Origin of the sequence: Variovorax brevis (genome assembly GCF_030317105.1) — a bacterium.
Classification (GTDB): domain Bacteria; phylum Pseudomonadota; class Gammaproteobacteria; order Burkholderiales; family Burkholderiaceae_C; genus Variovorax; species Variovorax brevis.
On sequence record NZ_JASZYG010000013.1, the window covers coordinates 111,242 to 163,738 of the forward strand.

Consider the following 52,497-nt stretch of genomic DNA (forward strand, 5'->3'; position numbering starts at 1 on the left):
AACGCAGCCCGTGCCCCTCTCCGACTCCTTCAGCGTGCTGGCGGCGGAGCTGTGGAGCCCGACGTTGGAGACATTCATCACTCTGCCGCCGATGCAGAGACCGCGCAACTACCACAGCATCGCAATGCTGCTACTGGACGGACGCGTGCTGGTGGGCGGCGGCGGGCTGTGCGACTGCTCTGCCGACCACCCGGACGCAGAGATCTACACGCCACCTTACCTGCTGGCACCTGACGGAACGCCGGCGCCACGTCCGGCCCTCACGGCCGCGCCCGCCAACGCCACATGGGGCAACCAGATCGCCGTAGCCACCGACCGTATGGTGGCCGGCTTTGCACTGGTGCGCATGGCATCTGTGACCCACTCGGTCAACACCGACCAGCGTCGCATCCCGCTCTCCTTCACAGGCACGGCAGGGAATTACCAGCTGCGCATTCCGGGCGATCGCGGCGTGGTGCTGCCGGGCAACTACATGCTGTTCGCGCTGGACGGCAGCGGCGTGCCCAGCGTGGCGCGCACCATCAACATCCGATAGTGGCCGGCGCACTTCGCAAGCTTGCGCTTTGGATGGCTCTGTCGCTCGCAACCGCACTGGCCATAGGCCTCGCGCGGCGCGAACCCGCCGTGCCGGACCCGGTGGCGCGCGGCGCGCGCCTGTTCAACGGCACCGAGCCGCTCGCCGGTACGCTGTCTGGCCACAGCGCACCGCTGCCGACCGCGGCGACGCGCTGTACCCAATGCCACAGCGGCCCTGACAAGTCCAGCGCCACGGGCTCCAGTTTCGCGCCGCCTTTGGACCGGCGCCAGCTGCGCGAAGCCCGCCCGCGTCGCGGCGGCCCGCCCGTCGCCTACGAACAAGCGTCACTTTGCCGCACGCTGCGCACGGGCGTCGATCCGGCACACATCGTGTTGCCCCGGGCCATGCCACGCTTCGAGGCTGACGACGACCAGTGCGCGGCTTTGTGGGACTACCTGACGCAGGGCCCGTTGGAATGAATGCGCAGCGTCCCTTCGCCCCATCGCACCCTGCGACCTTGGCGCGCCGGCGCCTGCTCGCCGCCGGTGCCCTCACGTGCCTCGGCGTGCCGCCGGCGGTCCAGGCGAACACAGGCGTCGGTCCAGTTATGCCGCCCGTCGCAGCTGTCCCCTTGCGACTCCGGCGCCACGACGGCGCCGCGTCGAATCTCACGGCGCAGCTACATGGTGGCTCAACCGCCGTTCAATTGATGTTCACCGGCTGCAGCACCGTCTGTCCGATCCAGGGTGCCCTGTTCTCGGCACTGCAGTCCGCACTGCTGGCTGAACGCGATGCGACAACGCGCCTTCTGTCGCTGAGCATCGACCCGCTGGCGGACGACCCCGCTGCCCTGAGCGCCTGGCTGCGGCGCTTTGGCGCCATGCCCACCTGGAGCGCCGCGGCGCCGGCCATCGAAGCGCTCGATCCGATGCTCTTGCTGTTCAAGGGGGGAGCGGTGGCCGGCGATCGCCATACCGGCCAAGTTTATCTGTTCGATGGCTACTCTCGGCTGGTGTGGCGTACCAGCGAACTGCCGCCCGCGGCGGAGGTCATGACCGCGCTGCGGCGCATAGCGTGACCTGTCAGGCACGAGCGTCGGTTCTGTCGCAACAGGGAATCGCTCCTGGACTCACGCTATAGGTAGTGAATTTGACGGATCCCACGCTACGGGTAGTGGTCAGAAGTTTCTTGTTGCGACAGAACCCATGAGCCCATGCATGCGTTCGTTTGTGCTTCAACGAATCGCTGCGCGTGCCTCAGTGGACGTCGTGGCACCTCATTGCACTGGATGAAGTAGTCAGCAGCGCCACCGTTCTCTGCTCGATGCGGATCATGTGTGTTTCTACACAGCCTTGTATGGACACCGCCCGGTTTGCCAAGCTGATTCTCATGTGACCGTCACGACGGGTATCGGCTGCAGTCTTATATCCGGCCTTGTCATGCAAGCCGAAGCCTGCGGGCCCTGATGGAATTCGCCAAGAACCTCCTCATCTCGGCCACGCGCTTTTGTGGCGCAAGGCTGTGTTCAGGTTTGGGTTCTCGCGATCCGACCTGTCTTGCCATCACATTGAATCGACCTCAGCAACCAGGCCTGCCTCGCGCCAGAATCGCCCAAGCCGTGCGAGCGATCTTGCTTGCGATTGCGACCGCAACGACGTTGGCCGGTCGCCTCGCTTGTATGTCCCTTTGCCAAGGCGTGGGCACTTTCGTGTGATACATGACCGACCGCTCCCCGTGAATCAACAGCGTTCGCAAATACGGATCGCCCCTCTTCGAGATTGAACCCAGTCGAACCTTCCCTCCCGTGCCGCTCTGGCGGGGCACCAGGCCGAAGAATGCGGCGAACTCGCGCCGAGACTTGAACATTGCGGCGTCACCCATCGTCGCAACCAGCGCAGTCGCGGTCAGCTTGCCTATGCCAGGCACATCGGCGATCGCGCGGCAGGCCGGATCATGCTTCTGCCAAGCGGCTATTCGTGCCTCAATTCGATCAATGTCCTGCTGCAGTTCGTCGGTTCGTCGATACGCCCAATCTGCTCTTGCAGACACACGAACATCACGCCCGGCAATTCATTCCCGAGTTCTGCCATGCGAGCGCGGATCTCAGCGAGACCAGCAACGCGGCCAGCCCTAAACGTTGCCCCGAATTCGTAAAGCAATCCGCGCAGCTGGTTCACTTGCATGGTGCGGAATTTGATTAACAAGGCACGCAGTCGATGCAGACTCAGCACGGCTTGCTGATCCTGCTACTTCACAGCCACAGTGCGCATACCCGGTTGCTGCACCGCGTTCCATATCGCGCGCGTGCATCTGCCGCGTCGGTCTTGTTCGTCTGGACGAAGGGTCGAATGAACTTCGCATGTAACAGGACGACCTCCAAGCTCACTGATCTTGCGAGCCCACCAATGTCCGCTGCCGCACGCCTCCAAGGCCACGCGTCCTGCGATCCTCTGCGACAAGAACTTGATGAGATCGTCGCGGCCAAATCGTCGATTGGATTTGTACCTGCGCTCGTCCTATCGCAACTGGAATACGGCGCGATCTCGCTATACGCTGGTGCGCATCCGTCTTTTGAGAGAGGCGGTGCCCTGTGATGACAGTGGCCTGGCTCCGAGCCCGCCGGTCGCTCGGTACCTTCAGCGGGCAGCACACACATCCCGGGGCCCTCGTTCCTTCCCCGTCATGTCCCGGGGCAGACTCCGAACAAAGTCGAATTGCATCCAGTTGGATGATCGAAGAGAAGCAGACCGACATGATCTGCCCCTGCACATCTATCGGAACGCCATGCGCTCGCAATGCGAGCAACTGGTTGTCTGTTTGAACGACAGTGATCTCGAGCCTGCGTTGCGAATGGTCCATTCGGACGCGCCAGGCATCATGATTGGGCTCGTGATGCCGCTCGAGAAACCTCGAGGGAGGAGGGCGTGTACGCCAACAAGCGGCTCACCGCGCTCGCAGACTGGGTGCGTCATCACATCCGGGACGATGAGCTTGCAGCCTCTCAACTGCCGACCCCTGGCCCTTCCAGGAAGAAACCAGTCAGCAAGCCGTCCCACTGGGTAGGACGTCGCGCGATGTCGCCGCGCAGTCATAGGCGAGGGTCGAAGCCGATCACCGAATCCTCAGCGTGTCTTCATGTACGCCGCGTACAGCGAAGGTTGAAGGTCACGCAGTTCTTTGCGTCGAGCCACGATGTCAGCGTGGCGGCCCTGCCGCTCCAGTCCGAGCAATTCGACCATGAGACGCATCGCCTGCTCGGGCGCGCTGTGTTGCGAGGCTTGTGCGAGCGCCAGTTGCTCGCGCAGCGCTGGGCGATCGGTGAGCGCCCATGCCGCAAACCAACTGAGGTCGGCAATCTCGCCGTTGCCGTCCGGGATCGCGTCGACGTTGGCATTGAAATTCGCCTCGAAGCTGCGCATCAACTGGGGCAAGAGCGGGTCGGGCGAGCGTCGCGCAAGCCCTTCCAACAGCGTGGGCGACAACCAGCCCAACTCCGCCAAGAGCGGCCAAGTCGCACGCAGCCCAAGCAGATGCAGGCGGGCCTCGGCCATCCAGGCGAGCGGCGTCGGTATCCGCCGCCACGATTCGATGGAAGCGACTGACTGCGCGACTTCCTCCCAAGCGCCCGCACGCAGCCAAAGGGCGGCGGCATGGTCCTGGGGGCGCTTCGCATCGAAGGGCAGCGCGCCGGCGCGCCGCGCCAGGTCTTGCCAACTCGCGCGGAGCCAGCGGATTGCACCGGGCGGGTCGAAGATGCGCTGTGCAGCAGGACAGATGGTGAGATCCATCATCTGGCGTGCCGCGCGCAAGGCTTCGTGATCGCCGATGGGCTGTGGCTGCCCGAGGCCACCCGCTTCGATGGACTCGGCGAGCGCCTGCAGTGCAGGCAGGGTGTCGTCGGCAGGATATTCCCGCGCAAGTCGTTCGCAGGCCACTCGGGCGCCGAGCGCGTCGCGCTGCTCGAGCGCGTGTGCGACGTCGTTCTTGAGCATCACGTCGCGGCTGTCTTCGAAAATGTCGAGTTGCATCTGGTCAAGCAAGTCAAGGTCCAAGGTCTACAACTTCATTGTGTGGCGGCGGCATCGCACCGTGTTGTCGCAAGCTTCTCGGGATTTTCCCGAGGCCCGGGCATCGGCCGAGCGGGCCCTCGCGGCACTGCGGCGACGCCCTATCTGAAGTCCCCTACTCGACGCTCCAAGCCGCCCCAGTAGCCGGTCGTGATTGACGAGCCTCTGCGCGACCGGCGAGTGCACGCCATTATCAGACTGCAGGGTCCCCAGTACGCTCAGCAGATCGAGCCGCGAAGCGCGGCGCGCTGCGCCTCGGCCACGCTCGGCCAGACAATGGTCCCGGTCTCGTCTCCCAAGGTCGCGAAGATCACCCCGCTCGCCGTGCTGGGCTGCTGGCGGTGCGTCCCGATGCCACTCGCGCGCACCTGCTCCTTGTCCCGGACGTTGCGGCGCAGGTCCTCCGTGGTGCGGATCCTCCACCGTGCAAGCTTCGGCCGCAGCAGCGCCAGCGGATGACGACGCAAGGTCAGCCCCATCGATGCGTAATCATCGACGATGTCTGTGCCTTCCGTCGGAGCGCGGAACGCCACCGACTCCTCGTGTGTCGGCGCATTGCGCAGCGCAGCAACCCGGTCGGCAGTGTGTCGATCCCGACGGCTTCCCAGACCGCGTGCGGGCGATGCCCCGCCAGACTGAGCAATGCATCGGCCGCCGGCAGGCAGCGCAGATCGTGCGCATCCAGTGCAGCGCGCCGGGCTCCTCGACACTCGCGAACGGCGCCTTGACGCGCTCGGCCATGAGCGGCTCGGCCACGCCCGCGCATGCCCACGATGCGCGACAGGCCCAGGCGCACCCCGCGCAGGGGCTCGGCGATGGTGGAGTACCAGCGTGCCGGCAACGCCGTCGCCTGTGCGACTTCCTCGAGCGTGCTGAACCAGTGGCTCAGGGTCATGTCGCCCGGTCGTACGACCACGCCGTGCTCACGCGCAACGCGCACCCGTTGCGCTGGCGCGTAGAAAGCCCATCGGCTGGCTGTTGAGCAGGGCGGTCAGCAGCGCGTCCGGATGGTGGCGTTTCAGCCAGCAGCTCTCATAAGCCAGCAAGCCAAAACCGGCCGCATGGCTTTCCGGACAGCCCCCCATTCACTCTCTTGTCAATGCAAGCTCATATATCAGACCTGCTGCCAGCGCGGAGTCCGTTTCTCAAAGAAGGCGTCGTGGCCCTCGCGAGCGGCCGGCAACTGATAGGCCTGTACGAAGCATTCGGCCTCATATTCCAGGTGCGCCCGAAACTGAGCACGGAAGTCCCGGTCGACCAGTCGTGCCATGGTCTGGATCGAGGTGCGCGGTTTCGTGGCAATCTCTGCGGCCAGCGCCTGTGTGCGGGCTTCGAGTACATCGTCCTCGACAACTTCGTCGACCAGGCCCATGTGGAGCGCAGTCGACGCATCGAGCGTTTCACCGGTGAAAAGCAGGCGCTTGGTCAGCGACGGCCCCAGCAGTCGCGCCATCAGCACAGCGCCGCCCGTCCCTGGCCACGCGCCCCTGTTTACTTCAGGTAGCGCCAAGGTCGCACTGTGCGCGGCAATTCGGTAGCTGCAGCCCAGCGCCAGTTCGAGGCCGCCGCCCATGCAGGTGCCGCGGATCGAAGCGATGCTCGGCGTATCGAGTTCGACCAGCGCCAGCATCATGCGGTGCGCGTTAGCGACGTGCACCCGCGCCACTTCGGCATCGAAGCGCATCGCGTATTCGCGCAGGTCGGCGCCGGCGCAGAAACTGCGCTCGCCGCTGCCGAACACCACGCACCGCACGACCCGCGCTTCCTGCGCATTCAGAAAAAAGTCGCCCAGCTCGCGCCGGACGATCTGATTCAAGACGCCGAGGGGCGGATTGTCGATCGCGACGTGGCGCACCGCGTTCACGGCGTCATGACGAACTGAGATCGCTGTCCAGGCGCCGCTCGTCGTCATGCCACGGCCGGGGATGAACGGTTCATCGTGTCAAGCATGCGCTGCTTGCCGGTCAGGATGTGGCTTTCGAAAAGGTTGGCCGCTTCCGTGACTTTGCCGCTGCGCAATGCTTCTACCAGCTGGGAATGCTCGGCATGCGATAGCTGCATCTGCGCCATCGTGTACACGCCTTTGCGTAGATAGAGGCTCAGCTCGGTTTCGATCGTGTGATTGAGGTCGATCAAGCGTGGATTCTTGGTGATGGCCATCAGGTGGTCGTGAAAGGTGGCGTTGAGTTGCTGATAGAGCCCGCCGTCGCGAGCCTTCAACGCGGCTTCCATCTGATCCATCAACTCCATCAAGCGCGTTTCCTCCGCAGCTTCGAGTCGGCTTGCGGCAAGCCGGCCGGCGGTGCGCGCGATGCCGGCACGCACGTCATACAGATCGAGCGCTGCCTCCAGCGACACCCTGCGCACCTCCGCGCCGCGGTTGGGAACGATGCGTATCAGGCCGCTGCGTTCGAGGGAGCGCAAGGCCTCGCGCGCCGAGTTGCGCCCCACGCCGAGTTGAGCTGCCAATGCCTGCTCGTTGACACGTTCCCCGGGCCGCAGGGTTCCGGTCGCAATCATCCGCTTCACCTGATCCTGTATCTCGTCAAGGCGGGTGGCGATCGCGTCTGCATCTCGTAGGACGACTTTGCTCATGGTGCTTCATAAAAGTTTTCCGAAGTCTACATCGCATCCCCAAACAAGGCTAGTGTGCAAACACAAAACATTAAAGTGTTGACACATTGATGTGGAGCGCCGACAATTGCTGGCATGGAACTACAAGACCTCTACACATCCCACGGTCAATTCATCGGCGGCACTTGGCGCCCGGGCAGCGAATACGCGAACGTCGTGGTCAACCCGTCGACCGAAGTCGCGCTGGGCGAAATGACGCCCGCCGGCGCGGCGCAGGTCGCTGAAGCCATCGAAGCCGCGTGGTCGGCGCGTGGCGCGATGCGGGCGTTGACGGCCTGGAACCGCTCCGGGCTGCTGCGCCGAGCGGCGACGTTGATCGACGAGCGCGCCGAGGCGCTCGGCCGCCTGGTGGCACTGGAAACCGGCAAGCCGGTGCGCCAGGCCGTCGGTGAGGCCAAGGCCTCGGCCGAATCGGTCGACTGGTTTGCCGACGAGGCGCGCCGCGTGTTCGGCATGAGCTACGAAAGCCGGGTCAAGGGCGACCGCTATCTGGTTCACATGGAGCCGCTCGGTGTGGTGGCGGCTTTCGTGCCGTGGAACTTCCCGCTGCTGCTGCTGGCGCGCAAGATGGCGCCCGCGCTTGCCGCCGGCAACACGCTGGTGATTCGTCCTTCGAGTGAAGCAGCCGGCGCGACGATGGCCCTCATCAAATGCTTCGAGGACGCAGGCTTTCCCGCGGGGGCGATCAACCTGGTGATCGGCCGTCCGGGGGACGTCACGCCGACCATCATGAACGACGCCCGCGTCGCCAAAGTGAGTTTCACCGGTTCGGTGCCCATCGGCCGGCAGATCGTCGCGCAATCGGCCGTCACGCTGAAGCGCGTCAGCATGGAACTCGGCGGCCACGCGCCGGTGATCGTTCATGCCGACGCCGACATCGACGCCTTCGCCGCACTCGCCGCGCCGGGCAAGTTCCGCAATGCCGGTCAGGTGTGCGCCTCTCCGACGCGCTTCTATGTGCACGAATCAATCGCTCGCGAGGTCGAGCAGAAGCTGGTCGCTGCAACCCGCACACTGCGCCTTGGCTCGCCGCTCGACGACGCAACCGATCTCGGCCCGCTGACCACCGCGCGGCGTCGTGACGCGGTCCAGAAGATGGTCGACGAGGCCGTATCCGGCGGCGCCCGCGTGCTGTCGGGCGGAACGCGCCCGACCACCATGGAGCGCGGTTACTTCTACGAGCCGACCTGGCTCACGCGGCTGCAGCCCGATGCCGCGGTGCTCAACGACGAACCTTTCGGACCGATCGGCACGCTCGCCACTTTTTCAACGCTGGATGAAGTGGCCGCCGAAGCCAACCGCCTGCCGTTCGCGCTGGCTGCCTACGTCTTCACGCGCTCGCTGGCGAAGGCGCATGCGACGGTCGATCGCCTCGAAGCGGGGGTGATTGGTGTCAATACCTTCGTCGCCTCCACCGCCGAGACGCCCTTTGGCGGCTCGAAGGACAGCGGCTATGGACGCGAAGGCGGCCCGCACGCCATCCGCGATTACCTCGACACCAAGTTCGTCAACGTCGCCATGCCGGCGGACGCCGAGTAACAAACACACCCAACCCCCCCCGGGAACCTTACAGGAGACAACCCTATGAAAGTCATCGCCAACCACGCCAAGCGGCGCATCCTCAACGGCGAGCTCGCGCTCGGCATGGGCCTGCGCCAGGCCCGAACCGTCGACATCGCGCAGATTGCCAGCAGCTGCGATTTCGACTGGCTGTTCATCGACATGGAGCACAACTCCATGAGCGTCGACACTGCCGCGCAGATCTGCCAGGCGGCGCTCGGCGTCGGCATCACGCCAATGATCCGCGTGCCGGCGCACGAGGCCTTCCACAGCACACGGCTGCTCGACACCGGCGCACAGGGCATCGTGATTCCGCACGTCAGCACCCAGGAGCAGGCGCGCGCGGTGGTGAATTTCTGCCGTTTCACGCCGTTGGGCAATCGCTCGATTCCCGGCAGCTTGCCGCAGACCCGCTTCATGACCCTGCCAGTGACCGAGACCGTGTCGCTGATCAACGCAGAAACGCTGGTGGTGGCGATGATCGAGACGGTCGAGGGCCGCGACAACGTGGACGCGATCGCCTCCGTGCCGGGCATCGACGTGCTGCTGGTCGGCTGTACCGACATGGCGGCCGAGCTCGGCGTCGCGGGCCAGCTCGGTCATCCAAGCGTCAAGGCCACGCTCGACACCGTGTTCGCCGCGTGCAGAAAACACGGCAAGGCATGCGGCGTCGGCGGCGTCTATGACGAGGCGCTGATGGCCGAATACATCCAGAAGGGCGCGCGGCTGATTCTCAGCGGCTCCGATCTGGCCTTTCTCATGGCCGGCGCGCGCAGCCGTTCGTCGACGCTGCGCAGCATAGACCTTTCCGAGCAAACGGTGGCCGTCGCCTGAGGCGGCCTGGCTGCAACACATCCAACCGAGACACAATGAATCCAGCTCACACCCTGGCCATGATCGAGCGTCCGGACCTGCGCCCGTATCTGAGCGACGAACAGTTCGAATTCCGCCGCAGCGTCAATCGCGTGCTCTCCAAGCATGCCAGTCCCGACTACATCGGCAAGTGCGACGAGGAAAAGCGCTTTCCACAAGAACTGATCGACGTCGGCGTCGAGCAGGGCTGGTTTGCGCTCACGTTGCCCGAGGCCGCTGGCGGCATCGGCGACTACATGGACATGACGGCCTTCCTGGAAGTCGCGGCCTACTACAGCGTGGCACTCAGCCGCTTCTGGAACGCCAACATCAACATGGTCGGCGGCGCGGTGGCGCGCTTCGCGAGCGAGGAAATCAAGGCAGACGTGCTTCCGGCGTTGGCCAAGGGCGAAGGCTGGCTGGCCTTCGCCCTGAGCGAGAACGGCTCTGGCTCCGACGCCGCGTCGCTCACCACGCGAGCCGTAGCCGATGGCGACGACTTCGTCGTTGACGGCACCAAGATGTGGATCACCGGTGCAATGCAGGCCAAGTACATCCTGACCGCCGTGCGCACCGACAAGGAAGCCAAGAAGCACGACGGCATCAGTCTCCTCCTGGTGCCGACCGACACGCCGGGCCTGGACATCCGTCCGATCGACCTGCTCGGTGGCAGCGCGATCCGCACCTGCGAGGTGAACTACGTTGGCGTTCGCGTGCCGAAGCAGCTCGTGGTCGGCGAACTGCACATGGGCTGGAAGCGCCTGACCGCGGTGCTCGCAAAGGAACGCGTGGCGCTGTCGGCGATGTGTGCCGGCGCGGCGCAGGCGGCGGTCGACCTGGCGCGTTGGTATGCGCTCGAACGCAAGCAGTTCGGCCAGCCGATTTTCGACTTCCAGGCAGTCTCGCACATGCTGGTCGACATGCAGACGCAGGTCGACGCGGCGCGGATGATGGCCTATCGCGCGGCCAAGCTGCTGGTCGAGGGCCAGCCCTGCGACGCCGAGTCGTCGCAGGCGAAGTTTTTCGCCTCAGACGTGTATGTGAAGGTCGCGACCGACGGCCTTCAGATCATGGGTGCCAACGGCTACGCGATGGAGTACGCCATGCAGCGCCACTACCGCGAGTCGAAGCTGTTCCAGATCTTCGGTGGCACCAACCAGATCCAGCGCAACATCATCGCGCGCGCCTTGAAAGCGTGAGCACAGGCATGAACAACAACATCGTCGGACAACTCAAGAGCCTGGGCCTTGCGGTCGAAGAACTGCGCACCGATGTGGTGGTGGTAGGCGGCGGCGGAGCGGCATCGCGCGCGGCCCTGTCGGCACGGCTGACGGGCGCCGAAGTGCTGGTACTGGCCAAGGCGCCGCTCGGCACCGGTGGCAGCACAGTGCATGGCGCCAGCGAGATCATGAGCATGGGCGCATCGGGCTACGGCGCCGCGGGTGACAGTCCCGAAGTGCACTACCGGGACACCATGGCCGCGGCCAGCGGATTCATCGACCGCGGCTTGGTGCGCGTGCTCGCCGAAGACGCGCCGAAACGCATCGCCGACCTCATCGACTACGGCGTGGCCTTCGACCGCGCGGCTGCCGACAAGGTGGCGCCGGGCTACACGACTGATTACAAGCTGATCCAGAGCGACTTCGGCAGCTACGCGCGCGCGCTCGGCGTGTCGGGCAAAACGGGCAAGGCCTTCGTCGCGGCGCTGACCGAACAGGCGATGGCGCGCGGCGTGAAGGTGCGCGCGCCGGCCGGTCTGGTCGACCTGCTGCTCGATGCGCAAGGCCGCGCGGCTGGGGTGCTGGCCTACGATGCGACATCCTGCAGCTGGCTGGTCGTGCATGCGAAGTCGGTGGTACTCGGCACCGGCGGCGCCCATGGCCTGTTCTCCCAGCAGGTGTCGACCGGCGAGATGACGGGCGACGGCCAAGCCGTGCTGTACCGCGCCGGGGCAGAGCTGGTCAACATGGAGTTTCACCAGTTCGGGCCCGCACTCGTGCACCCGTACGTGCAACTCTTCTCCAAGTCGTGCTTCGTGCTGCATCCGCGCATGACGAATGCGCAAGGCCACGAATTCCTGCCGGACTACCTGCCGCGGGGCGTCAGCGAAGAAGAAGTGATGGACGAGAAGGTCTTCCCGTTCACCGTGAGCAACGTCTCGCGCTACATCGACATCTCGATCGCCTCCGAGATTGCGGCCGGGCGCGGCAACGAACGCGGCACCATCAATTTCTCGCTCGCGCATGTGCCGGCCGACAAGCTCGAGACGACCATCCCCAACACGATGCGCTGGATGAAAGCCAACGGCGTCGATCCGCAGCGCGACCTGATGAACGTCGGAATCGCGTTCCAGTGCCTCAACGGCGGTGTGCGCATGGTCGATGCCGATGCGCGCTCGACCATCCCCGGCGTGCACGTGATCGGCGAACTCGCGGGCGGCGTGCGCGGCCCCGACCGGCCGGGCGGCAACTCGCTGGCCGAGGGGCAGGTCTTCGGCCACCGCGCCGGCGATGCCGCGGGCCGTGACGCAGTCGGCGGCGGCCAGGCACCGGGAATCGTGGCGGCCGACGCCGTCGTGCAACGACTGCGCAATGCGCTGGCGCCCAACGCCGGTATCGACGTGGCCGGCAGCGCGCGGCAGCTTCAGGCCGCCATGCAACGCCATGCCCTGGTCGAGAAGAACGAGGCTGGCCTCACGCAAGCGCTGCAGGTGGCGCGCGACATCGAAGCCTCGCTCGCCTCGGGCGGCGGTGCCACGCCCGCGACGCTGAATGACGTGCTGACACTCCAGAACATGGCCACCACTGCTGCGGTCATCGTCGAGGCCTGCCTGGCCCGGCGCGAGACGCGCAGTGGCCACCTGCGCACCGACCACCGCGAACGCAACGACGCGTCCTACGGCCACGCTTTCGTGCAAACCCGCTGCGAAGACGGAACCAGCCGCTTCGAGCCGCTCGCTTACGCGGCCGCCGACTGACGACGCGCACAACCGACGAACAACCGACGAGCAACGCAACCAGAGACAACCATGCCTGAACAAAAGAAGCCCATGCCGTTGAGCGGCTACACCATCCTCGACCTCAGCGTGATGACCGCCGGGCCGGTCGGTACCCTGCTGCTGGGTGACTTGGGTGCCGACGTGATCAAGGTCGAAGAGCCGGTGCGCGGCGACCTGGCCCGCGACCTCGGCAACCAGTTCGTCAACGGTGAGAGCGTGCAGTTCATGGCGCAGAACCGGAACAAGCGCAGCCTGCGACTCGATCTCAAGTCGGCGCAGGGCAAGGCGGTGTTCCTGCGCCTGGCGAAAACGGCCGACGTCATCGTCGAGAATTTCCGTCCCGGCACAGTCGACCGCTTGGGCATTGGCTACGATGCCGTGCGCGCCATCAACCCGGAGATCGTCTATGCGAGCGCCTCTGCGTTCGGGCAGACCGGGCCGTATGCGGCATGGCCGGCCAACGACCCGATCGTACAGGCGGTCGCTGGTCTGATGGACATGACGGGCGAAGCCGGAGGCTTGCCGGTGCGCCTGGGCGCGCCGCTGCCGGACTTCGGCGCCGCCGCGATGATGGCACTCGGCATCACCACTGCGCTGCTGCACCGCCAGCGCACCGGTGAAGGCCAGCGCATCGACACCTCGCTGCTGGGCGCGGCGCTGTTCAGTACCATCCCGCGCGACGGCGAAACCATTCGCAGCGGCAAGGCACCGTCGCGGCTCGGCAGCGGCCATCCGACGATGGTTCCGTACCGCAACTTCGAAGGCTCCGACGGCAAGTATTTCTTCGCCGCCTGTTTCACCGAAAAGTTCTGGACCAACCTGTGCCGCGTGCTCGACCGCACCGACCTGCTGAGCGACCCGCGCTTCGTCAACAACACGCAGCGCACGGCCAACCGGCATCTGATCGACGCGATCCTCGAAGATATCTTCGTCATGCAACCCGCTGCCCATTGGGTCAAGACACTGTCCAAGGCGGACGTGCCTTGCGCGGCAGTGCAGGACTATCACACCGCGCTGACGAGCGATCCGCAAATCAGGCACACCGGCGCGGTGCTGCACCTGGAGCATCCGGTGGCCGGCCCGATGACCAACCTGGCCAATCCGCTCAATCTGCATGGCACGCCGGTGCAGATGCGCCGGCCGCCGCCCGTGCTGGGCCAGCACAGCGAAGAGGTGCTGCGCGAACACGGCTTCTCGGGCAGCGAGATCGACGCGCTGCTGCGCCAAGGCGTCGTCAAGGGCATGCGCCTGGACGACGACGTCGCCCTGGATCTGATCGCACCAGCGGCGGCGGGGGTGTGATGAGCGCGACCCGTGAGGAGATCGTTGCCGACTACGTGATCGTCGGGGCCGGCACTGCCGGCTGCGTGCTCGCAAGCAGGTTGTCGGCGAACGGCACGTACAAGGTGATGCTGATCGAGGCCGGTGGCCGGGACCGTCATCCGATGATCCACATCCCGGCCGGCTTCCTGCGGCTGCTCGACCATCCGAGCATCACCTGGAACTACAAGACAGCGCCCGAGGCGCAGGCGAGCGAGCGCGAGATCCTGTTCCCGCGCGGCCGCGGCCTCGGCGGTTCAAGCTCGATCAACGGGCTGCTCTATGTGCGACCGTTCGCGGCCGACATCGACGCCTGGGAAGCGGGCGGCGCCGTCGGCTGGAACTTTGCCAACTGCCTGCCCTACTACAGCCGCTCGGAGACATGGCAGGACGGCAGCGACCCGCGCCGCGGCAGCGACGGCCCGATCCAGGTCACACGCGTGTCGTCGCCGCCCGCAGTTTGCGCCGAAGTCATCAAGGCCGGCCAGGAACTGGGGCTCGACATGATCGACGATCCCAACGCCACCACGCGCGGTCCTTCGATCTGGTACTACCAGCAGACGCGTCACGGCCGTGTGCGGTCGAGTGCTGCGCGTGGCTACCTGTGGCCTGTCGCCGCGCGCCCCAACCTCAGCGTGCACACCGACCTGCACGTGACGCGCGTGACCATGGAAGGCGAGGGCGCCTCGCGCACGGCGACCGGGGTCGAATGCCGGAGTGCCAACGGCGACGTGGTGGCAGTCAAGGCGCGCCGCGAAGTCATCCTGAGCGCGGGCGTCATCGGTTCGCCACGCCTCCTGGAAATGAGTGGCATCGGCGACCCCGACGTCCTCGACAACGCGGGCATTCGCACGCAAGTCGCGCTAGGCGGCGTCGGCAACAACTTGCAAGACCACTACGTGACGCGTCTGTGCTTTCGCATCCAGGGCATCGCGACCGCCAACGAGCGATCGCACGGTGCCGCACTTGCGAGGGAAGTCGCAAAGTACGTGGTCTCGGGTGGCGGCCTCCTGACCTACAGCGCCGCCGTGATCGGCGCGTTCGCGTCGTCGGGGCTGGTCGATCGTCCCGACGTGCAGTTCGTGATCGCGCCCGGCAGCTTCAAGGAAGGACGGATCGGCCAACTCGAGAATGAGCCCGGCTTGTCGTTCGGCGTGTGGCAGATGCGCCCCGAGAGCCGCGGCCACGTGCATTTGTTGTCGAGCGACGGCAGCCAGGCGCCGGCCATCGCACCGCGCTACCTCAGCAGCGAACTGGACCGGCGGACGACGATCGCCGGCCTGCGCATCGGCCGCGCGCTGGCGAAGCAGCCCTCTCTGGCGCCCTACGTTGTCGGCGAGACGGTACCTGGCCCGCAGGCCGACAACGATGACGCCTTGCTGCAATACGCACGCGACAACGGCTCGACCGTCTACCACGGCGTCGGCACTTGCCGCATGGGCGCGGACCCTGGCGAGGGCGCCGTCGTCGATGCGGAACTGCGCGTGCACGGTATCCAGCGCCTGCGGGTGATCGACGGCTCGATCATGCCGACGATGACCTCGACCAACACCAACGCAACGGTGCTGATGATCGCCGAGCGCGCCGCGGACATGCTGCTGAGTGAAGCGCAACGCGCACTGGGCGCCGGTGCGCGCGCGGTGGCGCGGCACCCGGCATGAGGGGGAGCGCCTGGCTGGGCGTCTACCTGCGCCTGGCCACGCTGCTGCTGCCCGTCATCTGTTGTGCCGCCGTCGGTGCGGCCTGGGCGATCAAGAAGAAGGCCTACCCGGCCGAGTTCGTTGCCACGCTGGCGACGGTGGTCAGCACGCCGGCGCTGGTGTTCTACACGCTGATGACGACGCGGCTCGACGGCGCGCAGTTGTTGGAGGCTGGCGCCGCCTCGCTCCTCGGGCTTGCGGTCGCGGGGGTGCTCAGCGGTGTCGCGTTGCGCAGCATGCAGATGCCTGCGACAACGCTGGGACCAGCGGCCACCTTTCCCAACGCGGGCAACCTGGGCCTGCCGATCGCGCAGTTCGCGTTCGGCGACAGCGGGTTGGCTGTCGCCCTCGCGTTCTTCGCGATCAACTCGGTGATGCAGCACACCCTGGGTGTCTGGGTCACGAGCCGTGGCGTCGATCGCGCAGCACGATGGCCCAAGGGCGTTATCGTGGCCTGTCTGCTTGCGGTGGCATTTCGCACTTTGCGCATCGAGTTGCCCGATCCCGTCATCGAAAGTGCGCGCCTGGTGGGCTCGCTCGCCGTTCCGCTGATGCTGTTGAGCCTCGGGCATGCGCTGGCGAGCGTGTCGCGCGCGGGCATCCGCCAGGGGGCGCTGCTCGGTGCAATCCGCCTCGTCGTGGGCGTGCTCGCCGGAGCGCTGGTGGTGCATGCGCTGCGGTTGCCGCCGCTGGTTGCCGGCGTATTGACGTTGCAGCTCGCGATGCCTGTTGCCGTGGTGAGTTCGATCTATGTGCAGCGCTACAGCAACCATGGCGACGAGGCCGCCGGCGCGGTGCTGGTATCGACAGCCGCCTTCTTCGTGCTGTGCCCGCTGCTCATCTGGTTCGCGGACACGAGCCGCTTTTGACAAATTTTCCATGAACTCATCTGACCAAACCATTGCCGCGCGGCGTCGCCGACTGCTGATCACCGGCGTTCCGCCGCAAAAAGTCATTGACCGTGCCGAGGCGTCTTTCGACGTCACGATCTGGCGCGAGCCCACGCCGATCGGGGCGCGACTCGCAGGCGAAGCTCAAGGGCACGACGCGGTGATTGTCATGCCGGGCGACAAGCTCGACGCGGCATGCATTGGCGCGCTTCCGCGCAGCGTGCAGGTGCTCGCGACCTACTCGGTCGGCTTCGACCACATCGACCTCGCCGCCGCGACCGCGCGCCGGCTCCCGGTCTTCAACACGCCCGACGTGCTCACCGAGTCGGTGGCCGACCTCGCGCTGTTCCTGATCCTTGCCGCTGCGCGCGACACGACGTCTGCAGAGCGCACCTTGCGCGAGGGCCGCTGGGGCCCATGGGCGCCGACCTCGATGCTGGGCCGCTCGCTTCAGGGCCAGCGGCTCGGAATCTTCGGCATGGGCCGCATCGGGCAGGCGATTGCGAGGCGCGCATCGGCCTTCGGCATGCAACTGCACTATCACAACCGCTCGCGTCTGCCGGCCGGGCGGGAAGCTGGCGCCGTCTTCCACGACAGCCTCGAAGGCTTGCTGGCGCAGAGCGACGTACTGTGCATCTGCGCACCCTCCGGCCCCGAGCTGCGCAACGCCGTCGATGCGCGGCGCCTGGCTTGCCTGCCGCGCGGCGCGATCGTGGTGAACGTCGCGCGCGGCGATCTCGTCGACGAACCCGCGCTGTTCGAGGCCGTTCATGTGGGCCGCGTCGGCGCCATCGGGTTCGACGTCTACCGCAACGAGCCGCGCATTGACCCGCACTGGCTCGACCTGCCGCACGCCACGCTGCTGCCCCACATTGGCAGCGCAACGACTGAAGTCCGAACTGCAATGGGGATGACCGCGCTCGATGGTGTCGAGTCCCACTTTGCCGGGCGGCCCGCGGCGAACCTGCTCAATCCCGAATCGTGCCCAACGAGCGACATCGCTCATGGAAATTCCTAGTATGTGTGCAATATCTAATTACGTGTCATACATTGACATAAAAGTGTAGACACTTATACTAGTCCATGAAGACACATCCACTTGACAACAGAGACACAACCGCCATGCACGAACTTCTTCCACGCCGCTCATTCCTCCACGCGCTCGGCACCCTGCCGCTCGTCGGCAGTGGCCTTCTGACAGCCGGTCCGGTCTTTGCCCAGGACGCCAAGTTCACCCTGAAGTACGCCAACAACCTGCCCCTGAGTCATCCGATGAACATCCGGGCCAAGGAGGCATCGCAGGCCATCAAGCGCGATACGCAAGGGGCGGTCGACCTGCAGATCTTCCCGAGCGGCCAGATGGGCAGTGACACCGACATGCTGTCGCAAGTGCGCGCTGGCGCGATCGACTTCATGACGCTGGGAGGCGATGTGCTCTCCACGCTGGTGCCGGTTGCGTCGATCTGCAGCGTCGGCTTTGCGTTCAAGGACTACGACCAGGTCTGGGCCGCGATGGACGGTGACCTGGGCGCGCACATCCGCGAGGCGATCTCCAAGGCCGGTCTGATCGCAATGGAAAAGAGCTGGGACAACGGTTTCCGTCACCTCACGACGTCCAACAAGCCGGTGAACACGCCGGCCGATCTGAAGGGCATGAAGATCCGTGTGCCGGTCAGCCCGCTGTGGACGTCCTTGTTCAAGTCACTCGATGCGGCGCCGGCCGGTATCAACTTCAGCGAGGTGTATTCGGCTCTGCAGACGAAGGTCGTTGAAGGCCAGGAAAACCCGCTCGCCCTGATCGACGCCGTGCGGCTCTATGAAGTGCAAAAGTACTGTTCGCTGACGGGGCACATCTGGAGCAACTACTGGTTCCTGGCGAATGCCCGCGGCTGGAACAAGCTGCCCAAGGACATCCAGAACGTGTTGGCCAAGCACCTGAACGCAGCCGGCGTCAACGAGCGTGCCGACCTGGTCGCCCTCAACACCAGGCTGCAAGCACAACTCACCGACAAGGGCCTGACGTTCAACAAGGTCGACACCGCCCCGTTCCGCGCCGCGCTGCAAAAGGCCGGCTTCTATGCCGAGTGGAACAAGAAGTACGGCAAGGACGCCTGGACGATCCTGGAAAAGTACGCCGGCGCTCTGGCCTGACCCGATTCAGGACCAACCCATGACCACCACGCTGCACGAGGGCACGCCGGCGAGCGCCACGCCGGTCCGTACCAACGCCATCGCCCGCGCCGCACAGCGCCTCGAGTCCGCGATCCAATGGAGCACCGAACTGCTCGCTGTGTGCCTGATGGTGGCCGAGGTGAGCCTGCTGCTCACCAACGTCATCTTCCGCTACGCGCTGCACGATCCGCTGGTGTGGGGGGATGAGCTTGCGTCTCTGCTCTTCATCTGGCTGGCGATGATCGGCGCGGTGATCGCATTGCAGCGCGGCGAGCACATGCGCCTGACGACGTTCGTTGCGCGCATGGCGCCGGGCGCACGCGCGCTGTGCAACACGCTGGCGGACGTCATAACGGTCGCTTTCGTGCTGTTGCTGATCGGCCCGGCCTGGGAATACGCCCAGGAAGAATGGGCGATCACCACGCCCGCGCTCGGCATCCCGAACACCTTCCGTGTGATGTCCATCGTGGTGGGCGCGGCGCTCATGCTCGCTATTGCGGCGCTGCGATTGACGGAGCGCGCAGCGCCACGCGATGCGGCCAAGTCGATCGCAGTCGTTGCCGGCCTTGCAGCGGTCCTGTATTTTGCACGGCCCTTGCTGGCCGCACTGGGCACCTTCAACCTGGTGCTGTTCCTGGTGATCGGCGTGGCCACGCTGGTCGCGATCGGCGTGCCGATCATGGTTGCCTTCGGGCTGTCGACGCTGGCCTATCTCGCCAGTGCAACCCAGGCGCCGCTGCTCATCGTGGTCAGTCGCATGGACGAGGGCATGTCCGGCATCATCCTGCTCGCCGTGCCACTGTTCGTGCTGCTCGGCGCGCTGATCGAGGCGATGGGCATGGCCCGCGCGATGATCCGCTTCCTCGCGTCGTTGATCGGCCACGTGCGGGGTGGCCTGTCCTACGTGCTGGTCGGCGCAATGTACCTGGTGTCGGGGATCTCCGGCTCGAAGGTGGCCGACATGGCCGCAGTCGCGCCGGCGCTATTCCCCGAAATGAAGAATCGTGGCGAGGACGACGGCGAACTGGTGTCGATGCTTGCCGCGTCGGGCGCGATGTCCGAAACCATTCCGCCGAGCCTCGTGCTGATAACGATCGGATCGGTCACGGGTGTGTCGATCGCGGCATTGTTCACCGGCGGCTTCATGCCGGCGGTGATCGGCGCGTTAGCCATGGTGGCCGTGATCTTCATGAAATCGCGCCGGCAGAGCCTGGAGGGCGTCCGCAAAGCCACGCCGAAGGAAATCGGCAGGGCACTGACATTTGCCCTGCCTGCGGTCATCCTGCCGTTCGTGATTCGCGCAGCGGTGGTCGAAGGCGTGGCCACCGCCACCGAGGTGTCGGCGATCGGCGTGGCCTACACCTTCATCGTTGGCACGCTGGTTTACCGCGAGTTCGACTGGAAGCGTCTCTATCCGATCCTGGTCGAAGCGGCGTCGCTGTCGGGCGCCATCCTGATCATCATCGGCTGCGCCACGGCGATGGCCTGGGCGCTGACGCAGTCGGGCTTCTCGGCACACGTGGCGCACCTGATGACGGCGCTCGGTGGCGGCAAGACGGGCTTCCTGATCGTCTCGGCCATCGCGTTCGTGCTGCTCGGCAGCTTTCTCGAAGGCATACCGGCGATCGTGTTGTTCGGACCCTTGTTGTTCCCCGTGGCGCGCGCCTTGGGCGTGCACGAAGTCCACTACGCGATGGTCGTGATCTTCTCGATGGGGCTGGGGCTCTTTGCACCGCCCATTGGCGTCGGCTACTACGCGGCCTGTGCGATCGGCAAGGTCGATCCGGATCGCGCGATGAAACGGATCTGGCCTTACCTCGGGGCTCTGATCGTGGCACTCGTGGTGATCGCTGCCTTCCCATGGCTGTCGATCGGCTTCCTCTGATGACTGCAGCGAATGACCCTGCCGGCGCCACACGGCACCATCCCCCTCTCCAGCGCGACGGCTCGCGCGCTCGCCGCTCACCAAGCTGAAAGAAAAGCCATGCACTTTGTTCGCCCGTTCCTCACTTTCGTTGCGGCAGCAACGCTGGCCATCGCCGCGACGGCGCAGACCTATCCCGCCAAACCGATCAAGCTCATCGTCCCTTTCAGTCCGGGCGGCGCCACCGACATCGTCGGGCGCATCTGGGCCGATGCCGCCAGCAAGGAACTGGGGCAACCGGTCGTCGTCGACAACCGCGCCGGCGGCGGCGGCAGTATCGGCTCTGTCGTGGTGGCGCACGCCGCCGCGGATGGCTACACCCTTGGCATCGCGACCGTCGGCACGCACGCGGCCAACATCGCCTGCAATCCCAAAGGCGGCTACAACGCGGTGAAAGACTTCACGCCCATCAGCAACCTTGCACGCACGCCCAATGTGCTGACCGTCAACACCTCGGTGCCTGTGCGGGGCATGCCTGAACTGCTGGCCTACATCAAGAAGAACCCTGGCAAGGTGCGCTATGCGACGGGCGGCACCTGCGGCGTGCATCATCTGACGGGCGCCATGTTCACCTCGCTCACCGGTGCCGACCTGACGCATGTGCCGTACCGAGGATCGGGCCTGGCGCTGACCGACGTGATCGGGGGGCACGTAGAGATGTTCTTCGATAGCCTCCCGGGCTCCCTGCCCTCGATCCAGGCCCAGCGGCTGCGTCCGGTTGCCGTGGCATGGGAGACACGCTTGCCTTCGCTGCCGAACGTGCCCACCTATGCGGAACTGGGCTTCAAGTCGATCAACGACGCCGTCTGGTACGGCCTGGTCGGACCGGCCAACTTGCCGCCTGCCATTGTCAGCCGACTCAATGAGGTGACCCTGAAGGTCATGGCCATGCCAGAGGTGCGAGAGCGCGTGCGGCTGACCGGTTCCGAACCCACGGCTACGACGCCGTCGGAGTTCGGCGCGGAGATCCGCAGCGCGCTCGAGCGGATGCAATACACCGTCAAGACGCAAGGCATCAGCTTCGATCCGTCCGGCTCCTGACCTGCCGCAATTGCCCCCATTGAAAGAACTCCAGGCGAGGTCGAGGGTCTTTCCGCGGGGCTGCCTCCATCCTGATTTGCAACACAGCCAGCGCTCAAGGTGTGCGGATATGAAAGCGCGTTCCGCATTCGGCGACCACCGCTTTCCACCGAGGCTGCTGGGGCGCCCCGACGGAAGGAGACTCGCTGCGAGCTTGCCCCGGGACTCGAATGGTGGACCTGCCCCGTAAGATCGAGGGATGGCACTTTCGGCGGCTTCAACATGGTAGGGTCTAATGGCAAGCTGACAAGCAGGGACGTCGCGCGTCTGGCGGGGGTCTCTCAAGCAACGGTCTCGCGCGTTCTTCAAAATTCTCCACTGGTGCAGCCAGCGACTCGCCAGGCTGTGCTCGACGCGATTGCGCAATCCGGCTACGCCCCCAACGCCGCCGCCCGCTGGATGCGCACCCGGCGAACCGACATCATTGCATTGGTGGTCGCCAACCTGGCGGTCAACCCGCTCTACCCCGCCATGCTGCAATTGCTGTCGACTGCACTGCGCAAGCGCGGCATGTCGGCGTCGGTCTATGAAGAGGAAGACTTCAGCGAAAGCACGTTGCGGAGGATCGTCGAAGGCGGCGTGGACGGCGTCATCACCACCACGGCCATGGAGGCCTCGGTGCCTTTTCTGGAGCGCATCGCCGAGCAGGTGCCCCTGATACTGCTCCACCGGACCGTCAGCTCCAAGGCGTTCGATCAATTCTCCAGCGACAACCACGCGAGCGGAGCCGCCGTCGCGAGCTTCTTCGCGAAGCACGGACGAAAGAAGATCGGCCTCATCTCGGGATACAACCTGCCAAGCACGCTGCGTGAGCGGGAGCAGGGGTTCACAGCGGAACTGGCCCGCCGAGGCCTGCAACTCAAGGAATACGCGATCGCTCGCGTGCCGAAGTTTTCCTATGCCGCCGGTGCCGAAGCCGCACGCGAGATCATGAAGGTGCATGGCGTCAACGCCATCTTCGGCGTCAACGACATCGTGGCCATCGGCGCACTCGACGGGCTGCGTTCGAAGGGGCTCGCAGTGCCGGACGACGTCTGGGTCGTGGGCCACGACGATGTCCCGATGGCGGCTTGGGACTGCATCAACCTGACGACGGTCGCCCAGTCGCGCGAGGCGATGGTGGACGCGGCCGTTGCACGCCTGTGCGCCCGCCTTGACAACCAGGACCTGCGGCCCAAACGCGTCGTCCTACCCTACGAGTTCATCCGGCGCGGCACGGCGGGCTGAACCTCAATCGAGGGTGATGTTGTTGTCGTGGGCCACCTTGCCCCACTTCGCGATTTCGTTCTTGAGATAGACGGCGAATTCCTCCGGGGTCGACCCGACGATGTCGGCTCCCATCGCTGTCAATTTGGCAGCGGTCTCCGGCTGCTTCAGGATGCGGACGATCTCGCGGTTGAGCCTGGAGACGATCTCCGGGGGCAGGTTGGCCGGACCCATCACGCCACCCCATGAGTTTGCCTCGAAGCTCGGGATGCCGCTTTCGGCGACGGTCGGCACGGAACCGAGCGCCGAAGACCGCTTCGCACCCGTGACCGCAATGGGCTTCAACAGGCCACTCTTGATTTGCGACATGCCGCCGATGACCGTCGGGAATATCACGCTCACATTGCCTGCGATGGTGTCCTGCAGGCCGGGCGCATCTCCCTTGTAGGGGACGTGGACCATCTTGAAGTCGGCCATGGACTTCATCATCTCGCCAGCCAAGTGATTGGCAGAGCCGTTGCCGGCAGAGGCGTATGTCAGCTTGTCCGGATGCGCCTTGGCATAGGCGATCAATTCCTTCATCGAATTCACCGGCATCGAAGGCGCAACGAGCACCACCAGCGGGACGACCGAGGTCAAGGTGATCGGCGTGAAATCCTTGAGGGCGTCGTATGGCAGCTTGCGATAGATGGCCGGATTGATCGCATTGGGGCCGAGGTTCGCCATGAGAATGGTGTAACCGTCCGGCAAGGCCTTGGCCACGTATTCGAGCGCAATCAGCCCGTTGGCGCCAGGTCGGTTCTCGACGATGAAGGATTGGCCCAGCGCCTCGGTGAGCTTGACGCTGAGCAAGCGCGCGGTCACATCCGATGCGCCTCCGGGCGGATAAGGCACGACGAAGCGGACGGGCTGCCGGGTGGGCCAGGCCTCAGCCAATGCGGCTGCCGAAACGACGAGCGATGCCGCGCAGACGGCTGTGGCACGCAGGAAAGAAGTGATGCTCATAGGACTGCGGATGAGGGCGACGCGTGTGCGCCGATCACCGGCGGAAGGTCGAGCGTTGTCGTCCGGCGCAACTCGCGCCGGTACTTCTTGTCGTCAAAGGGACGGGCGCGGTGCATCGTGGTCCTGTTGTCCCAAATGACGAAGTCGTTGACCCGCCATTCGTGTCGATAGACGAACTGCGGCTGCGTCGCGTGCTCGCTGAGGTCGCGCAGGATCAGCCGCCCTTCGGGCACCGCCATGCCCACGATGTGCGACGCGTGCGACGCGAGATACAACGACCGGCGACCTGTGCGCGGCAGCGTGCGCGCCAAAGGATGCACGGCGCCCTTCAGCTTCTCTCGTTCTTCCTTGGAGAATTCGAAGCCCATCACCTCGCGCGAGTAAGCGATCGAATGAAAGACCTGCAGCCCGTCGATCGCCGCCTTCGTTTCGGGGTCGAGCGCGTCATACGCGGCGCGCATGTCGGCGAACTCGGTGTCCGCCCTGACGGGTGGCACGACGCGAGCCGACAACATCGAATAGCGACCGGGCGGATCCTCGAACGAGGCGTCCGTGTGCCACAGGCGATTGCTGATCGTGCTCATGCGCAGGCGATGGTCAGCAGGAAGGATCTCGCCATCGGCACCGACGTTGGAGATGTCGGTCAACGCTTCGTTGCCGAATCGATTCTTGCCAAGCACCGCGACGGAGGTCTTGCTGTGCAAGGTGCCATCAAAGCGCTCGGCGAATGCGAGCTGTTCATCGTTCTCGAGCGGCTGGTCGCGAAAGACGAGGACCGCGTGTTCGTCCATGCCGGCCTGCAGTTGCGCAAGCAAGGAGGGATCGGTGAGATCGCGCAAGGTGATGCCGGTCACCTCGGCGCCCAGAACCGAGGGTAGTTTTTCGATGCGTAATGCCATGGAGCAAGGCCTTTCAGTGGAACGAAGACGGGACTGCTGCGCGTTTATGAATACGTACTCATTTTGCCGCTTTCGGGAAGCAAAGCATCAGGGAATGCCCGCGTTGCTCGCGCCAAGACAAACGACGGACGGGAGTCAGTCGCGTGCATCGCCATCTGAAACGCCCCTGTACGCCCCGGGCGCTCCTGCATGCGCGAAGGGAGAATAGGGCCGACCTTCGTGCCGGCACTCGCGCAGCGCCTCCTTGGCGTGCAGCGCGATCAAGCCGTAGAAGGTAAGTTCGGGCCGCAAGGTCACTGGGATGAGCATGGACTGTAATTTGAGCGGAATCGGGCGCACCGCCAAGGGCCAGTTGCCCAAAAGTTTTGCAGGCCAGGTATCGACTGTGCACGGTCACGCCGTGAAAGCCTGCCTGCGTTCGCGGTCTACCCATGACTGCCATGCGTTGAACAAACCGAGGATGGGTTTGATATCAAGCGCCTTTACCGACGGGTGCGAATCGAGCGCAGCTGCTAGGCCCGAAATCGCGCGATCGATCGCGCAACTGTCGGACCTTTCGCCGCGGCCAAGCGCGGTACGCCGTTTGCCGTCCGCTCGCGACGTGGAGAGGCTGCAAGCCGATAAGCCGGACGCTCAGGTCGTCGCTGATGGAGCCCCTGTTCGACTGCGACGCGTTTGGCAAGCACTTGTTGAGCGATCAGTCCGCGATCGAACGATAGCGCTTGAACAACCCGTCGAACACGCTATCGGCGCCAGAACCACAGCGCTGCAGGGGAATCTTGGCGATGCGCTGGTACGGGGCGATGTTCGGGATCTTGGTCGCCGACAACACACCTCGTCAAAAAACAGAGCGTCTTGCCGGCAGACCCCTGTTGTCAGCCAAGGGCAGCCTGCGCTTCGAAGGCGGATGGAACAAGAAGGCGCTGATCGCACTGGCACCGCCGAGGGCGCGTTCGACCGGCCCGTCGCTGGCGCGCGCGTCGGGCCTCATGTTCAACGGCGGCGACTGGGGCTGGCTCGTCGGCGCGGGGGCGATCCTCCATGCCGCGGTCAATCGGGTGGGCATGCCGACGATGGCCGCTTACGCCAGGGCCTGAAGATCATCAAAGCCGGACGGTGCAAGGCGGTTGACTCTTTGCAGCGAGGATCAGTCGATGGGTCTGAAAAGTTCCGACTGCCGCTGGCCGTGATTGTGCTTGTGACGTTTCATCCGCGGGAGCAGTCTTTGGGGAGATACCAAGGCGTCGGTTGGCTGACGCGTTGCGTGCTCAAGCGACGCACCCGGTCGATCGCCCTCGCGGCGATCGAATGGCATGTCTCGCTGCGCCTCCAATCAGATCTCCATTTGCTCGGAAATCTCCCGCGCGTCGTCCACTTCGCGATCCCCAGGTATTTCACCGTCAACTCCAGCCTATGGACTGATGTCCCTAGTGCAGAATGTCTTTAGCCGAGCGGCTGCGGCGCGCAGTCGTTGTTTCGAGAGGACGCGCCTCGCGCGACACGGCCTCAGGACAGGTGTTGAACAAGCCTCCATGGAGGAAACCGCGGAATGCACCTGTTGACGCCGGGAAGGCTACCAACCTACCCACGACACCTTCACTGATCGCCCAAATCTGGCCTCCGATTTTGGCCGCTCCCCAAAGCATTTGGTCGCCTTGACTATGGCTTTCCGATCAGGGCGATCGCCTTGGCCCTCACTTCTGACAGTTCCGGTGCCGAGGCAGTTCCTTTGCGGGTGACCCTGCGCACGACCCAATCAAGACTCTTCACCTGATCGGCCAGCGCCGCGCCAGCTCTCGCTCCAGCAATCAGCACCTCAAAGGGGTAGCCCTTAACCTGTGTTGTCATCGGACAGCACAGCATCAGCCCGGTCTTCGCGTTGTATGCTGAGGGACTCAGCACCAACGCCGGCCGATGGCCGGCCTGTTCATGCCCGGCCTGAGGGTCAACATGCAACCAGACGATATCCCCAGCCTCCGGGACATAGCGACGGACCATCAAAAGATCTCTTTGCCCACCGCGGCACCGAATACAACCTCCCCGTGCACATTCTCGGGAGTAATTCGAGCAAGCAATGTTGCAAGTTCGAATTCGCCCGGTCGCACCGGTTCGATCACGATTCGCCCACCTTCTTCGCGCACGTCCACGGTTTCGTCAAGGTGCAGGCGCGCGGCCGCCATCACAGAGGCCGGAATACGTACCGAGGCACTGTTGCCCCACTTCTTTACCATCACCTGCACTAAGCCTCCGTGTGTAGTCAATGTCGATACTATAGCGGCTGGCCGCCTTTGTAGCAACTTTGTCGATACCCGACACTGGTTCTGCCGCCTCTAATCATCGGAGCATCGGGCGCGCCAGCAATGAAGGGGGTCCCCCTGCCGGCGCGCTGTTTTCGCCCAGACCTGGACGCCGATCGCCGGAAGTTCGCGCTGAGGGCCGAGCAACGTTGGAAGCGCAGCACGGGTGTCAGTCCTCGCTAGACGCGCAATTTTTCCGATCGGAACCATCACGTTACTCCTTGTCGAGCATGCGACTGGCATTGCCATTGCGTGAACTCCCGGCGCGAAAGTATCCCTGCATGCCGGGCGCTTCATCACCCACCCGCATGGCCACCGCGAGTCGGTTCACCTGACCGAGCAGGGGATGCAACTGGCCAATGAACTTGCGGCGAAGTTCTTCGGGCCGAAAGGATCAGCGCCCGCGCGCGTATAGCTTCGGCAGGCACACCCGGTGCCAGACGGGGAGGCGGGGGTGAGAGGTGGCCCCGGTCGTCTGAACACGCTTCGACCTGAGATAAGTGGATTGGCGGCAGGTTTGATCTAGCCTTCCAGGTGAAAGCGGTCCGTCTCGACGATTTCATCCGTGAGATGCGCCAAAACGCGAAGAGCTCTCTTCAACTGGAAGCGGGATGTCGATACTTCGACGTCTGCGTCACCCAGAAAGATGGCCGCAAGGTATTTCTGTACGAACTCTACGACGACCGCGAAGCATTCGATCGTCACTTGGCAAGCGAGCATTTCCTTTCGTTCAATCAACTCACTGCACACTGGATCGAATCCAGGGATGTGCAGGAGTACATTCGCCGCTGAACCACTCGTTGTAGGCAGGTTCTCTGAATATCGACACGGTTTTCAAGGTGACCATGCGCCGCCGAATCGACTCCTACAGCGTCCGTCTGTTCGTCTCTGCGGCGCGCACTGGATCCATCGTTCGTGCGGCCGAGCTGGAGAACATCGCACCGTCCGCCTTGGGGCGACGCTTGGCCGATCTCGAGCATGCGTTCGGCACGCCGTTGCTCGTGCGTTCTCCAAAAGGTGTCGCGTTGACGGATGCGGGCAGGCTCGTATTCGCACGCGGCGAGCAAATCGATGCCGAGCTGCAGGACTTGCTGCGCGAAGTCCAGACGGAAGGTGGCGAGGTGCGTGGCACGGTGCGGCTTTTTGCCAATATGTCGGCCGTCGTCGGGTTCCTTCCCGAGCGATTGAAGCGGTTCATGGCGCAATACCCCGCAGTAACAGTTGCATTGCACGAAGAGGACACGCGGGACGTGCTTCGCGCGTGTCTGGATGACCGCGCCGACGTCGGTGTCGGCGTGGCAGTGGCGTTGCCACCTGGGCTCGAGGCCTGGCCTTTTGCGAGCGATCCATTGCAAGTGATCATGCCCGCGGACCATGCGCTTGCCAAGCGCAAGAAGATTACCTTTTCGCTGGCTCTGGAGCACAAACTTGTGGGTGTCCACGCCGGCGGCGCGTTGGATCGATTGCTTGCCGAGCGCGCGGCGGCACTTGACATGCAATTCGACCCGGCGGTTTCGGTCAGCAGCTTCGACGCGGTGTGTCGCATGGTCCAGGCAGGATTGGGCATCTCGGTGATTCCACGGAGCGCTGCGTCTGCCTACGCAGGGTCCGCCCGCTTCGTCAGGCGGCCGCTGGACGAGAGTTGGGCCGACCGGCTTCTCAACGTCTATGCGCTACGGAAGAACCCGCAGCCGCGTGTGGTGAGCGCACTGATCCAAAGCCTCTTAGGGTAATTGCGGATCACGCGCCTCGCGTGATCCCCTGTGCCATCTGAGCGCTTTTCGCAGCGTTCAAGCGGCGCAATGATCGCGCCATGCCAGCCCAAACGCCAGCGGCCATCCCCTCGACGCTGACCTTCGCCCCGCGCGTCTTGTTCCTCGCCCAATCGCCAGCGCAGGTAGCGCGCGCTTTGAGCGGCCAGATCGTCAGTCTGGTTCAGGCAGCGCCGCTGCGCGACGACGTGTCGACCGACGAAATCACGCCGCTTCCGATCCTCACGCACTACGACGACAAGCTCGGCCGCTACCCGTACACCGGGTTCAGGGCAGAGGGCGAGGCACCGATCGGCACCGACGCGATTCGCCAGGCCGGCATCGAGGTTGTTGTGGCTGGCAAGCGGTACGGAAAAGGCTCTTCGCGCGAGCACAGCCCTGCTGCGGAGAAACTGGCGGGCGTGCGGCTTGTGATTGCCGAGAGCTTCGAGCGAATCTATCGCCAGAACGCGGACAACATCGGCCTGTACACCTCCACCGATTTCGGACTGGTCGAACGCATTGCAGCCGGTGAGGCGATTCCGCTGGAGGATCTGGTTGCTGGCCGCGATTCACTGGCGGCCGCAATTCTGAAGAACGGCGGCCTGCTGCGCTTCGGCCAGCGCTTCATGCGCAAGATCGAACAGGTGGCGGATGTCGATGACGGCCGCCCCCGCACGCTGTTCGAGAAGATCGTCGCCCGGCATGCGCTCGCCACCGAACTGACCGCCGCGCACCCCGCAGCGGGCGACGGCGCCTTTGTGCGTGCGGACTGGCGATTCATCCACGAGTACTACACCGGAATGGCTGCGCACATGTTGCACGCCACTTTCGGAGAGCCATTGGCTTTGCACGATCCCGCCTCGATCGTGGTGTTCGAGGACCACACCTCCTATGTGGAGGAAAGCCCGGCCCACCTTCGCGGGGGGCTGGTTCCCAACGTCCATCGCATGGTTGAAGCGCAGCGCGAATTTGCCTCGCGCTACAAATTGCGTTCGCACCGTACCCTGACCGAGGCTGAGGCGGCGAATGACGACGGGAGCAATGTGGCCGGCATCTCGCACGCGATGATGGCCGAGCACTACGCGTTGCCGGGGCAATTGCTGGTCGGGACAGACTCCCACACGCCACACAGCGGAGCGCTGGGGTGCGTCGCATTTGGAGTCGGAACCACCGACATGGCCAACGCGTTCATGACCGGCGCGGTGCGACTGACCGTTCCACAATCGCTTCGCGTCGTGCTGAATGGCCAGATTCCAGTGGGGGTGACCGCCAAGGACGTGGTCCTGCACCTGCTGGCGCAACCTGCGATTCGCGCCGGTGTGGGGCTTGGGAAGGTGTTCGAGTTTTGCGGCGACGCCATCGCGCAGCTATCCACCGACGAGCGCGCCACGCTGACCAACATGACAGCCGAGCTCGGAGGCTTCACCGGCATCGTGGCCCCCGACGCGGAGACCGTTCGGTTCTTGCGCGAGCGGCGCGGCGTCTATTTTGAGCTCGAGCCCTGGATGCGCAGCGATCCGGGCGCGATGTATGCAGACACCATCCATGTCGATAGCGCCGCGGTGCCGGCGATGGTGGCGTTACCAGGCGACCCGGGCAACGGCATCCCGCTTGCCGATGTCACCGACCGCGTGCAGATTGACATCGCCTACGGCGGCTCGTGCACCGCTGGAAAGCGAGAAGACTTCGATCACTATCACGCCGTGCTGCGCTGGGCTGCCGATCGCGGACTGAAGGTGGCACCGGGCGTGCAGCTCTTCCTGCAATTCGGAACCACCGCGGTGAGGGACCATTGCATCGAAGCCGGCTACATGGATGCATTTGAGAAGGTCGGTGCACGATTGCTGCAGCCTTCTTGTGGTGCCTGCGGCAACTGTGGACCGGGCGGCTCGGTCGCCAAGGAGCAGGTCACGGTGAGTGCCATCAATCGCAACTTCCCGGGCCGCGGTGGGCCGGGTCAGGTGTGGCTTGCCAGCCCTCCGACCGTCGCGGCCAGTGCCATCGCCGGCCAACTGCTCTCGTTCGAGGAACTGCAGCAGCGCGAATTCCATTGACCCCACCGAATCATGCTTGGGAGACCGTTTCCATGAGTTCCCGCCTCTTCTTCCGTCGCGCTGCGACTTCCCTGCTGGCCGCTGGGGCATTGATCGCACCGATGGCAACGTGGGCCCAATCAGACAAGCCAATCCGGATCATCGTGCCCTTGGCAGCTGGCTCCACGGTCGATGCTGTTGCACGAGCGATCACGGCAAGGCGACCGGGCATCCGGTCATTGTGGAAAACGTCGTGGGCGCGGGCGGCATCCCGGGTACCTCACAGCTTGTGAAGGCGCCCAAAGACGGATTGACGCCCGGAATGATTTCCTCTGACCACGTGATCAATCCGGGCATCTACAAGTCCATCCCGTATGACAGCGTCAAGGACATCACGCCCATTGCCGTGATCGCGACGCTCCCGCTGGTGCTGGTGGTGAATCCATCGGTTCCCGCGAAAGATGTCAAGGAATTGATCGCCTTGGCCAAGGCCAAGCCCGGGACGCTGAACTATGGCTCAGCAGGAAATGGCAGCACGCTGCATCTGGCCGCTGAACTCCTGCGCAGCGAGGCAGACATCGACATCAAGCATGTGCCCTATCGCGGCACTGGACCTCTGATCACCGACTTGATCGGGGGCCAAGTCCAACTTGCATTCGTTTCGATCTCTCAAGTGGCGCCGCAAGTCAAGGCGGGTCAGTTGCGTGCCCTTGCGGTCTCGACAACGACGCGCTCCACCGCGCTACCAGATGTTCCCACGTTGGCCCAGGCAGGAGTGCCCAAGTACAGCTTTGATGCGTGGATCTCCATGGTCGCCCCTGGCGGGTTGCCCAAGCCAATTGTCGACAGCTCCTACGCAGCGGTGAAGACGTCGATGGCGTCCCCCGAGGTCCAACGAATGCTCGAAGGGCAGGGCTTGATGGCCATGAACACGGGACCGGATACCGCCTGCGCATTCTTTCAGGCCAAAATGGTCAAACATCAGAAGCTTGTCAAGCAGTCCGGTGCCTCGTTGGACTGACATGAATCCCAAGATCGCGTTTCTGCTGGGTGAGGGCATCGGCCCCGAGATCATGGCCGAGGCGCGCAAGGTGCTGGCGGCCCTCAGGCCCTTCGATTTTGAGTTCGATGCCTTGGAAGGCCAGGTCGGCGGCGTGGCGTACGAGGTGGCTGGACAGCCATTGCCCAATGCAACCCTCGACCTGGTACGTCAGGCCGACGCCGTGCTCTTCGGCACGGTGGGTGATCCTCGTTTTGATCATTTGGAGCGATCGCTTCGACCAGAACGCGCGATCCTTGGCCTGCGCCGCGAACTCGGCCTCTACGCCTACCTCAAGCATGTCCGGGTGCCGAGCGATCTTGCCGAACTGTCGCCGCTGCGCGCCGAACGCGTTGCCGGCCTCGATCTCCTGGTGGTTCGCGAACTGAATGGGGACGTCTATACGGGCCAGCCTCGGGGCCGTCGCCTCGCGCCCGATGGCACATTTCGCCGGTCAGCGCGAGGGCTTTGACACTATGCGATATGCCGAGGGCGAGGTAAGCCGGGTAGCTCGTGTGGCGTTTGAGGCGGCGCGCAAGCGCAATCATCGCGTGGCGAGCGTCGACAAGGCCAACGTGTTCGAAACCTCGGGACTTTGGCGGGAGATCGTCAGCGAGGTCGCACGCAAGTATCCCGACGTGGCGCTGACCCCCCTCTACGCCGACAACACCTTGATGCAGTTGGTGTCTCGGCCGACTGAGTTTGATGTCATCCTGACCGGGAATCTGTTCGGCGACCTGATCGCGGACGCCGCATCGACGCTGACCGGTTCGATCGCGATGGCGGGTTCCGCCATGGTTGGCGACAACCTGAAGGGAATGTACGAAGCCGGTCACGGCACGGCGCTCGACATTGCCGGACAGGGAACGGCGAACCCCGTTGCATGCATTCGCGCAGCAGGGCTCATGCTGCGGCATTCCCTGAATCGCGTCGACTTGGCCGAGCGCATCGAGGCCACGATCGCTTGAGAACCGCGGAGATGGTTCCGGGTCCTGGTAGGCGCGTCGCAGGGACCTCGGCGATGGGCGATGCCATTGCTGCCTCTCTGGCCACTTGATCTGGCTGTCAGGTTCCCTCATGCTGCCGAACCGAAACCCCGAGGTACTTTCGCAGCGCATCCGCAACCTGATCGAGCCTGCGTCCCTTGAGCCAGATCAGGCCGACTTCCATCGGTGGGATGGGGTGGGCGAGAGGCACCGTCCTGATGCGCCTTCCATCCAGCGACCACGGTCGAAAAACCATGTCGGACAGGATCGTGACCCCGAGGCCGAGCGCGACCATCTCTCGCACAGCTTCCATCGAAGAAGTGCGCATCAGGGAAGAAGGCCTGACGCCGGCGTTCGACCAATAGCGCATGGCGGAGAGCTCTCCTTCGTCAACCGTTGGCACGACGTAGGGGAAGGGAGCCACGTCTTGGAAGGAGACGTGAGGACTGTCGGCCAGCGGATGGCCGTCTGCGACCCACAGTGGCCTGCGCGAGCGCGCCAGAAAGCAAGCGGGAGCAGTTGTGTCTTCACCTTCGGGACTTGTCATTGTGTGGCTCAGTCCGGCTTGATGTTCCCGTCCTTGATCACCTTCGCCCACACGGCCGTTTCCTGTTCGACGAACTTGCCAAGCGCCGGCGGGTCCATGTAGGCGGCGAAGGCACCCTGGTCTTCGACCTTCTTCCGGAAGGCCTCGCTTTCGACGATGACCTTGACCTGGGCGGTCAGACGCGCAACAACTTCGGGCGGTGTCTTTGCCGGCGCAAACAGGGCGAACCACGATTCCACTTCATACCCCGGCAGGCCTGCTTCGGCCGTGGTGGGCACCGTCGGCATCGAGGGATGCCGCTTCGGGCCGGCATAGGCGAGCGCCTTGATCTTGCCGGCCTGCACCTGCCCGATGACCGAAGGCGGCGTGGTGATGAACATGTCGACCTGCCCGCTGATCAGGTCGGTCACGACCGGCCCGGCGCCTTTGTACGGAACGTGCGTGGCCGGCACCTTGGCCTGTCGCGCGAACATCTCGCCGGCAATGTGCTGGATCGAGCCATTGCCCGACGACGCGTAGAAAAGTCCCTTGCCGTTCTTCTGCCCGTTGGCGATGAACTCCTTCAGGTTCGTGGCCGGCAGCGTGCCGCTCACGGCGATCACGTGGGGTGCCCGCATGACCAGCGCAATCGGCGCGAAGTCGCTCGTCTTCCAGCGGATCTGCGGGAACAGCGCCGGGTTGCCGACGTGATAGCCGGAGTACTGCATGAGCAGCGTGTAGCCGTCAGGTGCGGCGCGCGCCACCGTCTCGGTGCCGATGTTGCCGCTGGCGCCGGGCTTGTTGTCGACGATGACCGGCTGGCCCAGCGCCTTGCCCAGTTGGTCGCCAATCATGCGGGCCATGATGTCGGTCGATCCGGCCGCCGCGCTCGGCACGACGATGGTGACGGGCTTGGATGGATAGGTATCGGCTTGTGCCGGAAAGGCGCCGATCGAGCAGGCGATGGCGGCAAGCGAAGCAAGGTAAGCGGATTTCATGTGTTGTCTCCAGTGGATGTTGTGATCAGAGGGTCCGGGCCTGTTGCGCGACAAGTTCCTGCAGGCGCGCGGCCAGCCTGGCCTGCGCACGGTCGCTGGCCCAGGCGACGTGCGGCGTCAGCAGGAGGTTGGGAACGTTGCCGTCGAGCAGTGGGTGCGCCGGCGTCGGCGGCTCCACCTCCAGCACGTCGATGGCAGCGCCGGCAATCGAGCCGCTGCGAAGCGCGTCGGCCAGCGCGGCGGGATCGACCAGTGCGCCGCGGCCGGTGTTGATGAGCACGGCGTCAGGCTTCATCCGCGCCAGGGATTCAGCGTTGATCAGGCCCTTGGTCTCCGGCGTCAGCGGCACGTGAAGCGTGATCGCATCGGACTGCGACAGGATCTCCTCGAGCGGCAGTTCGTCGTCCTTGCACGCCGTGTCAGGTGTTTGCGCAAAGTGCACGGTCATGCCGACGCCACGTGCCAGCCTTGCAGCCGCTTCGCCGATGCGGCCGCGGCCGACGATGCCGAAGCGCGAACCGCCAAGGTCGCGGATGCGGGGGCCGGTCCAGCAGAACTGGCTGGATGCCGCCCACCGGCCATCGCGGGCCGCAGCGGCGTAGGTCACGATCTCCCGGCGCAAGGCGAACAGCGTGGCAATCGCGTGCTCGGCCACGGAGTCGCTTCCATAGTCGGGCACGTTCTGTACGCGGATGCCCAGCGATTCGGCGACCGCGACATCGATGTTGTCCGTGCCCGCCGCAGCGACCGCCACCAGCCGCAGGTCCGGCGCGGCGCGTAGCTGCCCGGCATCGAGCCGGATCTTGTTTGTGACGACCACCGTCGCCCCGGCGATGCGCTTGCCAACCTGCTCGGGCGAGGTGGTGTCATAGGGCTGGTAGTCGATGCCCAGGCCGGAATCGAAAGCGAGCGTCTGCGGCAGCGTTGCCGCGTCGAGGAAGACGACTTTCATGACGTCACCTCGGAAATCTCGATCAGGTTCAGGTCCGGATCGCGCAGGTACACCGAGCGAATGCGCGACACCGCGCCGGTGCGCATCACCGGCCCTTCGATGATCGACAGGCCCTTGCGTTGCATCGTCGCCATCACATCGTCCAGCGGCACGCTGGCGATGAAGCAAAGGTCCAGCGCACCCGACACGGGCAGGTGCGCCTTGGGCTCGAACTCCTTGCCTTTGACATGCAGGTTGATCTTCTGGTTGCCGAAACGCAATGCCTTGCGTCCCTCGCCGAAGGATTCGAGCGTCATGCCAAGTCCTTCGACGTAGAACGCGACGCAGGCCTGCTCGTTTGTGGTGGTGAGCACCAGGTGGTCAAGATGGTCGATCACGACAGCGTCTCCCTTGCGTCGCGCTTCGCAATCGTTTTCGCAGCCGCGCGGGCGACGATCCCGGCGAAGTCGGCCGGTGGTTGGTGTTTGGTCAGCCGGTGGCCGGCCCTTGGCAACTGGCTTGGAAGCTCGTGCTGCACGAGGTGGCCCACCTGCGCCGAGGCGCCGATAAGACCGTCGAGGTCCATGCCGGTGTCATAGCCCATGCATTGCAGCATGTGCACCACGTCCTCGGTCGCGACATTGCCCGTGGCGCCCGGCGCGTAAGGGCATCCTCCGATGCCGCCCAGCGACATGTCGAAGCGCCGGATGCCGGCTTCAACGGCAGCCAGGGTGTTGACCAGTCCCATCGCACGCGTGTTGTGGAAGTGCGCCGTGAATTCCAGTTCAGGTTGGCGCGTCATCGCCGCCTTGCACAGCGCCTGAACCTGCGTGGGGTAGGCCATGCCGGTGGTGTCGCACAGCGTGATGCCCTTGACGCCGAGCGCGGCGAAGCGGTCGATCCAGCCGAGCACCGTTTCCTGCGGAACTTCGCCTTCCATCGGGCAGCCGAACACACAGGACAGCGACACGTTGACAGGCACCTTCGCGCTGCGCGCCAATGCAATCACTTCGGCCAGTTGCGCAAACGACTGCTCGCGCGTCATCCGCAGGTTGCTCAGGTTGTGCGTCTCGCTGGTTGACATCACGATGTTGAACTCGTCGATGTTGACGTCCAGCGCCCGCTCGGCGCCGCGCAGGTTCGGTACCAGCGCGGTGTAGACCACTCCGGGCCTGCGGGTGATGCGCGCCATGACTTCCTCGCCGTCACGCAGTGCCGGGATGGCCTTGGGCGAGGTGAAGGAGGTCATTTCGATCTTCGCGTAGCCGAGCGTGCTGAGCCGGTCGATCAGCGCGATCTTGTCGTCCGTCGGAATGAAGTGGCTCTCCATCTGGAAGCCGTCGCGCGTGGCGACTTCATTGATGAAGAGCCGCTGGTTGTTGCCGTGGTTCATGGTGTTTGCTCCTTGGGTTCAGGCCGAGCACGCGGGCCAGCCGCCGCGCTGCAGGTCTTGGGTGTGCTGCCCCAGGCGGGGCGCCGCGTGGGCGATGGCGCCCGGCGTCGCGCTCAGCTTGGGCACGACGCCCGGCACCTTGAGCGTTCGTCCGTCGGAGGTGGGCGACTCGACGATCATTCCGCGCGCCAGGTACTGCGGGTCGGTGGCGATGTCGGCAACTGAATAGATGCGGCCGACCGGAACGCCGGCGCCGTCGAGCACGGCCAGCACCTCGTCGCGGCTGCGCTCTCGCGTCCACGCTTCGATCGCGGCATCGATTTCTTCGACGCGGAGCACGCGGCCGTCGTTGTGCGTCAGCTCCGCGTCGGTCTCCAGGTCTTCGCGGTCGATGGCACGCATCAGCCGGCGAAAGATGCTGTCGCCGTTGCCGGCCACCAGCACGTATTGCCCATCGTTGCAGCGATACGCGTTGGTCGGTGCGATGCCCGGCAAGGCACTGCCGGCGCGTTCACGCACGGCACCGAAGGCATCGTGCTCGGGCAGCAGGCTTTCCATGACGTTGAAGACCGATTCGTAGAGCGCCACGTCGATGAACTGGCCCTCGCCGCCGTGGGCGGTGCGGTGGTGCAGGGCCGTGAGCACACCGATCACGCCATGCAGTGCCGCGAGGGTGTCGCCGATGGAAACGCCGACACGCACCGGCACGCGGCCAGGCTCTCCGGTCAGGTGACGCAGCCCGCCCATCGCCTCGCCGAGCACGCCGAATCCGGGCTTGTCGCGGTAGGGGCCGGTCTGGCCGTAGCCGGAGATGCGCAGCATGATGAGCCGCGGGTTGAGCGCGTGAAGCTGCTCCCAGCCCAGCCCCCAGCCTTCCATCGTGCCGGGCTTGAAATTCTCGATGAGGACGTCGGCCTCGAGTGCGAGTGCGCGCACGGCTTCCTGGCCTTCGGGCGAGCGCAGGTCCAGGCACACCGAGCGCTTGTTGCGCGACTGCACTTCCCACCACACGGAAGTGCCCTCTCGCAGCAGGCGCCACTTGCGCAGCGGGTCGCCGACGCCGTGCGGTTCGACCTTGATGACGTCGGCGCCGAACTCGGCCAGCGTTTTGCCGGCGAACGGTCCGGCGATGAGTTGGCCCAGTTCGAGGACCTTGAGGCCTTCCAGTGCTTTCATGTCTCTTTGCTTTCGTGTGCTGCGGAGACCTGAATTTAGGTTTGAAGGGCGCCGAGGAGGAATTGCCATGAGGGCATGTATCCTTCGCGTTTTGCGAAGCTCGCGAGGAGAGAACGCGATGGCGAAGAACCTGATGAACCCCGCGCGGGTCGACTTCGTGACGCTGCGGCTGTTCTGCGCCGTGGTTCAAACCGGCAGCATCACCAAGGGCGCGGCCCAGTGCCACCTGGCGCTCTCGGCCGCGAGCCGGCGCCTCAGCGACTTCGAGGCGGCCACGGGCGCGCAGTTGCTGGAGCGAAGCGTTCAGGGCGTGAGCGTGACGCCCGCGGGTCATGCGGCCGCACAGCATGCCATGCGCCTCTTCCAGGGCTTCGAGCTGTTCAGCAGCGAACTGGCGGACTATTCCGAAGGCTATCGCGGGCATGTGCGGCTCTGGGCGAACATGTCTGCGCTGACCGAGTTCCTGCCGCAGGCGCTGGCGGACTTCATGGCGCAGCAGCCGGGCATACGCGTCGACATCGAGGAACAGCTGAGCGGCGACATCGTTCGCGCGCTGCTCGATGGCGTGGCCGACATTGGCGTGTTCGCCGAAGGGACGCCGGCTGACGGCATCACGCTGGCGCCGTTTCGCAACGACGAGTTGGTGCTGTTGTGCCCCCGGACGCATCCACTGGCCAAGGCGAGGAAGCTGGCATTCGCCGATTGCCTGGACCACGACTTCGTCGGGCTGAACCGGGGAAGTTCACTGCTGGAGCTGACCTCCCGCGCCGCCGCGGACGCCGGGCGGTCGCTGCGAATGCGCGTGCAGGTGCGCAGCTTCGATGCGATGTGCCAGATGGTTGCGGCTGGCCTCGGGGTGGGTGTGCTTCCGCTGGCGGCGTGCAAGGAGACGGCGGGCTCGCGCGGGCTCAAGGCCGTGCGACTGACCGATGCATGGGCGCAGCGCCAACTGATGCTGGGCTACAGCGCTTCAAGGCAGTTGTCGGCGGCAGCCCGGATGATGGCGGATCACCTGCTGATGCCAGCCAAGAGCATCGGCCGGCCTGGCTTGCAACCCTGAAACCTGCTACTCAACGCAGATGCGCAACATCAAACCGCCCGCGATCGCTACAAAAGACTGTGGCGTTGCACGCTCTTGCTTCGCCCATATGGCGCTACAAGCGCTGCTACCTTGCCAGTGACTGCAGCAGCACGATGTCGAGAAATGCATCGACAAGTTGGTGCCAGGCAACTTTCAGGCGAATCGCGAAGACGTTCGCTGTCGTCTTGACACCGCTGAGGGGAAGAAAGCGGAGATCGCTGCGATTGTTGTCCGTCACCGACTTGCCGTCCCGCGCAAACCCCAGTCCGGCAGCCACGAGGCGCAACGCCGTGTGGATCTCTGCCTTGCCAATTGGGCGGCGACCACGAAGCGACCAGATGGTGAACCGAAGGGTACCGCGGCGGCTCGGGAGCTAATAGGATACCCCTTACACCTGTACAGTAGTGCCCATGAAGGAAGTTGCGTTTTTCCGGTTCTGGATCGTCGACTCGTTGACCGGCAAAAAGCGCCGGACGAGGTGGAAGATGGACGAGGCGTACGCGCTGGCGAGCTACCCCGGCGCCGCAAAGACGAAGGCTCGCGCGAGGTGCGGTTGCTGACGGAGACGGACGCCGAGCTCGCGGAGCGGAGCCAGTCGCTGCATATCACCGTGGCCGGCAAGTCGCCCGTGTGAGCGCTGGGCGGCACTTCGCCCTCAGCGACAATGCCGCGCGATGACCTTGCGAAAATCCCTCGAACTCGCCACGCTGGCTGCGATGCTTCTTGCCTGCAACGCCAAGGCCGCACCCGGTCGGCCGCCACTGTTTGAACTGCAGCATCGCGCCTGCATTACCGGCAGCTATTGCGCCAAACTCGCAAAGCAAGGCCAGGCGGTCGCGGCTTTCCAGCAGGTCCTTGACGAGGGCAAGGCCCTTGTGAAGGAATGTACCGCCCTGGGCTACCCCGACGCCGAGTGCGGCCCGTTATGGGACCACTACCTTCGATGCTCCAACCCGATGCTGAACGATTGAGCCGCGGCCGATAGAACTCAATCGTTTGATCGTCCCTGCGGGCGTGAGGACGGCGCTGCGGCCTTCATAGGCTGTGGGAAATCGGATGTCAGCGCCCGCTGCTCAGCGGCGATCGTTGGCGCCTGATCAGGAGTTCGCCATGGCCACCAAAGCCCCGCCAGTCCGGCCGTTCGCTGAAGCCCAGGAACGCCTCATCCAATCGATCCGCAGCATGACACCGAAGGGCATGAAGAAAGCGCCGGCCGACGGCCCGCGGCGGCCAGCAAGGCGAAGCCGACAGCGCGCTAGTTTTCGCTCTTCGACTCGGCCTGCGACGTGTCACCGGTGGGCAGGACGCCGCGGCTGTCGATCAGCTCGGGGGAAAGTGGCGGCTTGCCGATCTTCCAGCGCGCGCTAAACATTTCGTCGGCATTGATCTCGGCGGCTGACACGTCCGCAGGACGATGGTTGCGGCGCTCCGTCGCAGGATCGCCGCAAGGCCGCTCGGTCATCATCGTGCTGCCATCGGGCAGCTTGCACTTGTTGACCGTCTGCGCCTGAGCAGCTTGCGTGGCAACGGCCGCAAAGGCCAGCCAGGCAAGAAGGCTCTGCAGGCGCCTGACGAACATCGTTGTCTTCATGGGCAAGTCCCTCCTGACTGGGTTGCGACGCACGGGTCGAGCAGCGCAAGGGACACTGTAACGCGAGCTTACGAAGCCAAAATCGAGGAATCCCTTAGCACGTAGCCACCAGCACGCTGAAGCCGCTCAGCCCCTGATCGGCCGCTCGAACCGCTCAGGCGGGTACCGCGGCCACCTGGAGATCTCGCGGCGGCGTCCAACGGGTGACCGGCACGCCGGCCGCGACAAACGCCTTGTGACAGACGTCCAGCTTCTCGGTTGCCATGCGCAGCTCGGCCTCGTCGTACTCCTTGCCGGTGCGAATTGCCGCGATCAACGCGTCCCACCGGGTGCGCGCCTCCACCCAACTCTCGTGGGCTTTGTAAAACGCGGCGAACTCTGCATCTGTGGCCATCCGGCACGTCTCCTGATTTTTTGGGTGTGCGGATCTTAGCCGGGGCGGTGTTGTTGATTTGCAGCCAGTCGTCCTGGCGCCGATCCAGCGGGCGCTCGCTCAGGAGCATAGGCGCGCGGTGGCACCTTCATTCAGAGCGATAGCGGTGGGTCGAACGAAAAGCGGAAGAACCCGTACATGACCTGCAGCGCGTCGCGTGCGTCGTGTTCAAGAATCGTCCTCGGATGAGCCTTGCGGCTCCAAACGCGGCGGCCCAGCGTGTCGGAGTCTTCATCGTCGCGGCGGTGGATGAACGGATTGCGGAAAGTGGTCAGGATCTCGGCGCCGTCGAGTAAGTCCGTCGAAAAAAGCTTGGCGTCGCGGGCCTGCTTAATCGCATCAGTCATCTGCGGGCTTCTCTTCTTCTTTCCAGGCGCCGGCTCGGGTATCGGCGGCAGCGCGTCGTTGATGACGTGCTCGACGCAGGCCAGCGCCAGGACGAGCGTCGCGATGAAATTGCCGTGGACGCAGCTGTCGCGGGCTTCCCGCATCACCGCGGTTGTCTCCGATCGCTCCCAATAGAGCCCGCCGACGCGAACGTTATGTTTTTGCTCATCCAGACGTGGCGCTCCGCGCGCGCACTGCGATCCCTCGGATCGAGTTGCTCAAGACAGGCAATCACGCGCTCGCGGCGTTCCTCAATCGGTTTCTGGCCTTGCCGTTCCATCAGGATTCGGGCGCGGCGCAAACGGGAATGTCGACATGGTCGTTGTCGTGAGTCAGCCCACCGGCGCCGCGTCTTCGTCCTCGCCTGGCGCCCGCGGGCCGATGCGCTCGTCGTAAACGAGCTGCATCAGTTCGACGGTTCCGGCGTCAAAGGCGTCGAGCCACATATCGAAGGGCTCCTCGCTCGTGGCGAACTCGATCCAGACGGTGGGGTCCGCGGTGCTTTCATGCAGCACCCAATAGAAGCGCCCGGGCTCGGGCTCGTCGACGTAGACGCTGACGCGGCGCAGGTGACTCATGACAACCCTTTCAAGAAAGGCATGTTATCGGATGGAATTCTCGGCCGGCGGGGCATCCCGGCCGCCCCCTTACACTGCTGCACCATGACCGCTCCCGCCCCTCAGACCATCGCAAGCGAGCTGCTGACCAAGGCGTACGACATGCTCAAGCACGACGCCATGCCCACGCAGTCCGAGATGCACCAGCTGGAAGCCGAGGCCACGAAGCTGGCCAGCGTCGACGCGGTGTCCGCCTTCGAGGCACGTGCTGCCATTGCCGCGCTGAGCTGGGACGTTGAGCGCGTCCATCAGGAGGTGCGCAACCTCCTGCACCTTGATGCCTCACCCGGCGCGCTGATCAACAGCGCGCTGACCTTGAGCTTTGTGAACGACCTGGATGGCGCCGCGGAGTGCTCGGGGCGCGCATGGTTGCAGGCACCGAACGACGAGTCAGTCTTACGCGACTGCCTGAGCTTTCTTGCCGGCAGTGGCCGGATGCATGAGGCGCGGCGGCTCGCGGCGTCGATGCCCCACCTGTCGGGCGCGACACTCAAGCACGCGCAAACCAATGAGCGAATCGTCGCGATGCTGGACAGGGAAGGCATCACCGAAACCCGCGTCCATGACGAGCTGAGCGCGGCCATGGCCGTCATGGCGGCCCGGCGCATCCGCGTGGTCTCGCCTGAAGTCGGCACCCAATCGGACCCGGAAAGTGGCGCGAACAGCCTGCTGGCCATTTTCACGTTCCATGGCGACTACGACGATGAAGCAGCCCTTGCTGAAGACCTTGCAAAGGTGTTGATGGAATCACCGCAGTGGAACCCGTCGCAGTTCGCCATCGTCTTTGACCCTCAGCCTCGCTCCGAGCATGTCCTGCACGCCGCGTGATGTCTGGGCGCTGGCCCAGCGCCCAGCCGAGGAGAGCTGCGCCGATGAGGCTACCTTGCGCAGCGCCATGTCCCGCGCCTACTACGCCGCGCATCTGCGGGTGCGTGATCTCTTTCCAGAACATGCAGGCGATGCGCGCGAGAGGCATGAAGGCTCGCATGAGTACGTCATCCGCCGCGCAAGGGACTACGCGCAAAACAAGGCGAGCCCGCTGCGCACGGAGGCCAGTGTGATCGCGATGCGACTGGATCACTGCAAGCGCGAATGCAACTTTACCGACTACACCATCGGCCAGCACCTGAAGCCGTCATCCTTGCCTGAGCAGATGAAGCGGGTTGCGAAGATCCTCGAGCTCTGTGACCTGATCGAGGCAGCCCACGTTGCTGCTGCAGCCGCCACGGGCGGCATGGCATAAGGGCGGTGGCCTGCGCCACGCGAAACATCGCGGCGATGCTGTCTCCGCGGTCCCGCATGGCACCCGCCCGCACGGAACCGGAACTGCTCCAGCGCGATGAGCAGAGGCGCCAGGCGCGTCATCGGGGTGGAGGCCGACTTGCGCAGCGACTGCAGCATGGGCGCGAGGTTGGTGGGCTTGTGCGGCATCCCGGCAAAGATACGTGCCGACGGCGCGATCGGCTCATCCAATCGCTGCTTGGGCCTCACGGCGGCGGCTCCGATCAGTGGCGCCGCTGCACGCTCTTCAGCAACAGCTCGTGTCGACGGCGGATTCTCGAGATGGGCCTGGTCGGCCTCACGCTGCAGGCGGCCGATGCGCACGCGCTTGCGCTCGTTCGACACGTCCTCGATTCGCGGGCCCACGTCCGCCTCCCTCAGCGTTGCACCGCCGGCTTGACGGGCGGCTGGCCAGGCTCGAAGGCGACCGTCCGCCAGCAGGCGCCCCTGAGCGCGACCATGGCGTCAGCCTCGGCGCGGGTTGTGCAAAACTTGTCAGCGTCAAAGCGAAAACACGCCCAGCTTCCATCGGCGCGCTCGCAGGCCAAGCCGTGCAAACCGGGCATTGGCTCGTCGGGATTGGAGGGCAGGTGCAGCACTCGGTCGGTGCCATCGTCCAGCGCAGCAAGTTTCGCTTCGTGCTGCGCATCGCAGCCGAAGTAGACGAACGCTGCTTCGAACGATGCGGCGGTGTGGGGGGACTCGGCCGCGGCGTACAGCACGCCAACCTCACTTCGTCAGGTACGGGGAAGCAACCGCGGCGATCATGGCAGGGTGGTGCCGGGGTCGGCCTTGGTGACCGGCGCCCGGTAAATGTCGGCGCGCTGGCGCAGGGCTTCGTCGAACTGCGCGCGCTGGCGATCATTGTTCGTCCAGCGGGCCGCCTTCCTCGACGTCGCCGTCTTCGCGATCAGGAACGCCGCTCAGACGACGTCGAGGCAGCTCGGCACGCAGGAGTCTTGTCGCATCGGGCAGGCCTAGCTTCCTTCCGATCTTCAAACATTGCTTCTCGCTCGTCTCCTCCGTTGAATCGCTGCCTCCTCACCCTTGAGCTGGAGCGATCCCCGCATATCGACTTCAGTGCGATCGATGGTCAACACCTCGGCCCGGCAGCGGAAGGAGGAGTGAAGAAATTCGCTGGATCCGGCGCACCGTGTCGCGAGAGACGAGGTACGCCTGAATTTCCTTTGCGCTCATGACGCGCTGGCTGGCGCATACGCTCATCGTCTTGCGGCTGGGACCTGCGTTTCCAAAGGAAGATTCAAATCTTGAAGACATGATCAACTCCTTTCTCTGGTGGTGCCGTGGGTGTGAGGCGAAAAATCTTCAATAGCGCGCTCGGCTTCGACACCACGGTCAATGACGATGCATAACGTTTCATCAAGTACCGGAACATCGCCGTCGATCAGCCGCGCTCTGGCAGCAAGGACCACTGCGTTGTGCACAGCCGGTGGCAACGTGCGTCCGGCTAGATAGCCTGCGACCAGCGCTTCAGCTGCTTCGGTCGACAGAGCCATGGTTACCTCCTTCTCACTCAAGCGCGACAGATTGCTGGTTCATTCGGCGTGGGCCACAAGCCCGGAGGACTGGGCTGTGGCCTTGCTTCGCTCGTGACGCAAAGGGCGGTCGCGTCTACCCGGCGCCGAGACCACGCTTTATGGCTTCACGTGCGCGTTGTGCGGCCCGCGGCAACCAGAAGTCAACGCCTCGGGCGCGGTGGTTATTAAGGTAGTTAAACCGCAAAAGTTCGTCGCGCCCTTTTTCCGTCACCGCAAGGACCTTGGCGGCGCCCTCAGCGGGCTCGTCCACCAATGCCAGCACCAAGCCGGCCTGACGAAGGATCCTGATGGCATCAATATCCTTCGCAGCGTTGAACGACTTGGGGAGTGGCGTGGCTGCGATCTGCCTCAAGAATTCAACTGACATGACATCTCCTTTCAAAGGTCAGCGCGAGAGAGAATATCGCTCGATCTGCTGGGTTTCAAGTCGGCGCAACCGACAAGTTTTGTCGGTTGCTGGACTCATCCGTCCACCTGGATGCGCCTCGGCTGCGCATGCTCCGCCTTTGGGATCCGCAGGGTCAGCACGCCCCGCACAAGCGTTGCCGTTACCTTGGAAGAATCGAGTTCCTTGCTCAGCCTAAATGTTCGTCGAAAGCGTCCCAGTGCCACCTCGGTATGGGTGGATTGAAGGCCCTCGGGCATCGGGAAACTGAGCTCGACTTCAAGGGTGAGCGTGTCGGACTCGGGTTGGATCTGCAATTTCTCCTTCGACACGCCTGGCAGGTCGGCATGGAGCGTGATCCCTGAGCTGTCTTCCACCACGTCGACGCCCGGCGTGAGCGCCGCGGGGGGCTGTACGAAGAGGTGTCCTTTTTCGTCGAGCTCAAGGCGCCGGGGCGCGGGTTTCAGGGTCGTTCATGAATGGTGGCTCCTTTCACTGAATGTCGATGCGTCGCGGCTGGCTCGACGCCCGGCATTGGATGGTGATGCGCAGGACGCCGTCTCGGTAGGTGGCGCTGAGCGCGTCCGGGTCGGCGTCGTCCGAATGGGCAATCGCCCGACGAAATGGGCCGTCGAAGCGCTCGCTGATATGGACAGCAGCGCTTCCCTCGTTGTTTCCGTCGTTCGGCCGCAAGGGCTCACGATTGCCGGCAATGGGCAGGATGCCTCGGTCGAGGGTGACTCCAGCGCATCCGGCTCCAGGCCTGGAGCGAAAGCCTGGATCTCCAAAGTCTGGGGCGTTCCCCCGACGTTCAGGACGGGGGAAGCCGCGGCCGAGCCCGCGAATGCTGGGCGACGGATCCAGGGCCTGCTGCATGTCGCGCTGCAGGCGATCCATCCCGGCGAACAGGTCGCGCGCGAAAAGCGATCGATACATGGCGAGGTACCTCCATTCGGTTGAACAGAGCGCCGGAGGCGTCTCCAGCGCTTCCGATCAGCGAAATAGGAGTTGCTTGCGAGTTTTCAAGAGCCCGCATCGGGGGCGTTTTGGCCCCCACACCTGCCCTCGTGGAACGGTGCGAGGCTACAACGCTCTCAGTCAGCCAAGTTGGTCAGGCTCAGGGTCGTCCAGCTCGGCCAGGTCATAGACCCGGTCCCGCGGCGCATAGATCACCGAGCTCAACAGACCTGTCAGTACCAGGCCGGCCAGCATCCGGGCAACTTCCGGATCGTCGTATTCGCACAGGGGCACCAGCTGCCCCGAGTCCAGTGACAGCTTTCCCGAGAGTCCAAGGTAGACGCGCGTCAGGACCACCGGCTCACCTTCGTGCCGAGCTGCAAACTCGAACTCCTCAAGTGCAGGCCGGCCCTCCACAGCCACGGCCCCCCACCGAACGACGTAGGGTGTATCCAGGCACTGACCTGTGAACTTGTCCCCAGCGGGCGAAATGGATTGGGCATGGCCGCGGCACAGGGGTGCAACGTTCACACTGCCCAGGTGCCTGAGAAACCGACTCGTCATCGCATCGAGTTCGGCAAACGCCCTCATAACGGGCTCAGTCTTCAGCTCGAGATCGGTGCTCATATTAATCTCCCCACTGGTTTGAAAGATCGGCCTGGCTAAGCGCCGTAGGAATTGCAGAGATCGAAGAAGGCCTCAAGTTCCGTTGACTTGTCAAAAACGCCGTCCGCTCCGAGAGAAAGACACCTTCGACGAATTTCGGCCGAGGGATAGTTGGTCAGGACGAGCACGTGCTGATGCGGTGATCGATCCTGCGCGGCACGTAGAACGCTTAGGCCAGAGCCTTCCTTTAGGAAAAGGTCCACAACCGCCAAGTCCCAATTTTGGTTATGCCGATTGAGTGCCTCGATGGCCTCCGAGGCGCCCTCGGCGACGGCGATCACATGCGCGTCGGCCAGTTCTGCCAACGACGGAATCAGGTTTTCGCGAATTGTCTCGCTGTCCTCTACCAGGACGGTATAGAGCGGCATCTGGTGGTTCGCCAAGGGCGCTCGATTTATCAGAGGTGCTTATCGCGCCAGCAATTAACGCAGATCGCTCTAAACCTCCTTGTAGGTCAACTGCCCGGTCAGGTTGAAATTGGACGCCGCGAGCGGCAGGTCGCGCTCCTTGTCCTGCCCCCAGAACCGACGATCGGGAGTGCTCGAGCAACGGTGGGAAACCGACATTGCGCCTCTTCCGTCGCGTGCCGCGTTAAAGGCCGCATCCAGGCCATGATGGATCCCAGTTAGCGAGTCACCCGGCGAAACTGACAAAAAAAAACCGGCTCAGGAGAGAGCCGGTATTTCAGAGGAAGTTACTGGGCTCAGTAACGGCCACCGCCGTAGCCCCCAGTGCCATAGCCAATGTCCGAGCGTTTGCCTGCACTGTAACCGGCCGCGCTGTAGCCACCTGAGCCGCTACCCTCTTCGCGGGGGCGGGCCAGGTTCACGACAATCGAGCGTCCATCGACGGACATCCCGTTCAGGCCGGTGATGGCGGCTTGGGCGACTTCTTCAGAAGCCATTTCGACAAAGCCGAAGCCCTTGGAGCGGCCGGTCTCACGGTCCATCATGACCTTAGCTGACGCGACCCTGCCAAACTCGGCAAAGTTGCTTTCCAGGCTGGAATCGGTCACGGAATAGGGCAGGTTGCCCACGTAGATTTTTTTACTCATGGAATGAGCCTTTCTGAATGAAGGTACGCAACGAATGCAACGAATGTCGCGCCGTTGGAAGACGCGTGTGCGGATCGGAGTCCGCACCAACTGGCAAGGGTGAATGTGATCTGCGGCAGAAGATCATCTGCACGCAGGGGGGTGCGGCATGCACGTTTGCAGCCAGCCCTGGGTGACTGCGAAAAGCCGGGCGGCTTCGCGCGAGGCAAAGGCTTTGTCGAAACGGAAAACTCGGCAGTAGCTGCCGCTACCCTGAGAACGATGGACCGAGAAGGAGGCACGAAAGCGGCCACAGTCGGTCTGGTGTGTCGCGGGCGAAACGACGTACTTGCCCATGGAAATGGCGATGTTAGGAATCTAATTCATTCAGGATCGCAGGCTAGTATCAACCTGCGCTGAGCAAGGAACTCGGATTGGCTGCAGCTCTACAGACCAACAGGCGACAAAGGTCGCAAACGCGGCCTGCATTGGGCATTCCACCTCTAAGCAGGCGTTGCGGTAACTGACGAAGGGTCGCCGTGACTGTAACAAGACGTATTATAACACCGCTGCATTTAAGAGTCAGTCATTATTCGATTTGGTGTTAAGTGGGCGCCATTTCGGATGCGCCACAGGCTGCGAGTCGTGCCCGAAGCTCGGAGACATCTCAGGTCCTGGAGCCCGGTCGTGCGGGCGCTTTCGCGGTCGGCCAGGGAGGGGGCCAGCAGGCCCCAAGGACACAGAAGAAAGGGCACCCCTCACCGGCTGAACCACCACAGCCGGACCCCACGCACCCACAGCCTCGGGTTCCTGCACTGTTCTGGGACACCGGGGCCGCCGCATACTGAAACATGGAACGAAATTCACCCCGTCCGGCGTCCGCATGCGCCGCCACTCTGCCCGCCCTGGCGCCTTGAATTGGCTGCTGATCCCGGTGGCCCTGGCATGGGCTCGGAGTCCCTGGGGGACCTTGCCGATGCCTTTGACGTTCTTGGCACCGTCAGGCTGATCGATCTCCCGGGAGACGGATCGAACCCGGCGCCGGCCGCCTTCGACAAGTGGCCCCATTGCTGATCAGGCGGCCCAGGCAATCACTGATCCTGTCTACGTGGGCCATTCAACTGGGGGCATGTACCTGCTGGACAGCCCGGCACTGCGCGAGCACGTCAAGGGCATCGCCCTGGTCGACATCGCGCCTGATTCGTCCTGGCACCCGGCCTATGTCACCATGACCCAGGCCAACCCCCTGCGGGTTCGAGGCCACCGTGGCCGCCTACACTGCCGCGCCGACCTGGAGAACCTGACTGCCCTTGTGGTCGCCTCGGCTCCTTGGAATAAGGCACTCAGACGCAATAGATACCTCGAGACTTCGCCAACCGCACGCCTTGCCTGACTGGCATGGAGGCCTGTGGCGGATCACAGCACTGGGGGCGTTGCCTGATCGCCATGGGGGCACGAAGTGAAGTTGATGCCGGCGACGCATCAAGAGCTACTTCGAACACGAGCCCGTTCGCTATGCGGCCTGATTCAAGTTGGTTCATGCCGGCTCAAATAGCTACGTCTTCCGTCCAGACCGGAGGGAGTGAAAGCAGCGCTGGGAGGTACTAAACAATCGCGCTTGTCGACCAATACGCCGTGCGAGCTGGCAGGTGCAAGACTCGCAAAGGATCGAGCAGGACTGACGCCTTGACGTACGAGCCCCGAACCAAAAAGCACGCGCTAGTCGCCGTGGGAAGCTCAGTCGCCGACGTCGGCACCAAGAGCCCAATGGGCGAGTATGGCCGCCCCTTCGAACTGGCAATCGCGCAGCGCCTCTTTGGCGTGGAGCGCGATCAAGCCGTAGAACGTGAGATGGGGCTGCAAGGTCACTGGGATTGGCATGTGAACTGCAATGTGCCCAAAAGGAGGCGAACCGCCAAGGGCCAGTACGCTGGGAAATAGGGCAGGCCACATTTCGGCATTGGCCGTTGATCGGGCGAGAAAGTGGACTGGTGGAGGCCAGGTTCAATTCGAGTCGAAATGACTCGCCGACGTCACTCCGATGGTTCCGGACCGGTACGTGATGGCCCGCTCCAGCGCGAGGCTGACCGAAGCCGGCATCGAGTCCTCGGTCGCATCACCGGCGACAGCTACGACAAGGACTACCTCTCGCTTCCTACGCACTGCCATGCGGTCAAACCATCCCGGTCTGACGCAAGCCAATAGGCCTCCTCGAAAGCCGGTGCGGTCCACTGGCAATCACGTTGACCCACAACCGTTGATTCAACCTGCTCGCGCCCTCCGCGACTGGCCCGGTCAAATTTGTATGAACTGATGCTGTTCGGCGGAGCCCGGCCTGTCGACAATGCATGCCGTTGACCTGAACAGCCTCAATGTACCTGCATCCTCTCATCGCAAGCGTTCCCGCAGCCGAACGGGCAGAGTTCATCCGGTTTGTCAAGCTGCGTTCCTACCGCCGCAATGCAGTCGTGCTGGGCGTGGACGAGTGGACGGATTGCATCTACTGCGTTGCCAATGGTCTCGTACGGGTCGTCATGCAACGCAATACGGACAGCGAAGGCGTCACCACCGACTTTATTGGGCAAGACCGATTCTTCCTGAGTCCGAACCTCCAACGGGACCGCTATCAACCGGGGGCGACGCTCATCGCGGCGTTACCTTCTTCGGTGTATCTCGTACCCGTGCCAAAGCTTCGGACCTTGTGTGCCAAGTATCCGGAAGTGGCCATCGGACTGCTCGAGCTCGCCGTAAAGCGGATTGCCACGCTGCGTGGTCAACTCCGGCGTATCTCGGCGGCGCCATCGGAGCGCCTCTGGCGTATCCTTCACGAGCTAACCCAGCTTGCGCCAGTCGGCGCGGGAGGCTTCGACAAGCGCATCACCCAATCGGTCATTGCGTCCTACTCCGGGCTCTCCCGAGAGCAGGTGAACAAGACGATGCGCGAGTTGGAGGACCGGGGACTGGTCAGTAGGGACGCACATTCGATCCATGTCCCCTCTCATTTTGCGTCGACGGCCTTCGAAGAGCCCCTATCGATCGACGAAGTCTCGACCAGCGTGGACGCCCAACTGGGGGATTCAGCTTTATTCACAGAATCATTCGACGATCTCGGTGAGTCGGCCACCTGGGCCCAGGATAAATAGCCCGCCAAGGCTTGAGGGGGCGAGCGACGTGAAGTCATCGGCCCTCTTCGTCGTGCGCGGACAGTTGGGACTGCTATTCCCACTGAACGGGACTGGTTGCCCAAGCCCATCGAAGCCCATTGTTGATGGAACGCGCCTTCGCTCCAGAGAAACGGTCCCGAGTCCGCCTTGTCGAAAAAGAACTTTTCCAGTAGCGAAGGCGCAGTGCGAATGAAATACCATCCAGGCCCCATATGACCTCGACAAGTGCTTGTCATGCGGGACAAACTCGGTCGACGGTTTCAGGACTTCGGACTAGCGCAACCGGTCGTCGAACCTAGTGATGCCGTGCATCGATCGGCTCCAGCTTCCAATCCTGTATGGCTCGATCAGTCTCATGCTTGCGAAATTCGTCGATCCGACGGCCGATCAACTTGCTGGCCATTTCCAGGCGTTGAAGGTCCCGCTCCGTCAGATTCTCGTTCGATGCGAAGCTGAAACAGCACACGGTGCCGTAAACGCTGCCATCGTTGAGAACGATCGGCGCGCTCAGGAAAGCCCCCACTGGGAACGGAGCTGACAATGCTGCAGCGACAGGATGCCTCGCAGCGTCCTGAAGCATCCCAGGCAAAAGGCCTTCGACGACCCTCTTGCAGTAAGTGCGCTCCAGCGGGTCGCCGTGGCCTTCCCGGATCACTTCAGTGTCGTCTGCATCCACACGCCGATATACGCGCTGACCGTCAACAAATTCAGAGACGAAGGCAACGTCCATTCGCAAGCTTTTGCGCAGCGCCTTTAAAACTTCGGGCACCGCCGAGTCGATCAGATAGTCGCAACTGTCCGGCGTGGCAACGAGGACCTCCGACACCTTCACGTCGAAAGCGTCAATCTCGTAAAAACTCTCTTGATAACCCACGTTAGTCTCCTTCAATGCAGGGATTCATGATGGCACGCATAGGTATTTGCCCTTACGTCATTAGGTTTCCTTTCTCCTCGAAAGTGACGCCGCTCACGTTTCAGGTATGAATGCCCCGAGCCTGTCTTCGTACCGCCATGTCTCCTGCCGCGCGGCCTCGCCGCGGATCGCAGGCCGCGAAGCAGCATCAAAGCGTTACTTCGCTTCAAACATGGCGTGAGGGCAACATCGAAATGATCGCTGGCCTGCGGCGTGAGTTCGCGTTACTGTTGCCCGCACCGGAACACGTGACGGGGTGCCAAATTCAGCCGGCGCTACTGCATATGGAGCAGCCTCCCTGGCAAACCCGCTTCCGGGTCCTTTATGAACCTCTACGAACGCTGCGCCAACGAGATTGCTGCGCTGATCCGCTCCGGGATGCTGCGGCCGGGCGATCGACTTCCCTCGGTGCGGGCTGCCAGCGCGGCCCGCGGCCTCAGCCGGACGACCATATTCGAAGCCTATTACCTGCT

57 protein-coding genes and 4 pseudogenes (1 of these 61 running past the window's edge) are annotated in these 52,497 nt (G+C 64.1%); 29 read left to right on the forward strand and 32 right to left on the reverse strand.

Annotation, left to right across the window (positions count from 1 at the left end; translation table 11 throughout):
* The 3 genes from QTI66_RS30080 to QTI66_RS30090 form a co-directional block, all read left to right on the forward strand.
* Positions 1-535, forward strand: partial view of a galactose oxidase-like domain-containing protein gene (locus QTI66_RS30080; protein WP_286563941.1) — the end only. 1,046 nt of this gene lie to the left of the window's left edge; the window shows 535 of its 1,581 coding nt (coding positions 1,047-1,581); its start codon lies off the left edge, out of view; its stop codon occupies positions 533-535.
* A gap of 32 nt (positions 536-567) precedes the next feature.
* Positions 568-996 carry a c-type cytochrome gene (locus tag QTI66_RS30085; RefSeq protein WP_286563942.1) on the forward strand — a complete coding sequence of 143 codons (429 nt, stop codon included), beginning with the start codon at positions 568-570 and terminating at the stop codon, positions 994-996.
* A 128-nt stretch (positions 997-1,124) separates the two neighbouring features.
* Positions 1,125-1,595: an SCO family protein gene (locus QTI66_RS30090; RefSeq protein WP_286564008.1), complete on the forward strand. Its 471-nt coding sequence runs from the start codon at positions 1,125-1,127 to the stop codon at positions 1,593-1,595.
* A gap of 500 nt (positions 1,596-2,095) precedes the next feature.
* Here QTI66_RS30090 and QTI66_RS30095 read toward each other — a convergent pair.
* The 6 genes and pseudogenes from QTI66_RS30095 to QTI66_RS30120 form a co-directional block, all read right to left on the reverse strand.
* A pseudogene (locus QTI66_RS30095) lies at positions 2,096-3,012 on the reverse strand (IS110 family RNA-guided transposase); the annotation flags it as partial.
* Positions 3,013-3,639: 627 nt separating this feature from the next.
* Positions 3,640-4,569, reverse strand: a complete 930-nt coding sequence (locus QTI66_RS30100) for a hypothetical protein (RefSeq protein WP_286563943.1) — start codon at positions 4,567-4,569, stop codon at positions 3,640-3,642.
* 233 nt (positions 4,570-4,802) lie between these two features.
* A complete protein-coding gene (locus QTI66_RS30105; RefSeq protein WP_286563945.1) occupies positions 4,803-5,117 on the reverse strand; it encodes a hypothetical protein in 315 nt (104 codons plus the stop codon).
* Positions 5,118-5,507: 390 nt separating this feature from the next.
* Positions 5,508-5,669: a hypothetical protein gene (locus tag QTI66_RS30110; protein WP_286563946.1), complete on the reverse strand. Its 162-nt coding sequence runs from the start codon at positions 5,667-5,669 to the stop codon at positions 5,508-5,510.
* 29 nt (positions 5,670-5,698) lie between these two features.
* Positions 5,699-6,496 (reverse strand): enoyl-CoA hydratase/isomerase family protein, encoded by a 798-nt coding sequence (locus tag QTI66_RS30115; protein WP_286563947.1) that lies wholly within the window; start codon positions 6,494-6,496, stop codon positions 5,699-5,701.
* Entirely contained in the window at positions 6,493-7,179 is a 687-nt protein-coding gene (locus QTI66_RS30120) for a GntR family transcriptional regulator (protein ID WP_286563949.1), read from the reverse strand. The genes QTI66_RS30115 and QTI66_RS30120 overlap by 4 nt, the downstream gene beginning before the upstream one ends.
* A gap of 114 nt (positions 7,180-7,293) precedes the next feature.
* On the opposite strand from QTI66_RS30120, the gene QTI66_RS30125 reads away from it, so the two are divergent.
* The 12 genes from QTI66_RS30125 to QTI66_RS30180 all read left to right on the forward strand — a co-directional run bounded on the left by QTI66_RS30125 (position 7,294) and on the right by QTI66_RS30180 (position 22,941).
* The gene (locus QTI66_RS30125; protein ID WP_286563950.1) at positions 7,294-8,757 is read left to right on the forward strand and encodes an NAD-dependent succinate-semialdehyde dehydrogenase; all 1,464 of its coding nucleotides are present in this window, start codon (positions 7,294-7,296) and stop codon (positions 8,755-8,757) included.
* A 45-nt stretch (positions 8,758-8,802) separates the two neighbouring features.
* Positions 8,803-9,612: an HpcH/HpaI aldolase family protein gene (locus tag QTI66_RS30130; protein ID WP_286563952.1), complete on the forward strand. Its 810-nt coding sequence runs from the start codon at positions 8,803-8,805 to the stop codon at positions 9,610-9,612.
* 35 nt (positions 9,613-9,647) lie between these two features.
* The gene (locus QTI66_RS30135) at positions 9,648-10,829 is read left to right on the forward strand and encodes an acyl-CoA dehydrogenase family protein (RefSeq protein WP_286563953.1); all 1,182 of its coding nucleotides are present in this window, start codon (positions 9,648-9,650) and stop codon (positions 10,827-10,829) included.
* 8 nt (positions 10,830-10,837) lie between these two features.
* The gene (locus QTI66_RS30140) at positions 10,838-12,607 is read left to right on the forward strand and encodes an FAD-binding protein (protein WP_286563955.1); all 1,770 of its coding nucleotides are present in this window, start codon (positions 10,838-10,840) and stop codon (positions 12,605-12,607) included.
* A gap of 51 nt (positions 12,608-12,658) precedes the next feature.
* The gene (locus QTI66_RS30145) at positions 12,659-13,930 is read left to right on the forward strand and encodes a CaiB/BaiF CoA transferase family protein (protein ID WP_286563956.1); all 1,272 of its coding nucleotides are present in this window, start codon (positions 12,659-12,661) and stop codon (positions 13,928-13,930) included.
* Positions 13,930-15,609 (forward strand): GMC family oxidoreductase, encoded by a 1,680-nt coding sequence (locus QTI66_RS30150; protein ID WP_286563957.1) that lies wholly within the window; start codon positions 13,930-13,932, stop codon positions 15,607-15,609. The genes QTI66_RS30145 and QTI66_RS30150 overlap by 1 nt, the downstream gene beginning before the upstream one ends.
* A complete protein-coding gene (locus QTI66_RS30155; RefSeq protein WP_286563958.1) occupies positions 15,606-16,517 on the forward strand; it encodes an AEC family transporter in 912 nt (303 codons plus the stop codon). The genes QTI66_RS30150 and QTI66_RS30155 overlap by 4 nt, the downstream gene beginning before the upstream one ends.
* A 10-nt stretch (positions 16,518-16,527) precedes the next feature.
* Positions 16,528-17,556, forward strand: coding sequence for a 2-hydroxyacid dehydrogenase (locus QTI66_RS30160; RefSeq protein WP_286563959.1), 1,029 nt, complete (start codon positions 16,528-16,530; stop codon positions 17,554-17,556).
* A 104-nt stretch (positions 17,557-17,660) separates the two neighbouring features.
* Positions 17,661-18,689 (forward strand): TRAP transporter substrate-binding protein, encoded by a 1,029-nt coding sequence (locus QTI66_RS30165; RefSeq protein ID WP_286563960.1) that lies wholly within the window; start codon positions 17,661-17,663, stop codon positions 18,687-18,689.
* Between the two features lie 19 nt (positions 18,690-18,708).
* Positions 18,709-20,595, forward strand: coding sequence for a TRAP transporter large permease (locus QTI66_RS30170; protein ID WP_286563962.1), 1,887 nt, complete (start codon positions 18,709-18,711; stop codon positions 20,593-20,595).
* A 99-nt stretch (positions 20,596-20,694) separates the two neighbouring features.
* The gene (locus QTI66_RS30175) at positions 20,695-21,675 is read left to right on the forward strand and encodes a tripartite tricarboxylate transporter substrate-binding protein (RefSeq protein ID WP_286563963.1); all 981 of its coding nucleotides are present in this window, start codon (positions 20,695-20,697) and stop codon (positions 21,673-21,675) included.
* 261 nt (positions 21,676-21,936) lie between these two features.
* Positions 21,937-22,941 carry a LacI family DNA-binding transcriptional regulator gene (locus tag QTI66_RS30180; RefSeq protein WP_286563964.1) on the forward strand — a complete coding sequence of 335 codons (1,005 nt, stop codon included), beginning with the start codon at positions 21,937-21,939 and terminating at the stop codon, positions 22,939-22,941.
* 3 nt (positions 22,942-22,944) lie between these two features.
* Here QTI66_RS30180 and QTI66_RS30185 read toward each other — a convergent pair whose 3' ends face one another.
* From QTI66_RS30185 to QTI66_RS30195, 3 genes are all read right to left on the reverse strand, one after another.
* Complete coding sequence (locus QTI66_RS30185; RefSeq protein ID WP_286563965.1) at positions 22,945-23,925, reverse strand: tripartite tricarboxylate transporter substrate binding protein; 981 nt, start codon at positions 23,923-23,925, stop codon at positions 22,945-22,947.
* Positions 23,922-24,824: a TauD/TfdA dioxygenase family protein gene (locus tag QTI66_RS30190; RefSeq protein WP_286563966.1), complete on the reverse strand. Its 903-nt coding sequence runs from the start codon at positions 24,822-24,824 to the stop codon at positions 23,922-23,924. The genes QTI66_RS30185 and QTI66_RS30190 overlap by 4 nt, the downstream gene beginning before the upstream one ends.
* Before the next feature lie 135 nt (positions 24,825-24,959).
* Positions 24,960-25,133, reverse strand: a complete 174-nt coding sequence (locus QTI66_RS30195) for a hypothetical protein (RefSeq protein WP_286563967.1) — start codon at positions 25,131-25,133, stop codon at positions 24,960-24,962.
* 413 nt (positions 25,134-25,546) lie between these two features.
* On the opposite strand from QTI66_RS30195, the gene QTI66_RS30200 reads away from it, so the two are divergent.
* Entirely contained in the window at positions 25,547-25,921 is a 375-nt protein-coding gene (locus QTI66_RS30200) for a hypothetical protein (RefSeq protein WP_286563968.1), read from the forward strand.
* A 562-nt stretch (positions 25,922-26,483) separates the two neighbouring features.
* On the opposite strand, the gene mazF is transcribed toward QTI66_RS30200, so the two are convergent.
* Both mazF and QTI66_RS30210 read right to left on the reverse strand, forming a co-directional pair.
* Complete coding sequence (mazF, locus tag QTI66_RS30205) at positions 26,484-26,822, reverse strand: endoribonuclease MazF (protein WP_286563969.1); 339 nt, start codon at positions 26,820-26,822, stop codon at positions 26,484-26,486.
* Positions 26,822-27,055 carry an AbrB/MazE/SpoVT family DNA-binding domain-containing protein gene (locus QTI66_RS30210; protein WP_286564009.1) on the reverse strand — a complete coding sequence of 78 codons (234 nt, stop codon included), beginning with the start codon at positions 27,053-27,055 and terminating at the stop codon, positions 26,822-26,824. Before QTI66_RS30210 ends, mazF begins: the two co-directional genes overlap by 1 nt.
* A gap of 600 nt (positions 27,056-27,655) precedes the next feature.
* On the opposite strand from QTI66_RS30210, the gene QTI66_RS30215 reads away from it, so the two are divergent.
* The 5 genes and pseudogenes from QTI66_RS30215 to leuB all read left to right on the forward strand — a co-directional run bounded on the left by QTI66_RS30215 (position 27,656) and on the right by leuB (position 33,004).
* On the forward strand, positions 27,656-27,913 hold the full coding sequence (locus QTI66_RS30215) for a putative quinol monooxygenase (protein ID WP_286563970.1): 258 nt from the start codon (positions 27,656-27,658) through the stop codon (positions 27,911-27,913).
* 53 nt (positions 27,914-27,966) lie between these two features.
* Positions 27,967-28,854 carry a LysR substrate-binding domain-containing protein gene (locus QTI66_RS30220; protein ID WP_286563971.1) on the forward strand — a complete coding sequence of 296 codons (888 nt, stop codon included), beginning with the start codon at positions 27,967-27,969 and terminating at the stop codon, positions 28,852-28,854.
* Between the two features lie 80 nt (positions 28,855-28,934).
* Positions 28,935-30,929 carry an aconitase family protein gene (locus QTI66_RS30225; protein WP_286563972.1) on the forward strand — a complete coding sequence of 665 codons (1,995 nt, stop codon included), beginning with the start codon at positions 28,935-28,937 and terminating at the stop codon, positions 30,927-30,929.
* Between the two features lie 101 nt (positions 30,930-31,030).
* Positions 31,031-31,929, forward strand: a pseudogene (locus tag QTI66_RS30230) (tripartite tricarboxylate transporter substrate binding protein).
* A 1-nt stretch (position 31,930) separates the two neighbouring features.
* Positions 31,931-33,004: pseudogene (leuB, locus tag QTI66_RS30235) on the forward strand (3-isopropylmalate dehydrogenase).
* Between the two features lie 8 nt (positions 33,005-33,012).
* Here leuB and QTI66_RS30240 read toward each other — a convergent pair.
* From QTI66_RS30240 to QTI66_RS30265, 6 genes are read right to left on the reverse strand one after another with little or no spacing between them, the layout of a single operon-like run.
* The gene (locus QTI66_RS30240; RefSeq protein ID WP_286563973.1) at positions 33,013-33,480 is read right to left on the reverse strand and encodes a LysR substrate-binding domain-containing protein; all 468 of its coding nucleotides are present in this window, start codon (positions 33,478-33,480) and stop codon (positions 33,013-33,015) included.
* 8 nt (positions 33,481-33,488) lie between these two features.
* Positions 33,489-34,457 (reverse strand): Bug family tripartite tricarboxylate transporter substrate binding protein, encoded by a 969-nt coding sequence (locus QTI66_RS30245; RefSeq protein ID WP_286563975.1) that lies wholly within the window; start codon positions 34,455-34,457, stop codon positions 33,489-33,491.
* Between the two features lie 25 nt (positions 34,458-34,482).
* Positions 34,483-35,409 (reverse strand): NAD(P)-dependent oxidoreductase, encoded by a 927-nt coding sequence (locus QTI66_RS30250; RefSeq protein WP_286563976.1) that lies wholly within the window; start codon positions 35,407-35,409, stop codon positions 34,483-34,485.
* On the reverse strand, positions 35,406-35,786 hold the full coding sequence (locus tag QTI66_RS30255) for a VOC family protein (protein ID WP_286563977.1): 381 nt from the start codon (positions 35,784-35,786) through the stop codon (positions 35,406-35,408). The genes QTI66_RS30250 and QTI66_RS30255 overlap by 4 nt, the downstream gene beginning before the upstream one ends.
* Positions 35,783-36,781 (reverse strand): hydroxymethylglutaryl-CoA lyase, encoded by a 999-nt coding sequence (locus tag QTI66_RS30260; protein ID WP_286563979.1) that lies wholly within the window; start codon positions 36,779-36,781, stop codon positions 35,783-35,785. The genes QTI66_RS30255 and QTI66_RS30260 overlap by 4 nt, the downstream gene beginning before the upstream one ends.
* Before the next feature lie 18 nt (positions 36,782-36,799).
* Positions 36,800-37,957: a CaiB/BaiF CoA transferase family protein gene (locus QTI66_RS30265; RefSeq protein ID WP_286563981.1), complete on the reverse strand. Its 1,158-nt coding sequence runs from the start codon at positions 37,955-37,957 to the stop codon at positions 36,800-36,802.
* Between the two features lie 118 nt (positions 37,958-38,075).
* On the opposite strand from QTI66_RS30265, the gene QTI66_RS30270 reads away from it, so the two are divergent.
* Positions 38,076-39,017 carry a LysR family transcriptional regulator gene (locus QTI66_RS30270; protein WP_286563983.1) on the forward strand — a complete coding sequence of 314 codons (942 nt, stop codon included), beginning with the start codon at positions 38,076-38,078 and terminating at the stop codon, positions 39,015-39,017.
* A gap of 106 nt (positions 39,018-39,123) precedes the next feature.
* Here the strand turns inward: QTI66_RS30270 and QTI66_RS30275 are convergent, their stop codons facing one another.
* Complete coding sequence (locus QTI66_RS30275; RefSeq protein WP_286563985.1) at positions 39,124-39,315, reverse strand: hypothetical protein; 192 nt, start codon at positions 39,313-39,315, stop codon at positions 39,124-39,126.
* Between the two features lie 397 nt (positions 39,316-39,712).
* Here QTI66_RS30275 and QTI66_RS30280 point away from each other — a divergent pair, with 397 nt between their 5' ends.
* Positions 39,713-40,009 (forward strand): hypothetical protein, encoded by a 297-nt coding sequence (locus QTI66_RS30280; protein ID WP_286563986.1) that lies wholly within the window; start codon positions 39,713-39,715, stop codon positions 40,007-40,009.
* 284 nt (positions 40,010-40,293) lie between these two features.
* Here the strand turns inward: QTI66_RS30280 and QTI66_RS30285 are convergent, their stop codons facing one another.
* The 4 genes from QTI66_RS30285 to QTI66_RS30300 all read right to left on the reverse strand — a co-directional run bounded on the left by QTI66_RS30285 (position 40,294) and on the right by QTI66_RS30300 (position 42,027).
* On the reverse strand, positions 40,294-40,629 hold the full coding sequence (locus QTI66_RS30285; RefSeq protein WP_286563987.1) for a hypothetical protein: 336 nt from the start codon (positions 40,627-40,629) through the stop codon (positions 40,294-40,296).
* A 154-nt stretch (positions 40,630-40,783) separates the two neighbouring features.
* Positions 40,784-41,023: a hypothetical protein gene (locus QTI66_RS30290; RefSeq protein WP_286563988.1), complete on the reverse strand. Its 240-nt coding sequence runs from the start codon at positions 41,021-41,023 to the stop codon at positions 40,784-40,786.
* A gap of 131 nt (positions 41,024-41,154) precedes the next feature.
* On the reverse strand, positions 41,155-41,553 hold the full coding sequence (locus QTI66_RS30295; protein WP_286563989.1) for a hypothetical protein: 399 nt from the start codon (positions 41,551-41,553) through the stop codon (positions 41,155-41,157).
* Positions 41,554-41,781: 228 nt separating this feature from the next.
* Positions 41,782-42,027 carry a hypothetical protein gene (locus QTI66_RS30300; protein ID WP_286563990.1) on the reverse strand — a complete coding sequence of 82 codons (246 nt, stop codon included), beginning with the start codon at positions 42,025-42,027 and terminating at the stop codon, positions 41,782-41,784.
* On the opposite strand from QTI66_RS30300, the gene QTI66_RS30305 reads away from it, so the two are divergent.
* Both QTI66_RS30305 and QTI66_RS30310 read left to right on the forward strand, forming a co-directional pair.
* Complete coding sequence (locus tag QTI66_RS30305) at positions 42,019-42,894, forward strand: hypothetical protein (protein WP_286563991.1); 876 nt, start codon at positions 42,019-42,021, stop codon at positions 42,892-42,894. The two genes, QTI66_RS30300 and QTI66_RS30305, sit on opposite strands and share 9 nt — an antisense overlap.
* Positions 42,875-43,309 carry a hypothetical protein gene (locus tag QTI66_RS30310; protein WP_286563992.1) on the forward strand — a complete coding sequence of 145 codons (435 nt, stop codon included), beginning with the start codon at positions 42,875-42,877 and terminating at the stop codon, positions 43,307-43,309. Before QTI66_RS30305 ends, QTI66_RS30310 begins: the two co-directional genes overlap by 20 nt.
* A gap of 415 nt (positions 43,310-43,724) precedes the next feature.
* Here the strand turns inward: QTI66_RS30310 and QTI66_RS30315 are convergent, their stop codons facing one another.
* The 9 genes from QTI66_RS30315 to QTI66_RS30355 all read right to left on the reverse strand — a co-directional run bounded on the left by QTI66_RS30315 (position 43,725) and on the right by QTI66_RS30355 (position 48,304).
* Positions 43,725-44,069: a hypothetical protein gene (locus tag QTI66_RS30315; protein ID WP_286563993.1), complete on the reverse strand. Its 345-nt coding sequence runs from the start codon at positions 44,067-44,069 to the stop codon at positions 43,725-43,727.
* Between the two features lie 558 nt (positions 44,070-44,627).
* Positions 44,628-44,864 carry a hypothetical protein gene (locus QTI66_RS30320; RefSeq protein WP_286563994.1) on the reverse strand — a complete coding sequence of 79 codons (237 nt, stop codon included), beginning with the start codon at positions 44,862-44,864 and terminating at the stop codon, positions 44,628-44,630.
* A gap of 115 nt (positions 44,865-44,979) precedes the next feature.
* Positions 44,980-45,273: a hypothetical protein gene (locus QTI66_RS30325; protein ID WP_286563995.1), complete on the reverse strand. Its 294-nt coding sequence runs from the start codon at positions 45,271-45,273 to the stop codon at positions 44,980-44,982.
* Between the two features lie 95 nt (positions 45,274-45,368).
* Positions 45,369-45,758, reverse strand: a complete 390-nt coding sequence (locus QTI66_RS30330) for an Hsp20/alpha crystallin family protein (protein WP_286564010.1) — start codon at positions 45,756-45,758, stop codon at positions 45,369-45,371.
* Positions 45,759-45,783: 25 nt separating this feature from the next.
* On the reverse strand, positions 45,784-46,227 hold the full coding sequence (locus QTI66_RS30335; protein ID WP_353506243.1) for an Hsp20/alpha crystallin family protein: 444 nt from the start codon (positions 46,225-46,227) through the stop codon (positions 45,784-45,786).
* Positions 46,228-46,389: 162 nt separating this feature from the next.
* Positions 46,390-46,875, reverse strand: a complete 486-nt coding sequence (locus QTI66_RS30340) for a hypothetical protein (RefSeq protein ID WP_286563996.1) — start codon at positions 46,873-46,875, stop codon at positions 46,390-46,392.
* Positions 46,876-46,910: 35 nt separating this feature from the next.
* Entirely contained in the window at positions 46,911-47,282 is a 372-nt protein-coding gene (locus QTI66_RS30345) for a response regulator (RefSeq protein WP_286563997.1), read from the reverse strand.
* Between the two features lie 335 nt (positions 47,283-47,617).
* Positions 47,618-47,968, reverse strand: a complete 351-nt coding sequence (rbp, locus tag QTI66_RS30350) for an RNA-binding regulator (RefSeq protein WP_286563998.1) — start codon at positions 47,966-47,968, stop codon at positions 47,618-47,620.
* 123 nt (positions 47,969-48,091) lie between these two features.
* Positions 48,092-48,304 carry a hypothetical protein gene (locus tag QTI66_RS30355; RefSeq protein ID WP_286563999.1) on the reverse strand — a complete coding sequence of 71 codons (213 nt, stop codon included), beginning with the start codon at positions 48,302-48,304 and terminating at the stop codon, positions 48,092-48,094.
* Between the two features lie 772 nt (positions 48,305-49,076).
* Here QTI66_RS30355 and QTI66_RS39975 point away from each other — a divergent pair.
* From QTI66_RS39975 to QTI66_RS30365, 3 genes and pseudogenes are all read left to right on the forward strand, one after another.
* Positions 49,077-49,340: a hypothetical protein gene (locus tag QTI66_RS39975; protein WP_444815068.1), complete on the forward strand. Its 264-nt coding sequence runs from the start codon at positions 49,077-49,079 to the stop codon at positions 49,338-49,340.
* A pseudogene (locus QTI66_RS39980) lies at positions 49,316-49,424 on the forward strand (IS110 family transposase); the annotation flags it as partial. The gene QTI66_RS39975 and the pseudogene QTI66_RS39980, both read left to right, overlap by 25 nt.
* A gap of 895 nt (positions 49,425-50,319) precedes the next feature.
* Positions 50,320-51,090, forward strand: a complete 771-nt coding sequence (locus QTI66_RS30365) for a Crp/Fnr family transcriptional regulator (protein WP_286564000.1) — start codon at positions 50,320-50,322, stop codon at positions 51,088-51,090.
* Positions 51,091-51,406: 316 nt separating this feature from the next.
* Here the strand turns inward: QTI66_RS30365 and QTI66_RS30370 are convergent, their stop codons facing one another.
* Positions 51,407-51,985: a GAF domain-containing protein gene (locus tag QTI66_RS30370; RefSeq protein ID WP_286564001.1), complete on the reverse strand. Its 579-nt coding sequence runs from the start codon at positions 51,983-51,985 to the stop codon at positions 51,407-51,409.
* A 363-nt stretch (positions 51,986-52,348) separates the two neighbouring features.
* Here QTI66_RS30370 and QTI66_RS30375 point away from each other — a divergent pair.
* A partial coding sequence (locus tag QTI66_RS30375) for a GntR family transcriptional regulator (RefSeq protein ID WP_286564011.1) occupies positions 52,349-52,497 on the forward strand: 149 nt, incomplete at its 3' end.

Excerpts from the sequence above, each read along its gene's own strand:
- QTI66_RS30085 (WP_286563942.1), top strand. The coding sequence starts at position 568 with ATGGCTCTGTCGCTCGCAACCGCACTGGCCATAGGCCTCGCGCGGCGC.
- QTI66_RS30090 (WP_286564008.1), top strand. The coding sequence starts at position 1,125 with ATGCCGCCCGTCGCAGCTGTCCCCTTGCGACTCCGGCGCCACGACGGC.
- QTI66_RS30110 (WP_286563946.1), bottom strand. The coding sequence starts at position 5,669 with ATGGGGGGCTGTCCGGAAAGCCATGCGGCCGGTTTTGGCTTGCTGGCT.
- QTI66_RS30115 (WP_286563947.1), bottom strand. The coding sequence starts at position 6,496 with ATGACGACGAGCGGCGCCTGGACAGCGATCTCAGTTCGTCATGACGCC.
- QTI66_RS30120 (WP_286563949.1), bottom strand. The coding sequence starts at position 7,179 with ATGAGCAAAGTCGTCCTACGAGATGCAGACGCGATCGCCACCCGCCTT.
- QTI66_RS30125 (WP_286563950.1), top strand. The coding sequence starts at position 7,294 with ATGGAACTACAAGACCTCTACACATCCCACGGTCAATTCATCGGCGGC.
- QTI66_RS30130 (WP_286563952.1), top strand. The coding sequence starts at position 8,803 with ATGAAAGTCATCGCCAACCACGCCAAGCGGCGCATCCTCAACGGCGAG.
- QTI66_RS30135 (WP_286563953.1), top strand. The coding sequence starts at position 9,648 with ATGAATCCAGCTCACACCCTGGCCATGATCGAGCGTCCGGACCTGCGC.
- QTI66_RS30140 (WP_286563955.1), top strand. The coding sequence starts at position 10,838 with ATGAACAACAACATCGTCGGACAACTCAAGAGCCTGGGCCTTGCGGTC.
- QTI66_RS30145 (WP_286563956.1), top strand. The coding sequence starts at position 12,659 with ATGCCTGAACAAAAGAAGCCCATGCCGTTGAGCGGCTACACCATCCTC.
- QTI66_RS30150 (WP_286563957.1), top strand. The coding sequence starts at position 13,930 with ATGAGCGCGACCCGTGAGGAGATCGTTGCCGACTACGTGATCGTCGGG.
- QTI66_RS30155 (WP_286563958.1), top strand. The coding sequence starts at position 15,606 with ATGAGGGGGAGCGCCTGGCTGGGCGTCTACCTGCGCCTGGCCACGCTG.
- QTI66_RS30160 (WP_286563959.1), top strand. The coding sequence starts at position 16,528 with ATGAACTCATCTGACCAAACCATTGCCGCGCGGCGTCGCCGACTGCTG.
- QTI66_RS30165 (WP_286563960.1), top strand. The coding sequence starts at position 17,661 with ATGCACGAACTTCTTCCACGCCGCTCATTCCTCCACGCGCTCGGCACC.
- QTI66_RS30170 (WP_286563962.1), top strand. The coding sequence starts at position 18,709 with ATGACCACCACGCTGCACGAGGGCACGCCGGCGAGCGCCACGCCGGTC.
- QTI66_RS30175 (WP_286563963.1), top strand. The coding sequence starts at position 20,695 with ATGCACTTTGTTCGCCCGTTCCTCACTTTCGTTGCGGCAGCAACGCTG.
- QTI66_RS30180 (WP_286563964.1), top strand. The coding sequence starts at position 21,937 with ATGGTAGGGTCTAATGGCAAGCTGACAAGCAGGGACGTCGCGCGTCTG.
- QTI66_RS30185 (WP_286563965.1), bottom strand. The coding sequence starts at position 23,925 with ATGAGCATCACTTCTTTCCTGCGTGCCACAGCCGTCTGCGCGGCATCG.
- QTI66_RS30190 (WP_286563966.1), bottom strand. The coding sequence starts at position 24,824 with ATGGCATTACGCATCGAAAAACTACCCTCGGTTCTGGGCGCCGAGGTG.
- QTI66_RS30195 (WP_286563967.1), bottom strand. The coding sequence starts at position 25,133 with ATGCTCATCCCAGTGACCTTGCGGCCCGAACTTACCTTCTACGGCTTG.
- mazF (WP_286563969.1), bottom strand. The coding sequence starts at position 26,822 with ATGGTCCGTCGCTATGTCCCGGAGGCTGGGGATATCGTCTGGTTGCAT.
- QTI66_RS30210 (WP_286564009.1), bottom strand. The coding sequence starts at position 27,055 with ATGGTAAAGAAGTGGGGCAACAGTGCCTCGGTACGTATTCCGGCCTCT.
- QTI66_RS30220 (WP_286563971.1), top strand. The coding sequence starts at position 27,967 with ATGCGCCGCCGAATCGACTCCTACAGCGTCCGTCTGTTCGTCTCTGCG.
- QTI66_RS30225 (WP_286563972.1), top strand. The coding sequence starts at position 28,935 with ATGCCAGCCCAAACGCCAGCGGCCATCCCCTCGACGCTGACCTTCGCC.
- QTI66_RS30240 (WP_286563973.1), bottom strand. The coding sequence starts at position 33,480 with ATGACAAGTCCCGAAGGTGAAGACACAACTGCTCCCGCTTGCTTTCTG.
- QTI66_RS30245 (WP_286563975.1), bottom strand. The coding sequence starts at position 34,457 with ATGAAATCCGCTTACCTTGCTTCGCTTGCCGCCATCGCCTGCTCGATC.
- QTI66_RS30250 (WP_286563976.1), bottom strand. The coding sequence starts at position 35,409 with ATGAAAGTCGTCTTCCTCGACGCGGCAACGCTGCCGCAGACGCTCGCT.
- QTI66_RS30260 (WP_286563979.1), bottom strand. The coding sequence starts at position 36,781 with ATGAACCACGGCAACAACCAGCGGCTCTTCATCAATGAAGTCGCCACG.
- QTI66_RS30265 (WP_286563981.1), bottom strand. The coding sequence starts at position 37,957 with ATGAAAGCACTGGAAGGCCTCAAGGTCCTCGAACTGGGCCAACTCATC.
- QTI66_RS30270 (WP_286563983.1), top strand. The coding sequence starts at position 38,076 with ATGGCGAAGAACCTGATGAACCCCGCGCGGGTCGACTTCGTGACGCTG.
- QTI66_RS30280 (WP_286563986.1), top strand. The coding sequence starts at position 39,713 with ATGACCTTGCGAAAATCCCTCGAACTCGCCACGCTGGCTGCGATGCTT.
- QTI66_RS30285 (WP_286563987.1), bottom strand. The coding sequence starts at position 40,629 with ATGAAGACAACGATGTTCGTCAGGCGCCTGCAGAGCCTTCTTGCCTGG.
- QTI66_RS30290 (WP_286563988.1), bottom strand. The coding sequence starts at position 41,023 with ATGGCCACAGATGCAGAGTTCGCCGCGTTTTACAAAGCCCACGAGAGT.
- QTI66_RS30295 (WP_286563989.1), bottom strand. The coding sequence starts at position 41,553 with ATGCGGGAAGCCCGCGACAGCTGCGTCCACGGCAATTTCATCGCGACG.
- QTI66_RS30300 (WP_286563990.1), bottom strand. The coding sequence starts at position 42,027 with ATGAGTCACCTGCGCCGCGTCAGCGTCTACGTCGACGAGCCCGAGCCC.
- QTI66_RS30310 (WP_286563992.1), top strand. The coding sequence starts at position 42,875 with ATGTCCTGCACGCCGCGTGATGTCTGGGCGCTGGCCCAGCGCCCAGCC.
- QTI66_RS30320 (WP_286563994.1), bottom strand. The coding sequence starts at position 44,864 with ATGGCTCTGTCGACCGAAGCAGCTGAAGCGCTGGTCGCAGGCTATCTA.
- QTI66_RS30325 (WP_286563995.1), bottom strand. The coding sequence starts at position 45,273 with ATGTCAGTTGAATTCTTGAGGCAGATCGCAGCCACGCCACTCCCCAAG.
- QTI66_RS30335 (WP_353506243.1), bottom strand. The coding sequence starts at position 46,227 with ATGTATCGATCGCTTTTCGCGCGCGACCTGTTCGCCGGGATGGATCGC.
- QTI66_RS30340 (WP_286563996.1), bottom strand. The coding sequence starts at position 46,875 with ATGAGCACCGATCTCGAGCTGAAGACTGAGCCCGTTATGAGGGCGTTT.
- QTI66_RS30345 (WP_286563997.1), bottom strand. The coding sequence starts at position 47,282 with ATGCCGCTCTATACCGTCCTGGTAGAGGACAGCGAGACAATTCGCGAA.
- rbp (WP_286563998.1), bottom strand. The coding sequence starts at position 47,968 with ATGAGTAAAAAAATCTACGTGGGCAACCTGCCCTATTCCGTGACCGAT.
- QTI66_RS30355 (WP_286563999.1), bottom strand. The coding sequence starts at position 48,304 with ATGGGCAAGTACGTCGTTTCGCCCGCGACACACCAGACCGACTGTGGC.
- QTI66_RS39975 (WP_444815068.1), top strand. The coding sequence starts at position 49,077 with ATGTACCTGCTGGACAGCCCGGCACTGCGCGAGCACGTCAAGGGCATC.
- QTI66_RS30365 (WP_286564000.1), top strand. The coding sequence starts at position 50,320 with ATGTACCTGCATCCTCTCATCGCAAGCGTTCCCGCAGCCGAACGGGCA.